A 48,413-nucleotide genomic window follows, 5' to 3' on the forward strand; every position below is an offset into this window, starting at 1 on the left:
CTCGCCGCTGCCGTTCTTGAACCAGTACTTCGATCCGTCCCAGCCCTGGCGCATCCCGGCGGAGGAGGCCGAACCGTTGGAGGCGGCCTGGGCGGCGCCGGCCCGGGCCGAAGCGCCGGCCGAGCCGCCGGACTGCCCGGTGCGGCTCGCGTAGACGTCGTAGTGGCTGGTCCAACGCCACTCGCCGCTGCCGCTCTTGAACCAGTACTTCGACCCGTCCCAGCCCTGCTTCCCGGCCGCGGCGTGCGCGGATCCGGCGCCGGCCGTCAGGCCGACGACGCCGGCGCCCGCCAGCACGGTGGTGGCCAGACAGGTGCTCCGTACGGCCCGGTGTATTCGGCTGCCGCCGGCCGCCGCCGCGGAGCGGGCGGTGCGCGGCCGGACGACGCAGTTCGGGCAGCCGCAGCCAGCGATCGCGGGGATGCTGCCGAGTCGCTCCTCGAAGCCGATCAGACCGGGATCACCGTCGGGGCCGCCCGAGCCGATGGTGACGGCGGGTTCGGCGTACGCGCCGGTGGCTATCCTCATGCGGGTCGTCCTTCCTTCCGCCCGGCGCGGGCGGCCGGGGACGGTACCGAGGCGGCCACTCCGGCCGGGGCGACGAAGGCGACCAGCAGCTGTTCCATCAGCGCGCTGCGGGCGGCCTCGTCCAGTTCGTGCGCGGTCGCCCGCTCCAGACGGCGGACGGCGAGCGCCGCCGCCTCCACCGCGTCGTCCACCAGCACCGTGCGCAGGCCCGCGTCCAGGTCGGCCAGCCGGCGCCGGCGCATCGACTCGGCCACCTCGGGCGCGTACTCCAGGGCCAGCGGCTGCACCGAGTAGACCTCCAGACCGGCCGGGGCCGCCTCGGCCGCCAGCGCCCTGGTCATCTCGTCGGCGAACCACTGCCCGTCACGCAGCGCGGGACCGGGGGCCGCGTTGCTGTCGCACGGCAGGGTGGACGCGGTGCGGGTGAGCACCGCCTGGACCTGCTCGCGCAGGTAGCTCTCGTGGTCCTCGATCGCCAGCAGCGCCCGCGCGGTGTCCTTGACCCGCCAGACGATCAGCAGCCGGACCACGATCGGCGTGCCGGTGCGGTCCACCACCTTGACCGGCTCGCTGCGCCAGTGCCGCAGCCGCACGTCCACCCGACGACGGCGCAGCAGCGGGTTGACCCAGACCAGGCCGGCCCGGCGGACGGTGCCCCGGTAGCGGCCCCAGCGGGTCAGCACCCGGGTCTCGCCGCCCGCGTTGGCCAGTAGCCCGGCGAGCGCGAGCACCACCAGCAGGCCGGCCGCGGCCGCCGCGACGATCCACTGCGCGTCCACCTCCACCCGGCCGCTCTCCCGGGCGGCGGTGCCGCGCAGGTCGGGGAGCGCGTCCCAGTACGGGATGACGCCGGTGCGCAGCAGCACGAACAGCACACCGGCCACGCCGATCAGCACGGCCAGCAGGGCGATCCAGCCGGGCAGCGCGGCGGCGCGGTGCTCGCGCAGCGCCTGGTCGGCGCGCGGCGGGCGCCGGGAGGTGGTGGCGGTCGCGGTTCCGGCCGCCGTGGCGTCCAGCAGCTCGACGGTCTCGGGGGCGGCCGTCTCCAGCGGGTCGCGCCGGTCCGCCGGGCCGGCCTGCGCGGGGCTCGGGACGACGGCCAGCGGGGTGGTCGCCGGCCCGCTGTCGGCCGGGCCGTCCGCCGTGACGGTCCTGATGGCCGTGGTTCTGGCCAGCGAGCTGGAGCCGGAGGCGGAACGTTCCGGCACTGCCGGCGGAAGCACCCTGGGCAGATTGTCGGGTCGCTGCGAAGAATCGCGGGTGACGTCCATGCACGGATCCTCTGGGTCGGTGTGTCGCGCAACGGGCGGCCCGGATCTGACGGGCAGTGCCAGGGTCAGGCTAAGTTCATACGTCATCAAATGCGACATTTGAACCGAGGTGTGTCGACATTTACTGACGAATCATCCAAAGCCGACCTGACGCGCAGGCACATGAGCGGATGGTCGGGACAGTTCGGCGCCGATCAGCGTCGAGGAACACCGGCCCTGCGGGCGAACACCCGACGGGTGATCAGCCCCAGGCAGGTGAGCACCAGCAGGACTCCGGCGAGTCCACCGCGCCGGCCGGCCTCCCCGGGCCGTCCGGACGCGCCCTGCGGCGCCTCCGCCGGAGGCGCCGCCAACGGCCGGGCCGCGTCCCGGGTGGACTCGGCGGGTTCGGCGGGTTCGGCCGAGTCGGCAGCTCCGGCGGCCCCGGCGGTTCCGGCGGTTCCGGCCGGCGAGGGCGCGGACTGCACTGCGGCGACTGCGGCCGGCAAGGCGCCGACACCGTCGGCCGGGGCCGGGGCCGGGGCCGGGGAGACGGTCGCGGTGGTCGAGGGGAACGGGGCGACGGTCCCGGTGGACGCGATGGACACAGTGGTCACGGAGGCCGCCGCCGGGACCGAAGCGCTCGGACGCGACTTCGCTGCCACCGACGACGCCACCACCGGACCCGCCGTCACCGGCCGGGCTCCCGCCGACGGAACCACGATCGGCAGCGCCGCGGGCACCTCCGAAGGCACCGCCGCGACCGACGGACTCGGCGCCGCCGACCCGGGTGCCACAGGACTCGCCGCCGGACCGGAGGCCGAGGCCGAGGCCGACCGGGTCGGGCTCCCGGCCACCGGGCTCGACACGCCCGCGGCCGGAGCCGAAGCCGTCGGACCGACTGCCGTCGAACTCTGTGCCGTCGGACTCGGCGACACCGAACCCGACATCGCGGGGCTCGACGCCGCCGGATCGGGCACCGCCCCCGCAGCGGCGACCCGTACCGGCACCGGCTCCGCCGCGACCTCGTTGCCTGCCCGGTCGGTCGCCGTGACGAGCAGCCACTGGTCCCCGTCCGTCAGGTCCCGGTTGGCCGTGCAGCTCCAGCTCCCGTCGAACGCCGCCGTGGCCCCGCAGAGCACCGTCCGCCGTTCCGTCTCCGAGGACGCCCCGGGCCGCACCGTGACCAGCACGTTCCCTCCCGGCTCCGCCCGGCCGGCCAGCTTCGGCCGACTGACCCGCACGGTCTCCCCCGGGGCCGGGGAGGTGAGCACCGGCCGCTGCGGCAGGCCGGTGTCGACGACCAGCTCCACCGGCGGCCCGGCCGTCCGGTTCCCCGCCGCGTCGACCGCGACCGGGGTGAGCAGGTGCTTCCCGTCCGTCAGGTTCTCGACCGGCAGGCAGGACCACCGGCCGTCCGCCGGCACCCCCGTGATGCACAGGTCGTCGCCCGAGCCCCGTTCGACCACCGAGACGGTGCTGCCCGCCTCGCCGGTGCCGGTGAGCCGGAGCCCCGGGTCGTTGGTGTAGGCGGGGACCGTGAGCGTGGGGGCGCCCGGCGGCACGCTCTTCACGCTGACCCCGACCGGCTCGCCGCGCAGCACCACGCCGCCGGTGGTGGTCTCCACCGGAGTGAGGGTGTGCGGACCGGCCGCCAGCCCGGTGTCGGGGCGGCAGGACCAGTCGCCGCCGCGCAGGACCTTGGCCTTGCAGAGCGCGGTGTCGCCCTCGACGACCTCCACCGTGGCACCGGACACCGCGCCCCCGCCGCCGATCCGCGGGCGGGCGTCGGCGAGCACGGCCCCGTCGACCGGCTCGGCGATCTCCGGCAGGGCCGCGCCGACGGTCAGCTCGATCCGCTGGTCGGTGACCTGTCCGGAGTCGGCGAACCCACCGGAGGAGACGAGCTGGCCGGCGTCGCGGCCGATCCGCAGCCGGGCCCAGGTCCCGCCGGAGGCCGCACCGGCCGGGACGGTCCACTCCAGGGTGGCGGTGTCGGCACCCGGCGGGACCTCGGTCTGCACCCGCTCGGCGGGGTCGAACCGGCCGGTGCGGTCGAAGTCGATCCAGCCGGCCAGGGTCGCGGGCTGGTCGCCGACCGCGACCGGGACGGTGAGCCGGTAGTAGCTTCCGATCGCGGCCTCGGTGGGGAAGGCGATCGCCGGGTCGGCACCCTGGTACTCACCGCGGCCGGGCTGCAGCCCGGCCCGGGGGTCGTCGAACGGGCTGCGCGGGGCCGCCCCGTGGTCGGGCCGGACCAGCGGCCCGCTGCCCGGGTCCTTGGCGGAACGGCTGCCGGCGGTGCGCGCCGGACCGGCCGCGTCGGCGCCCAGGAAGAGGTCGGTGACCACGTGCGAGGCGTTGCCGTAGTCCTGCGGGGCGGTGCCGAGGCCCTCGTCGACGGTGACGGTGTAGGCCTGGCGCAGGACTGGCGGGGCGGTGGTGCTGCCGTCCCGGGCGACGGAGCGCTGCTCGACCCGGAACACCGCGGTGCGGACCGTGCCGGCCAGCTCCAGCGAGCCCTCGGCCGCCGAACCGCGATCGCCGTCGGACGCCCCGTCCGGGCTCGCGGGGGCGAGGACGTTGCCCTCGACCGTCCAGCCGGGCCAGTCCGTGCGGTCGACCAGGGCGGGGGCGGCCGGCGAGCCTCCGGTCACGGTCAGCCGGGTTGCCGTGCTGGTGCTACCGGAATTCCCGTCGGCGAGCGCGGCCAGGCCGCTGAGGTGCAGCCGGGGATTGCGGACCGGGCGGGAGAAATCCAGCCGGAGCGTTCCCACGGTGCGCCAGGAGCCGTCCGCCTGCGGACGGTCGGGGGCGAGGTCGAAGGTCTGCGCGGGATCTCCCGGCCGCATTCCGTCGGCATAGCGGGCGGCGGGGAGACCGGCGGCGGAGCGGTCCGCCAATTCGCCCGGTGCGGCGGTGACGCCGGTGCCCGGGGCGGCGTCGAGATCGAACCGGACCGAAAGCCCGGAGGGCAGCACCGCCCGGTGCTCGGCGGACCAGGTGTCGGGGGACTGGCGGGCCTCCGAGAGCGGGGCGTTCCACGTGGTCAGCAGCCCGGTCGCGAGGACGGCCAGGGCGGCAGCCGTAAGGGAAAACTGTCGGCTCATCCGGCTCTCCTTCGCGGTGGGCTGCCGGGCTGGCGGGCAGGCGGGCAAGCAGGCAGGCAGGCTGCACACGATCCGACAAAAAGGAATCACGACCCTGGGCCGGGCATACGGCGACACCTGTGCTTTTGGCCGTGTCCCACCCGATCGGCGGTCATTCGGGCGGCAGGACGGGATGTACCCGAAACGGCTGCATTTCATCCATTAGGCGGCAATCGGCACCACTCGAACGGACGCAAGAACGGGAGCTCCGGACCCATCCGGGGGACACCGGCCTCCGGGACGGAACCATCCACCGCAAGGCTCTGTTCGAATCAGAGGTTTGGCGCGCCGGGAAACGGAAGAAGCCCCCGGCCGGTGGCCGGGGGCTTCTCGATGGTGCGCTCAGCAGGATTCGAACCTGCAACCTCTTGATCCGTAGTCAAGTGCTCTATCCGTTGAGCTATGAGCGCAAGGAACGGGCGAACCCGATCTTGCGAAGGTTGGTGCGCTCAGCAGGATTCGAACCTGCAACCTCTTGATCCGTAGTCAAGTGCTCTATCCGTTGAGCTATGAGCGCTCGCCCTGGTGAATGTTGTCCCCGGGGCGTTGCGGGGACAACATTACATGACCTGCGGCGTAGGACGAAATCGGTTGATCCGGGCCCCCGCAGACCCCCTCCGGGCCACGCCGCAGACCCCCTCCGGGCCACGCCGCGGCCGCGCTCGGGGCCCACCCCGGGCCGCACCCGCACTGCGTCCGGGAACGCGAAGAGCCCCCGTCGACGAGATCGTCGACGGGGGCTCCCGACTGGCGGAGGCTGAGGGATTTGAACCCTCGATCAGGAATAACCCCGAAACCGCATTAGCAGTGCGGCGCCATAGACCGGACTAGGCGAAGCCTCCCCACATGGATCGCATCCGCGCGAGCGGACCCGTTCCGTGTGTCAGTGATGATGCCACAACCGTGGGGCTCGGCACCAACCACCGCCAACGTTACTAGGCGGGTCGACCCCGCCGCAAAGAAGAATGAGATACTGCCGTCTCCGGAGGAGCTGCCCCGAGCCGAGGAGACCTGTCGACGTGAGCAGCAGGCCGATCCGAGGCGCTGCTCGCCTCGCCGCCATACTCGACGCCCTGCCCGACGCGTTGCTGCTGGTGAACAGCAACGGCACCGTCGTGGACGCCAACAGCGCGGCGGTCCAGGCGTTGCAGGCGCCGGGCACCTCACTGGTCGGCATGGGCGTGCTGGGTCTGCTGCCGGAGTTCGACCCCAGCCGCATCCCCGGCTCGATGCGCCCGGCCACCCGCGACGACGAGGCCCTCGACCGCCCGGTCCGGATGACCGCCCACCGCACCGACGGCACCACCTTCCCGGTCGAGGTCTCCGGCAACGACTTCGCCGACGACGGCGACGGCCGCGGCTACGCGCGCTCCCCGTACGACTCGTACCGCGAGAACTCGCCCTCCTCCTCCGACCTGCTCCTGCTGCTGGTCCGCGACCTCTCCGGCCGGCTCGGCGTCGAGGCCGAGCTGCGCCGCCAGCACAAGCAGACCGAGATGATCCTGCGCGCCGCCGCCGAGGGCGTGCTCGGCGTGGACCTCGAAGGCCGCTGCGTGCTGGTCAACCCGGCCGCCGCGCACATCCTCGAGTACCGGGCGAGCGAGCTGGGCGGGCGCGAACTGCACCCGCTGATCCAGCACTCCCGGGCCGACGGCACCCCGCTGGCGCTGGAGGAGTCGGCGCTGCTGGACACCCTGACCTCCGGCCGCAAGCACCGGGTGCGCGGCACCGTGCTGTGGCGCAAGGACGGCCGGCCGGTCACCGTCGACCTCACCACCGCCCCGGTCCGGGACGGCGACCAGCTGGTCGGCGCGGTGATGACCTTCACCGACCGCAGCCGCGAACTCGCCCTGGTCGCCCGCAACGAGCACCTCACCGCCGTCCTGGAGAGCGAGCTGGGCGGCGCGCTGAACGCGCTGAACCAGCGGCTCGACGCGCTCGCCGCCGACCCGGCCGGCCAGCTCTGGCCGGAGGCCAACTGGACGCTGCGCCGACTGGCCGCCGAGTGCCGCCGGTTCGGGAAGCTGATCGACGGGGTGCTCGACCACCAGCGCTGCGAGGCCGGCGAGAGCGCCGGCGGCGAGGCCAAGGACGGCAAGGACAGCAAGGACGGCAAGGAGCCCAAGGCCGGCAAGGACGCCAAGGACGGGCGGACACCCGCGCCCCGGGTGCCGGTCGGCCTGGACAAGGTGGTCCGCCGGGCCGTCGACGTGGCCGGCGAGCTGGTCGGCCCCGGCCGGGTGCGGTTCTCGGTGCACGCCGCCGCGGTCGAGGTGATCGCCGACGAGCGGCGGCTCGCCCAGGCACTGGCCCACCTGGTCGCCGACGTCAGCGGCATCGGGCTGGCCCTGGACCCCCCCGACGCCCCCTCCCCCGGTCTGGCCGTGCCCGGGCTGAACGGCGCCGCCACCCCCGCGCTGCCGCCCGCGCCCGACCTGCCGACCGTCGTGCTGGCCGCCGCCCAGCGCGGCGAGGTCGCCCGGGTCGAGATCCGCGGCCCCGGCGTCGGTGGCAGCCCCGTCCACCTGCCGATAGCCCGCGCGGTGGTCGAGCGCCACGGCGGCGTGCTCCAGCCGCACGAGCTGCCCGGCAAGGCCGGCACCACGTACGTCGTCGAGTTGCCGCTGGACCCGGTCGCCGCGAAGGCCGCCGCCGAGCGCGCCGCCGCCGAAGGCCGCTCCGACCGGCCCAAGGAGAGCGACAGCGCCGTCCTGCCCGAACTTCCGGGCATCCCGCAGCTGCCCAGCAGTGGTGGGAGCACCGAGCCCGCGGCGACCGCCGAGCAGCCCGGCGCCGAGGCCCCCGAAGCCCCCGCCGCGGAGCGGGCACCCGCCGAGGAGCCCCCCGCCGAACGGCGCGGCCGCCGAGGCCGACCGGCCGCCGAGGCCCCGGAGTCCGACACCCCCGGAGTCCCCGGCACTCCCGGCACTCCCGATGCCCCCGACATTCCGGCCGACCAGTGGCCGAACGCCCCCGCCCGGGTCGAGCGGGCCGTCCCCGAGCAGTGGAACGGCACCGGCAACGACCCCGCGTACGGCCGCCAGGGCCTGCCCGGACCGGACGGAGCCCAGAGCGACCCGTGGGGCAAGGACGACGGCCGCTCCGGCCCCGCCTACGCCGTGCCCGTCGAGGGCCACCGGGCGCCGCCGAACCGCCCAGGCGGGCGCGAGCCGCTCGCGCTCGGCCCGGCCCCCGCGCCCACCGCCCCGGACGGCACCCCGCCGACCGGCACCCCGACCGCCCCGACCACCGAGGCCGGTCAGGAGCAGGCCCCGGGCGAGACCAGGCCCCGGCGCCGCCGCGCGCTGCCCTCGACCGAGGAGTCCTCCGGCGGCTTCGCCCTGCCCGGAGCGGCCGACGCCCCGGTCTACCCCGGCCTGGAGCACGCCCTGCCCGCCGGTCCCGCGCCCGCGCTGCCCGAACCGGGCGCCGCCGCGCCGACCGGACGCCGCCGCCGACTGGCCGTCCCGCCGGGACCGGACCCGGACGCCCTGGTGAACGCCTCCGTTCCGGCTGGTCCGGTCGGCCAGGTCGAGCACGTCGGCCAGGCACTGCCCTCCCCCGGCACCGCACTGGCGCCCGCCCGCGCCGCCCTGCCCGCCGCCGAGGAGCCGTCCGGCCCCCGCCCGGTCGGCACCGGCCTGGGCGAGCTCGCCCCGCCGCGCCAGCTCGGCCCCGCGCCGGTACCCGCCACCGCCACCGCGCCGCAGCCGCCCGTACCGGCCGAGGCCCACCGGACCGCGCCGCGACCGATGGCCGAGCTCCCGCCCGCCGACGAACGGCCCGCCGCCGAGCAGCCGTCCGCCCCGACCGGCGAGCTGGCCAACACCCGTCGGCTGCTGGTCTGGCCCGAGCCCGACCCGGCCACCAAGCAGGCCCTCCAGGCGCGCGGCTACCTGCCGGTGATCGTCCGCTCCCGCGAGGAGGTGGACGCCCAGGTCCCCGGCTTCCCCGCCGCCCTCTTCGTCGACCCGCTGACCGGCCCGATCACCCGCACCGCGCTCCAGTCGCTGCGCACCGCGGCGCTCAACCGCCGGGTCCCGGTGCTGGTCACCGCCGGCCTCGGCCAGGCCACCCGGGACGCGGCGTACGGGGCCGACCCGGCCGTCCTGCTGCGTGCCCTCGCACCGCGCGACGGCGAGCACCACGCCCCGCGGGTGCTGCTGGTCGAGGGCGACCCGGACATCGCCGCCGCCATGATCAGCAGCCTGGAGCGGCGCGGCATGCACGTCGAGCACGCGGTGGACGAGAACGACGCGGTGGCCCGGGCCAGCAGTGTGCAGCCCAACCTGGTGGTGATGGACCTGCTGCAGATCCGCCGTCGCCGGGTCGGCCTGCTGGACTGGCTGCGCGCCAACGACCGGCTGCACCGCACCCCGCTGGTGGTCTACACCTCCGTGGACCTCGACCCGCGCGAACTGCCCCGGCTGCGCACCGGCGAGACCGTGCTCTTCCTCGCCGAGCGCTCGACCAGCGAGGACGTCCAGTCCCGGATCGTCGACCTGCTCGGGCGGATCGGTGCGATGGGCGAGGCGGGCGTCGCCGCCGCGGGCTGACACCGCCGTGGGCCGGCCCGGCTCTGCGGCTCTGCGGCTCTGCGGCTCTGCGGCTCTGCGGCTCTCTGGTTCTCCGGCACTCCGGCACGTGAAAGGGCCGGCCGCCCCCGTTCCGTACGGGGGGGGGCGGGCGCTTCGGGCGGTCAGGACCTTCCCAGGAACGTGAAGGACAACTCCTGCGCCGCGTAGCCGGCCCGGATCACCTTCTTGTCGAACTTGCCGACCGAGGTCTTCGGCACCGACTCCACGATCGCCCAGCGCTCCGGCAGCTGCCAGGAGGCGATCCGCTCGCCCAGGAAGGCCCGCAGCTCCTTCAGGCCGACGGTCGCGCCCGGGCGCAGCACCACCGTCGCCAGCGGGCGCTCGCCCCACTTCTCGTCCGGGACGGCGACCACGGCGGCCTCGGCCACGTCGGGGTGGGCCATCAGGGCGTTCTCCAGCTCGACCGAGGAGATCCACTCGCCGCCGGACTTGATGACGTCCTTGGCCCGGTCGGTGAGGGTCAGGTAGCCGTCCGCGGTGATCGTGCCGACGTCGCCGGTGCGCAGCCAGCCGTCCTCGGAGAACTTGTCGTCCGGGCGGACCGGGTCCTGGCCGGCGCCGCCGTAGTACGCCCCGGCGATCCACGGGCCGCGCACCTCCAACTCGCCCGCCGAGACGCCGTCGTGCGGCATCCGCTCGCCGCCCGGGCCGATCAGCCGGGCCTCGACGGAGGCCGGGAAGACGCCCTGGGTGACCCGGTACGGCCACTCCTGCTCGGGGGTGAGACCGCCCGGCGGCTGGGCGAAGGAGCCGAGCGGGGAGGTCTCGGTCATGCCCCAGGCGTGCAGCACCCGGATGCCGTGGCGCTCCTCGTAGGCCTTCATCAGCGACGGCGGACAGGCGCTGCCGCCGATGACCACCATGCGCAGGCTGGAGGTGTCGTAGTCGCCCGCGTCGAGTTCGTCCAGCAGGCCGGCCCAGATGGTGGGGACGGCGGCGCTGACGGTCGGGCGGACGGCGGCGATCATCTCGGCCATCGGCTTGGGCTGGAGGAAACGATCCGGCATGAGCAGGTTGGCGCCGGACATGAAGGCCGCGTGCGGGATGCCCCAGGCCTGGACGTGGAACATCGGCACCACCGGCAGCGCGGTGTCGCGCGGGGTGAAGGCGAAGTTGTCGCCGGTGTTCACCTGGAGGCAGTGCAGGTAGACCGAGCGGTGGCTGTAGAGCACGCCCTTCGGGTCCCCGGTGGTGCCGGAGGTGTAGCAGAGCACGGCGGCCCGCCGCTCGTCGATGTCGTGCTGCCACGGGTACTCGGTGGGCCGGCCGGCGATCAGCTCCTCGTAGTCGTGCACCGTGCCCGCGAAGCCGGCCAGCACCGAGCGGTCGCCGGGGCCGCTCACCACGATGTGCTTGAGGGTCGGCGCGAGGTCCGGGAGGACGGCGGCGAGCAGCGGCAGGACGGTGCCGTTGGCGATGATCACGCGGTCGGCGGCGTGGTTGACGATGAACGACAGCTGCTGGGAGGGCAGCCGCAGGTTCAGCGTGTGCAGCACGGACCCCATCGCGGGGACGGCGAGGTACGCCTCCAGGTGTTCGGTGTTGTTCCACATCAAGGTGGCCACCCGGTCGTCCGCGGTCACCCCCAGCTCGTCGCGCAGCGCGCACGCGAGCTGCGCGGCCCGCGCGCCGACCTCGGCATAGGTCCGGACGACCGGCCCGGTACCGTCCCAGGTGGTCACGGTCGAGCGGCCGTGGATCGTCGACCCGTGCTCCAGGATTCGGGCGACGGTGAGCGGTACGTCCTGCATCGTGCTGAACACGGGTCCTCCTCGACCTGGCGGCACTGGGGGCTGCGCCTGCGGCACCTACCGGGCGGTAATGCGCGCGGACGTGCCCGATTGTGCCGCCCCCGCCCCCCGCTGTCAGTATCCCGGCCCCGTTGCACGGATCACGGATTCGTCCCGGTTCCGCCCGCTGCCGCACCCCCTCCGGCAGCCGGACCCGCACGTCCTCCGGGACGGCCCGGTACTGGCCGGCGGTGAGGGTCCGGCTCCGCCACACGCCGTCCGGCCGAATCCAGCCGGGGCGCGGGCGGTGATCCGGGGAATCGTCGAAAGCCGGCGGTGAACGGCTCGGTGCGGCGGCGGGGAGGTCAGGGGAGGTCGGGGCGGGTGAGGCGGAGGGAGTTGGCCGGGTCGGGGAGGTAGGCCGGGTCGAGGGTCCAGCCCTGTTCGGCGGCGATGCGCAGGGCCTGGTGGGCGCCGGCGCCGCGGTAGGTGGCGCGCTTGAGCTGGATGCGGTGCGCGGGGGTGGTGCCGGGGGTGCGGGCGGCGGCGCGGATGCGGGTGGCGTCGCGTTCGAGGATGCGGCGGATGTGGCGGTCCCAGGCGGCGGGGCTGTTGGTGAACTCGGCGCGGAAGGCGCGCGGGCCGACGGTCCAGCGGGCGCCCCAGCGGTCCCAGTGGTCGGGCTCGGGGCGGCTCACCCAGCAGGTGAGCAGGCCGTACACCGGGACGTAGAGGACCTGGAGCAGGAGGACGAACGGCAGCAGCGGCGCGAAGCGGACCGGCTGCGGGCCCCACGGGGTGCCGGGGGCGGCGGGCGGGTCCTGCGGGAAGGGGGCGTCCAGGGCGGCCGGGGCGGGGAAGTGGCGGGCGAGGCGGACGTGCCCGGTGTCCGTTCCGGACGCCACGCCGTGCCAGCCGTGCCGCTCCGCGAGCCGGACCACGCCGGCCGCGCCGAGCCCGCGGTAGAACCGCAGCGGGAGTCCGACCCGCATCACCCGGCCGAGGTCGGCCCGCACCTCGCCGTCGCCGGCCGCGTGCGCCGCCTCGGCGGCGGCGATCCGGCGGGCCAGGATCGGGGCGACGTAGCGCTCCCAGTGCTCCGGCCTGCCGGAGAGCTCGGCCCGCAGCCGGCGGGGCGGGACGAAGCTGCGGTTGACCTTCAGCCAGCCGTCGGAGTCGGGGCCTCCCCCGCTGTAGTCCGCGAGGAGCAGGACGGCGAAGAGCAGCACCAGGCCGAGGATCCAGAGCGGCGCGTAGATCCACTGGAGGACGAACTGGACCAGCACGGCCAGGCGGTTGCGGCGCGGCGCGGGGCCGGGGAAGCCGCCGGGGCGGGCGGCTCCGGGCTCCGGCGGGGCGCCGAACCGGTCGGCGGCGTACGGCTGTTGGGGGGCGGGGTGGGCGGGGTGGACCGGGTGGGCCTGTTGCGGCGGGACGGCCTGCGGCTGCCGGGGCGGGTAGGGCTGCGACGGCGGCACCGGCTGCGCGTACAGGTTCTGCGCGTACGGGTTCTGTCCGTAGGGGTGCTGTCCGTAGGGGTGCTGTCCGTACGGCGGCTGTCCGTACGGGTTCTGCGGCGGCGGCGCGCCGTACCCGCCGGTGCTGCCGCCGTGCCCCTGCCCGTTCGCCATGCCGTTCCCCCGTGCTCGATCGGGGGCCACCCTACCGGCGGAGCTCAGGGGGCGGTCGGGCCGTCCACGTGGTTGCGGTCGACGGTGAGGGTGGCGCCGCCGAAGGTCTCCTCGACGTTCCCGTGGTACTGGTGGACGCGCTGGTGCAGGCTCCAGAGGTCGGGGGCGAGGCCGCCGGAGCCGTCGGTGTCGGCCCGGTCGTCCCAGCGGGCGTACCAGAGCGCGTCGGGCAGCGGGAAGCTGCCGGCGCGGGCGGCGGCGGCGAGGTCCGCGATACCGGAGTCGAGGCTGGAGTAGAAGCCGGAGCGGTAGTCGGCGTCGTGCAGGGCCGCGGTCCAGCCGAGGGTGAAGTCGACCACGGCCTGGCCGCACGCCGGGTCTCCCACCGGGTAGGCCTCGATGTCCAGGTAGACCGGGCCGCCCTTGGCGAGCCCGAGCGCGCGCAGGGCCCGGGCGGCCTCCTCCGCCTCCTCCCGGCCCTGCTCGGCGGCCTTCGCCGGGTCGATCCGCCGGGGCTTGTGGCTCAGCTCGGCGCACGGCGCCTGCAGTCCGACGTGCACCGGCAGGAACCGCCAGCCCAGCGCCCGCGCCTGGCGCACCCACTCGGCGGTGAGCCGGGGCTGGTCGCAGCCGCGCTGGGAGCCGCTGGTGTAGATGCCGACCGCCCCGTACGGGGAGGCGTCGCGCCAGGTCTTCAGGGTGTCGAGCGACGGTGCGGTGCAGGCATCGAAGGCGGGGCCGCTCCAGGTGTCGCGGACCCCGGGCGGGCCGGACCGGTCGGGCAGCGTGACGGCCCGGATGCGGGGGGCGGCGACGGCGGCCGGGACGGTGGCTTCGGCGTTCACGCCCGTCCCGTCGGTGGCCAGCAGGAGCACGAGGGCGGCGGCGAGGAGGGCGGCGGGGCGGAGAAGGCGCACCCCGCCTTGATACTGACGGTCCGTCGGGGGCTTGCCGCAACCACGCCGCAGCGCCCGCGCGAGCCCACCCTTTCGGACGCACCCGTCCGCATCCGTCCCGATTTTTGTAACGAGCTTGCCCGTTCATCACTCCTTACGGCAAACTCACAAATATGCCCACCTCCCATACCAGCGAAACCCCTGCCGCCTCGTCGTCGGCCGCCGCCGTCGCCGAGGCCCTGGCCATGCCGCCCGCCCCCAAGGGCGAGCCTGCCGGCGAGCGGGGAAGCTGGCGACGAGGTGGGGCCTCCGGCCCCTCGGCGCCACCCGGGATCGACCCCGGCCGGTCCACCGGCCGGTTCGGCAAGGCCCTGCGGCGCCCGGAGAGAATCCCGGCGCCGCTTCTCTGTCTGACCGCGATGTTCCTGGTGCAGACCGGCATCGCCCTGTCCAAGCCGCTGTTCGGCCCGCTCGGCGTCAGCGGCACGACCTTCCTGCGGCTCGGCTTCGCCGCCGTCATCCTGCTCGCCGTCACCCGGCCCAAGCTCCGCGACAAGCGCCCGCGCGACCTCGTCGCGGCCGCGCTGCTCGGCGTGGCCTCGGCCGGGATGACCTTCCTGTTCGCCGGGGCGATCGACCGGCTGCCGATGGGCACCGCCGCCACCATCGAGTTCCTCGGCCCGCTCGCGGTCGCCCTGGTCTTCGCCCGGCGCGCCAGCCACCTGCTCTGGGCGCTGCTCGCGGCCGCGGGCGTGATGCTGCTGACCCTGCTCGGCGAGGGGGACGGCGGCGGGTCGCTCGACCCGGTCGGCCTGCTCTACGCCTTCGGGGCGGCCGCCTGCTACGCCCTGTACATCCTGTTCACCGACAAGGTGGGCGCGACCTTCCAGGGCTTCCAGGGCCTGGCGGTGTCGATGACGGTCGGCGCACTGACGCTGGCACCCTTCGGGCTCGGCCAGGCCTGGGACGGGCTGACCGCGCCCGGCGCCTCGCCACTGGGGCTGCTCGCCGCGGTCGCCGGGGTGTCGCTGCTGCTGCCGGTGATCCCGTACGCGCTGGAGATGACCGCGCTGCGACGGATGCCGCAGCGGGTGTTCAGCGTGCTGGTCAGTCTGGAGCCGGCGGTCAGCGCGCTGGTCGGGCTGGTGGTGCTGGGCCAGCTGCTGGGCGTGCCGCAGCTGGCCGGGATCGGCTGTGTGGTCGCGGCCAGCGTGGGCTCCACGCTGACCGGGCGGCGGTAGCCGCGCCTCCCCGGGGCGGTCCTCCGCCGAGGAGGCGCGCCCCGGGACGGCCTGCTCCGGGACGTCCTGTCCCGGAACGGCCTGCCCCGGGAACGCGCTACGGCCAGAGCAGGGTGCGCGACCACTCCGGGGAACTGACCGGGCCGGTACGGGTGTAGCGCAGCCGGATGTGCCGGCGCTGGGCGTCGCCCTGCCAGAACTCCACCTCGTGCGCCCACAGGGTGTAGACCGCGTGCCCCGGCGCGACCGCGTCCGGGTACGTCTCCAGCCGGCGACGGGCGACCGCCTCCGCCTCGTCGTACTCGTCGACCGAGCCCAGCGGCTCGCTCTGCCGCCCGACCAGCGCGCCGACCCGGGCGGCGGGCGAGCGGGTGGCGAACTCGGCGGCGGCGACCAGGTCGGCGGCCCGCTCGACGGTCCCGCGCACCCGGACCTGGCGGCCCAGCTGCGGCCAGTAGACGGTCAGCGCGGCGGCCGGGTGACCGGCGAGCTGACGGCCCTTGGGGCTGTCGGCGGCCGCGGAGAAGTTCCAGCCGGTGCCGGCCGCGTCGACGTCGCGCAGCACCAGCACCCGGGCGTCCGGCATGCCGTCGGCGTCGACGGTCGAGAGGGTGAAGGCCTGCGGGTCCAGTACTCCGGCGTGCAGCGCGGTGGCGAGCCAGTCCACGAACAGCGGGCCGGGCTCGGTGGGGGCGGCCGCATGGTCGAAGGAGGGCAGCGGGCGGGCCATCGGCGGGCGGCCGAGCAGCAGCTCGGGGACGGACGTGGGCCCGGGCCGGTGCTCGTGGACCGGCTCGGCAGACGGCTCCGGGCGCGTGTCCGCCGCGGGCTCCGGTGCAGGCCTGGCCTCGCCCGGGCCCGTCAGGCCCTCCTCCTCCGCCGCCATCGCGCACCCTTCCTTCCGATTGCCGCGGTCGCCGCCCCGGCCGGGCCGGCCCTTCGGGCCCGGGCACGTGGTGCGCTGTCGGAGCGCAACCGTACCGCCGTACACCCACGGCTCTGGGCGCGGGCCCTCGGTGGACGGGTCCGGGCCGGTCGGCGGGCGGTTCCGGGGCGGGCGCCGGACGCGCCGGCCCGGCACCGGACACGCTTGTGGGCGGTGCCGGTGCCGGCACCGCCCACGAGGCCGGTTTCGCGGTGACCCTTTCCGCGGCCGGTCGAATGCGCTGTTCCCTCTGCTGTCCTGCGGTGGTACCTCGGTTTCCGTTACAGCCGTTCCAACCGATCCGGCCGTTCCGACCCGGTCCGGGCCCGTCCGCGGCTGCTCAGCTCAGCCGCGGCCACCCACGTCCGGCGCCCCCGCCTTCCGTGGTGCCCGGTGCCGCATCACGGCGGTCAGTTGAAGGTCGGGGCGACGACGACGTTGACGTCCTTGTTGCCCTGACCGGCCTGGACGTTCCCCGCGTTGTCCTTCACCGCGACGGTGTTGTCCTGGTTCGAGCCGCCGGAACCGGTGGCGGTCTGCTGGGTGGAGACGTAGTTGCCGTCGACCCCGCCGAACACGTTGCCGGTACCGGTGTTGGAGACCGCTCCGGCGTTGGAGCCGCCCTCGGCACCCGCACCGTCGGCGGCGGCGGCACCACCGGCACCGGCCAGCAGCAGACCGGCCGCGAGTGGGCCGGCGAACAGGAGTCCGGCTGTTCGACGGGTATGGATGCGAGCCATGAATGCCTCCAAAGAGCTGTTCACCGGGCAATGGTCGATCAAGGTGTGCAAGGTTCGTCGACCGGACGAATACCTGCGGGCTGCGACGCCGGAACACAGCCTTCCGCAACAAATCGACAAAGCACTAGCTCCCACGGCGATTTTCCCCCGTTAGCGTGATATCCAGCCGAGCGGCGCATGGCGGCCGCAAAACCGGACCATGCGTGGATGCACCCCGTCCGAGCTGGGAATTCACCCGGACGGCCGAGGATCGGGGCACCTCGGCGAGCGGCGCAAACGGCGCCACACGGTCCGCCGGTCGCACCACCCCGGCGCATGCGAACCCGTGAACGCGCCCCCGAAAAGTTCGATCACCCTCCCATGTCGACTTTCCGACCGTTCACAGACCATCGGAATGTCATACCAGGGCGACAGGAGTGAAGGCTTCGCCAGATCCGACGCGATGACTCAGTGGAAATCAGATCATCTTGCCGGGATTCAGAATTCCCAGCGGATCGAAGACCGCCTTCAGCTGCCGCTGCAGGTCCAGTGCCACCGGGCCCAGCTCACGGGCCAGCCACTCCCGTTTCAGCAGCCCCACCCCGTGCTCCCCGGTGATCGTGCCGCCCAGCTCCAGCCCGAGCGCCATGATCTCGTCGAAGGAGCGCTGGGCACGGGCCGTCTGCTCCTCGTCCGAGGCGTCGAAGATGACGATCGGGTGGGTGTTGCCGTCCCCCGCATGACTGACCACCCCGATGGTCAGCCCGTGCCGCTCGGCGATCGCCGCGACACCGTTCAGCATCTCCGCCAGCCGGGAACGCGGCACGGCCACGTCGTCGATCATCGTGGTGCCCAGCCGGTCCAGCGCGGGCAGCGCCATCCGCCGGGCGGCCAGCAGCAGATCGGACTCCGCCTGGTCCTCGGCCGGCACCACCTCCGTCGCCCCGGCCTCCCGGCACAGCTCCGCGACCCGCGCCAGCTCGGCCACCCGGTCCGGCCCGTCGAAGGCCACCAGCAGCAGCGCCCGGGTGGACTCCGGCAGGCCCATCCGGCCCAACTCGTTGACGGCCCGTACCGAGACCTCGTCCATCAGCTCCATCAGCGACGGGGTCAGACCGCGCGCCATCACCTCGCAGACCGCCGCACCGGCAGCGTCCGCACTCGGGAACTCCGCCGCCAGGGCCAGCTGCGGAGCGGGCGCCGGCCGCAGCGACAGAACCGCCCGGACCACCACACCGAGCGTCCCCTCCGAGCCGACGAACAGCCTGGTCAGGTCGTACCCGGCCACGCCCTTCGCCGTCCGGCGCCCGGTGGACAGCAGCCGCCCGTCCGCCAGCACCACGTCCAGCCCGAGCACGTACTCGCTGGTGACGCCGTACTTCACGCAGCAGAGCCCGCCCGCCCCGGTACCGATGTTGCCGCCGATCGTGCAGGACTCCCAGCTGGACGGATCCGGCGGATAAGAGAGCCCCAACTCCTCGACGGCACGGGAGAGTTCAGCGTTCACCACACCGGGCTCGACCACCGCGATCCGGTTCACCGGGTCGATCTCCAGGATCCGGTTCAGCTTCACCAGCGACAGCACGACGCAGCCGTCCACCGCGTTCGCCGCACCCGACAGCCCGGTCCGGGCCCCCTGCGGCACCACCGGCACGCGCAACCCGGTCGCGGTGCGCAGCACGTGCTGCACCTGCTCGACCGTCTCCGGGAACACCACCACCGCGGGCTGCCCGGCCGCGCAGAAGCCCGCCATGTCGTGGCGGTACGCGGCGGTCACGTCCGGGTCCACCACGACGGCCCCCGCCGGGAGGCCCTGCGCCAGTCGGTCCGTCAGATCACTCATCGCCGCCTCCACTCGCCGCCCGCCCGCCTCCACCTCCGCACTCTGCCCGGACGACCGGGGCCGGGCAAGTGGGCCGCGGGGCGGTCGGGGAACAGACGGCGAACGGACGGGGGAACACGGGGCGGCTCAGGCCCGGCGGAGGGCCGGGGTGGCCAGGGCGGTGAGCCCGGCGGCGGCGATGGCCAGGGCGCAGAGCAGGGTGGGCAGGGCCGCGCCCGCCGCGTCCGCGAGCAGGCCCAGCAGGGAGTTCGAGAGCACCAGCGCCAGGCTCTGCACGAGTGTCAGCAGTGCCTGGACCCGGGAGAGATGGGTCGGCGGCGCGCCGGTCAGCACGAGCGGGCCGAGGTGGCAGGCGAACAGCCCCGAGCCGAGGCCCGCCACCGCGCTGCCGGCCACCGCCGCGACCGGCCCCGCGGCCGACGCCAGCAGCGCGATCCCCACCGAGGCCGCGCAGAGCCCGGCCGCCGCCCCCACCCCCGCCCGGGGCAAGGTGCCCCGCCGGGCGATCAGGCCGGCCACCGCCAGCACCCCGGCCGCCTGGCCGCCGCCGACCAGTCCCGCCGTCCCGGCCGCCCAGCCGTGTGTCCGGGCGAGCAGCGGACCGAGCAGTGACACCACCGGCAGCAGCGCCCCGGCCGCAGCGCCGGTGAGCAGCAGGGCGGCCCGCAGCAGCGGGTCGGCCACGGCGAGCCGGACACCGGACGCCGCCTCGCGGAGCAGTCCGGCCCGCGGACCGGACGGCCCGTCCTCCGGGGGCCGCACCCGCAGCAGGACCAGCAGCACGACCCCGAAACTCGCCGCGTCCGCGAGCGCCGCGCCGGACAGCCCGCCGGCCGCGACCAGCAGGCCGCCCAGCGGTGCGCCGAGCAGGACGGCGCTCTGCCCGCCGGCCTGCCGCAGGGCGAGCGCCCGGGGCAGCCGGTCCGCGGGCACCAGCCGTCGGGGCATCGAACCGCCGGCCGGGAGGTAGAAGGCGTCGACCGTCCCGATCACGGCCGCCGCCGCGACCAGCAGCCACAGCGGCGTCCCCCGGGAGGCCGCCACCAGCGCCAGCGCACCGGTCGCGACCAGCATCACCGTGTCCCCGGCGAGCATCACCCGACGGGCGCCGAAGCGGTCCGCGACCGCGCCGCCCAGCAGGACCAGCGCGGTGCGCGGCACCGTGATCGCCGTCAGGACCAGCCCGGCCGCGCCGCCGCCGTGCGCGGAGGCGGCCCAGCCGAGGGCGAAGTACAGCGCGGCGTCACCCAGCAGTCCGGCCTGGACACCGGCCAGCCAGAGCAGGTACCTCCGCGGCAGCGCGGCCCGCGAACCGACAGTGGCAGTGGCAGTGGCAGTGGCAGTGGTCATGCCGGGCGACGCTAGGACCCTCGACCCGGTCGAGGGCAAGCGCGGCTACCGCCGGACCACCGGCTCCTGCAGCTCGGTGACCCACCCGGCCAGGTCCTCCGGGCACTCCAGGTACAGCTCCCGGGCGTAGCCGGCCGAGCGGTAGCCGTTCTCCTCGATGAAGCGGGCCAGTTCCTGGCCGGTGCCCAGCACGTCGTCCATCGGGCCGCGGTGCACGATCGTCGCCGCCTCCTCGATCGGCGGCAGGTCGAGCACCTCGAAGTCGTGCTCACCCGGCCGCACCGACGGGCCCACCGGGACGGCCACCAGGACCAGCACCGAGCCGTTGCCCTCCGGCGCGTCCTGGTAGCGGGCGACGGACGGGCCGGCCGCCTCGACCCCGGCCGCGGTCAGCCTCCGGCACAGTTCGGCGAACAGCGGCCCGATCACCGGGCCGATGTCCTCCGGCTCGTAACTCGCGGCCGCACCGGCCAGTTGGGCCACCCGTACGGACGGCACCGGCTTCACCACGACATCGTGTGCGGACATGGTCCCCTCGCTCTCGATCGTCCGGAGCCTCGCCTCCACCCGGGCCAGCCGCAGTTCGTCGGCGGCGATCGCCTCGGCGAGCTGGGCCCGCCGCAGCCGCAGCATGCCGCGCAGTTCGGCCGCGTCCACCTGCTCGTCCAGCACGGCGCGCACCTGCTGCAGGGTGAAGCCGAGCTCCTTGAGCGCGATCACCCGGTTGAGCCGGGCCAGTTGGGACGCCTCGTAGGAGCGGTACCCACTGACCGGGTCCACCCGGGCGGGCCGCAGCAGCCCGATCGCGTCGTAGTGGCGCAGCATCCGTACCGACAGCCGGCCGTGGCTGGCGAAGTCTCCGATGTTCAACATGGTGCGCCCACTCCATCCCCTGCCACCGTGTCAGGGTCAACCCGGCGCCCGCATCCGTTCCACGACGGTTCCGAGGCCTGCGCCCGGGACCGCCCGGGAAACACCGAGGGCGGGTGCCGAGCGAACTCGGCACCCGCCCTGAGCAGGTGGTTCTCCTACCGGCGGAGAGCGTGGGATTCGAACCCACGGTACGGGGTCACCGCACGACAGTTTTCAAGAACAATTCCGTCGTGCCGTCCGCACTGGCCCTGACCAGGGGCAACACCGTATCAACGCCCCCATCGCCGCGCCATGGCCCACAACTGGCCCAAGATCGGCATCGACCGTCGGGCCGCCAGCCATAAAGCGCCAAGAGGGCGCGTGCCTGCGCCGCAGGTGCAGTTGAATGTCTCCGACGCGCGGCGCCGTCTTGCAGGCGGCCCACCCCGTGATCGGCCGATCCCTGAAGGGGTAGATGCCTCATGACCATCGCAGCCAAGACGCCCGCCGTCTGCACCCGATGCGGCGCCCGGCTGAGCCGCAGCAACACCGACACCGTGTGCAGCCCGTGCCGCCGGGCGATCGGACTCGCTGGCCCGGTCGCTCCGGTTGCCGCGACGGCCGGGCCGGTCAGCTGGCTCTCCGCCTCGGCCGAGCGCACTGCGCCGCCGGACGGGTCCAACCTCGGCGACGTCTTGAAGGCCTACCGAGCTCTGCACAAGCTGAAGCAGCAGGACCTCGCCGACCTGCTCGGCTACGACCAGTCGTACGTCTCGCTGCTGGAGCGCGGGAAGCGGGTGATCAAGGACATGGACGAGCTCCGGCGGTTGGCCCAGGTGCTGGGGCTGCCCGAGGACGAGCTAGGCCTGCTGCCGGCCGCCGAGGCGGCCGTCGTCTCGGTTCCCGGCGACGAGAGCGGCCCGCAAATCGCCGTCGAGGAACAGCGCCGTTGGCGGATGACTCGCCGGGACCTGAACCGGCACCGGAGCCAGCTCACCAAGGCTGCTGCCCGGCTGTACCCCGACGTGGACCGGGCAGGAAACAGCCCGGTGCTCACGACGACCGGGTGGATGTGGCCGAGCCCCCTGGACTTCGGCGACATCGACCTCACGTGGCTGACGCAGACAGTTCCGCCGGAGGTCGTTGGCGCCGAAACCGAGTCCGAGGGCGTCCGGCCCTTGGCAGCGAACGGCGGGCGGTTCGCCCGGTACTCGCAGGCCATTCGCATGGTCGACCGGCCGTCGCTGTTCGTGAACCGGCCGAGCTTCCGGCTCCTCGACGTCGCCCAGGTCGACAGCCGGCCCAAGCTGTCGTTCGGCTACACGACCTACTTCGACATGGCGGATGTCTGCGAGGGCGTGGCCCACGAGCTGGCGGGCGCGTGGCTGGCGACGGGCAGCGACCCCGCATGGATCGGGGAGCCGAACTGGGACGCGCTCCCCTTCCGCGCGCTGGTCGGTGACCCGTTCGACCTCGCTCGTCGTCCGCTACTGCCGTCCATCGACACCCTGACCATCCGGCTGGCTCCGGACGGCACGGCGTCGTTCCCGCTGCACCACCGGGCGGCGAGCAACGTGGCGCTGGCTGGCGGGACGTACCACATCATGCCCGCCGGGGTGTTTCAGCCGTCCTCGGTGATGCCGTGGGACCAGTCGAACGACTTCGACCTCTGGCGCAACGTGCTCCGCGAGTACGCGGAGGAGTTCCTGGGCGACCCCGAGGCCGACGGCAGCAGCGGCGAGCCCATCGACTACGACGGGGTCGAGCCGTTCCGCGCGCTCAACGAGGCCCGACGCGCGGGCAAGGTCCGGCCGTACTGCTTCGGGATCGGCCTGGACCCGCTCACGCTGGCGGGCGAGATCCTCAGCGTCGTGGTCATCGACGCCGACGTATACGACACGGTGTTCTCCGGCATGGTCTCCCGCAACACCGAGGGCAGCGTCATCGCTGGCACGGGCAATGCTGGCGGGATCGACTTCACCGAGGCCAACATCCGCCACCTGCTGGAGAATGAACCGCTCGCGTCTGCCGCCGCCGCGTGCCTCGACCTGGCGTGGCAGCATCGCGGACTGATCCTGAACTGAGGAGGAAATCCGTGCGCGTACTCGTGACGGGCGCCTTCGGCTTCGTCGGCAACGCCGTTGTCCGACGACTCGCCGAGGCGGGCCACGAGGTGGTCGCCCTGACCCATCGACCCCCGGGCGCCCCGCTCCCCGAGCTGCCGGTGGCCGAGGTGATCCACGGCGACATCCGCGACGAGCAGGCCGTCGCGTCGGCCGTGCGCGGCGTGCACGCCGTCTGCCACCTGGCCGCGCTCACGCGGGTGCGCGAGTCCTTCGAGATGCCCGACGAGTACCACGACGTCAACGTCAACGGCACTGCGGTACTGCTGGCCGCGCTGCCCGGACGAGCTGCCACGCAGAGCCCTGTAGTCGTGCTCGGTTCGACGGCTGCGATCTACGGCGCCCCTGAGCGGCAGCCCATCGGCGAGGACGTCGTACCTGCTCCGAGCAACCCGTACGGCGCTTCGAAGCTCGCCGCAGATGAGCTGCTCAAGCGTGCGGGGGAGCGCGGCACCATCCAGGCGGTGAGCTTGCGGTGCTTCAACATCGCAGGCTCAGTGGGCGGGGTGGGGGACGCCGACGAGTCCCGGATCATCCCGAAGGCGCTCGCTGTGGCGGCCGGCCGCTACCCGCACTTGGAGATGAACGGCGACGGGAGTGCCGTCCGGGACTTCGTCCACGTGGATGACCTGGCCCGCGCGTACGTCTTGGCGTTGCACGCCGGAGACTTCGCGCACCGGGCCTACAACGTGGGCGCGACTCCGACGAGCATGCGCGAGATTGTCGAGGCGGTGGAGCAGGTCACCGGACGGCCCGTGCCGGTGGTTCACCGTCCTCCGCAGCCGGAACCGCCTCGGCTGGTCGCCGACCTCACCCGGATCACGACCGAGTTCGGGTGGAAGCCCGAGCGGTCCGGCCTCCAGGACCTGATCCGAGACGGGTGGGCGGCGACCAGCCGAGGCTAGCTCTGCCCTACTCCGCCAAGCGGCTCTTCACGCTGTCGGGAAGCGCATCGACCGCGTCCCGCCAGCGCTGGAGAGCCGCTTCGGCATCTGCGGTCTCGCGCCCGACGCGGGCCAACTCACGAAGGGCCCGTTCGATCGCCTGTCCGGCCTGCAGAGCCGGCACGGCCCAGTCGGCGGCCCCTCGGGAATGCTCGGCAAGGCGCGGCGGGAACTGGACAAACACTCCCTTCCCTTGATGTCCGACCACGTAGCCCTCGGCGCGAAGCAGCGAGACGGAAGCCTTCACGACGGTGCTCGACACACCGTGGTCGTCCATCAGCTTCCGCGTTGACGACAGTGCGGAGCCTGCGGCCAGCTTGCCGCTGCGGATCTGTTCCCGCAGGTCATCGGCTAGCTGTAGATAGGCCGGCTCGCCTTGGAACTCGGTCACCAGTGATCCTCCAGTCGACGTCTCGCACTTAGTGCACCAGTGTGCCGCAGGCTCGCTGCGGCGAAGCACTTGCCAACTTGGCGCACTAAGTGCACCATGTTCATTGTGAGGGCAACGCCTCGGCGGAAAGCCTCATATGACAGGCCGTCATTGGTCTGGCGCTGTGCGCCGGAGCAGGCTTGCCGCAGCAGAACGGGGCCGCGATCAAGCGGGCCCGCTGCAAACACCATCAGCTCTTGAGGCCCTTCTTTGGGCTGCCCTGAGCTGGGCAAATGCGACCGACGGTTGTCGGGGGAAGGCGGCTTCGCCGCGCGCCCTACGGACTGCTCGGCATCGCGGTTCTTTGAGAACTGAACAGTGATCGTGCGGGACCGACGCGAGGGCGGCGGTCGCGGTAGGCGCCTAGGTTGAGGAACCGGGGGAGAGCCGCCGCGATGGACGACGCCCTCCCCCTACGCAGTGGCATGCCACCCCCTCGGGGGTGTGGGGCCGAACGGGACGCTGACCAGGCCGATTCGTACGGCTGGATGGCGAAACCGGGAGTACAGCGGAGTCCCAACGCACGTGGCGGGATGAGACAGACCGCCCCCGAGGCGACCGGGTGATGTCGCCGGCGACAGCGAGCCACGCAGCACACCCGTTCCGGGAGTGCGCCGCCCTGCTGGTGCTGAGCAGAGAGAGGCACCGGACCAGGCCCGAGAGACCTGACGCCCGTAGGACGGGCAACCCCAACCCGCAGCCCCGACTGGGGCTTTGACCTGAGGAGGGCGCGCCCGTGGGCATGCCCCAGAGCTGTACCCAGCCCCGCCGCTGACCAGCGGGCGGGGCTCACTGAGCCCGGTCGCGTTACCAGCGATCACGGTCCCCGGCGCGCACCGACCGTCTCACGGTCTTGGGTTCGCGTCGGGTTCCGCGGCTGCTCGTGAACGACGAGAAGCTGAGCCCGCTGAGGTGGGCCGCCGCGCGTTCCTTGGCCGGAGCGCGGCGGCCCTGCGGGCTCACCCCCAGAGACAGAGGTGACCCCATGAAGCTCATTGTTGCAGGCCAGGAGGCCGCGACGCCCGAGGAGTTCGCGGAACTCGCGTTCGGGACCGGTGCCGACTTCGGCTTCGGCGTCGACACCGAGCTGTTCGACGGCAGCGCCGACAGCTCCGACGAGGACCGGGTCGTCCGGCTCGACGTCGCCCGTGCGGTCTTGCGGGACCTGGACGGGCCGGCGGCGTCGTTTGCGTCCGCGCTGATGCGCACCGCCGAGCGCCGCCGGGTGCTGACCTGGAAGGCGGCAGCGTGATGACCGAGCTCCACAGCCTCCTCGCCGGTGCGACCCGCACCCCGCACCTGGCCGCCCGCCCGGCGGCGACCGTGCTCGCCGAGTACCGCCCAGAGGACGACGGCGACCTGCGCGGCGCCGCGTGCGCCGGCGTCGACACCAACCTGTTCTACCCGGAGGTCGACGAGGACATCGAGGACGCCGAGGCCATCGAGGTTGCTCGCACGGCGGCCGAGTGGTCCGAGCGCCGGGCCAAGATGATCTGCGCCGGGTGCCCGGTGCGCACGATGTGCCTGGAGCTGGCCCTGGAGCGGCGCGAACGGTACGGCATCGCGGGCGGGCTGAATGCCGACGAGCGGTGGACCGTGAGCAAGGACCGCCGCCGCGCCGCCGCCCGGGAGCGGCGCGCCGCCGGGGGTGCTCACTGATGACCGCCCCGATGCTCACCGCGCTCACGACACGCTCACCGCACGCCTGGCGGTGGTCGCGGTGAGGGTGCCGATGGGCCAGGACCAGATCCGTTCGGCCGAGCGCGCGCTGAACGTGGGCACGTGGGCAATCACGCTCGGCGCGGTCCTCTACAGCGTGCTCACGGTGACCCCACTCATGTCCCACCACAGCCCGAAGGGCTGGGAGTGGACGGCCCCGATCCTGCCGCTGGTCGTGGACGCGGCGGTGGTGATCGTGGTCCGCCTGGACAGCACGCTCGCCCGCCTCAACGGCGACGGCGGCCGATGGCCGGCCGTGCTGCGCTGGATGACCGGCGCCATGACGGTGCTGCTCAACGTGGGTCAATCCGCCCTGGACCACGACAAGGTCGGGGTGGCGGTCCACTCGGTGGCGCCACTGCTGCTGATCGTCACGGCGGAGGCCTCGCTCGCCTACCGGCGGGCCATCACCGCCGCGCTGGCCGCCCGTGAGGCCCGTGAGCGCGATGAGCGGGCCGAGCGCGCCCGCCTCGCCGAACAACGCCGACAGCAGGAACGCGAGGACCGCCAGGCCGACCTGGACCGGGCCGAGCGGAGCGAGCGTGAGCGCCGTGAGCACGACGAGAACATGGCCGCCCAGCAGCGCGACCACGAGCTGCGGATGGCCGACAACGAGCGCCAGGAACGGCGCCGCCTGGAAGACGCCGACCGCGACGAGCGGCGGCGCCGTGAGCGGGAGGCGAGCGAGCGTGAGCGCCGTGAGCGCGAGCGTGAGCAGGCCGCCGGGCAGGACGTCGAGCGGCAGCGACAGGAACTCCTCAGCGCGCCGGCCGTGACCGGGCGCCTGCCCGAGGACGAGGCCCGGCAGAAGATCCGGACCGCCGTGGCGCTCACCATCCCGCAGCGCAAGGCGGTCGAGCTCACCGGCTGGTCGGCCGGCTGGGTCGCCGCCCGCTACCAGGAACTCCGCGCGACCGCCCCGGAGCGGCCCGCCCTGCACGCCGTTCCCGCCACCAACGAAGAGACCACCCCCGCCGAGGAGGCATCGTGACCACCACCGACACCATCACGGCCGGAGCCCAGATCAACGCGGCCGGCACCCTGCTCGCCCTCTTCACCGCCCACCCCGACCTGCCCGCGCCGAGGATCACCAGCGAGCGCGTCGTCGCCGACGAGCACGATGCCTCGGGCAACCTGGTCCTCACCGAGGGCATGACCCTCGCCTTCCACCACCGCGCCACCTCCCTCGCCGACTTCGAGCAGTGGCGCCAGCGCCTCGGCCTCGACCCGGCCGGCGTCGACCTCGCCACGACGGGCACCTTCGCCTGGCTCCACGTCACCACCACCTACGCCGGAACGCCGATCAGGCTGGTCGGCTACTTCGAGCTGCCCGAGACCGCCTCCGACCCGATCGCCGCCTGAGACCACGGGAGGAACCGTCATGAGCACCGACCGCATCCCGGCCCCGCAGCCGGAGTTCGAGCAGAGCCGCGTCGTGGACGTCTTCCCGCTCCACGGCTTCATGTGCGCCCAGACCAGCAACGAGGACGGCTCCGCGCGCTGGTGGCACCTGTTCACCCTCGCCGGGCGCTCGCTCGGCTCCACCAACCGCCCGGAGCTGATCGGCTCCCTGATCCAGCAGACCCGCTGACCCCCGAGGAGAAGCCATGAGCACCGTCCGCACCTTCCGCGCCACCGACGCCAGCAAGCTCGTCCTCGACCTGCCCGCCGGCGACGTCCGCGTCTACGCCCACCCCGACGCCACGGCCATCACCGTCATCCTCACCACCGACGACGACCACGGCCCCGCCGCCGACGCCATCAACCAGGCCCGGACGCAGGAGGACCGCGGCATCCTGAACGTCAACGTCCCGCGCGTCGACAGCGGCATGATCATCACCTCCGGCCGCGGGCGCACCGTCGTGACCCAGTCCTTCGGGACCGTCACCGGCAGCGTCACCGGGATGACGATCGTCAACGGCCGGGTCGTTACCGGCGGCGTGCACCACGTCGGCGCCAGCCCGGTCACCGCCACCGTGCTCATGCCGCCGTCCGCCCGCGCCATGGCCCTCAAGACCGTCTCCGCCGACCTCACCGCCACCGGACACCACCGCCTCCTGGCCGTCACCTCCACCTCCGGCGACGTCCACGTCGACTCCGCGGACATCCTGACGGTCACCACGGTCTCCGGCGACGTCTTCGCCCAGCGCATCGGCGACCAGGCCCTGCTCTTCTCGACCTCCGGTGACGTGCGCATCGCCGTCCACGAGGGCCACAGCATCGACGCGAACACGGTCTCCGGCGACGTGCGGCTCACCGCCGGCACCCGCGCCACCGGCAGCGTGTCCGTCCGTACGGTCTCCGGCGACATCGACCTGCACGGCACCGGCGGCCTCGACGTCACCGTCCGCACCGTCTCCGGCCGCAAGACCCAGCGCTGAGGGGCCAGGACATGTCCGTCACCGAGATCACCGTCGTCTCGTTCGGCTACCTCCACGACGCCCCGCCCGAGGCCCACCTGATCCTCGACCTGCGCCGCCACTTCCGCGACCCGCACGTCGATCCGGCCCTGCGGGGTCTCACCGCCCGCGATCTGCCGGTGCGCCGGGCGGTGCTCGCGACCCCGGGTATCCGGGAGCTGATCACCGCCGCCGCGCTGCTGGCCGACGCCTACGACGCCGGGCCCACCGCGGCGCCGCTGACCATCGCGGTCGGCTGCGCGGGCGGCCGCCACCGCGCCGCCACCGTCGCCATGACCCTCGCCAAGCGCCTGGCCAAGACCGGCGCGACCGTGCACCTCACCCACCGCGACCTCGGCAAGCCCGTCGTCGACCGCTGACCTGGAGCTTCCCCATGAAGTGGACCCCCGCCGCCGTCAAGACCCTCGCCGCCAACCTCGACCGGGGCGCCGCCGCCAAGCTCGACGGCGCCCGCTCCGGCGACGCCGTCGCCGCCGACCCCACCAACGACGACCTCACCCGCCGGCAGGCATCCACCGCCGCCCGCACCCTGCGCAGCCAGGCCCACGACATGCTCGCCGACGCCGCCGCCATCCTCGACGGCGCCGACCCCACCGACCTCGGCTACACCGACTGACCAGGAGAAACGGCATGACCAGCATCCGAGCCGCCCGGTTCGCCGCCGCCTACGCCCTCCTCCGGTCGGCGGCGGACGTCGCCGACCACTGGATCCAGACCGACCACCAGGCCACCGCCAAGGGCCACCACGACCACACCGACGGACAGTCCAGCGCGGCCGGCCGCCGCGCCTGCGCCGCCCACGTCGCCACCTACACCGCCACCCAGGCCACCGCCCTCCTCGGCGGCGCCCGCCTGCTCGGCATCCGCCTGCGCCCCGGCCCGGTGGCCACCGCGCTCGCACTCAGCGCCGCCACCCACTACATCGCCGACCGGCAGGGCGGCCACTGGAGGGACGAGAACCCCCGCGGGCTCGTCCGCTTCGCCGACGCCATCGGCAAGGGCCCCTGGCTCCGCAGCGACCCGCAGTCGGGCTACCTGCTCGACCAAGCCTGGCACCACGCCTTCGAGACCGTCGCCGCCATCGTCGCCTCGGCCTGACCCGCCGCCACCCAAGCGAGACCGGAACGGGAGGAACACCATGACCAGCACGAACAGCAACGGCCGGTGGACGTCTGACAACCTGACGGCCCCGGGCGGGACCGCCATCTACGCCGCCCAGCAGCGCGAGCGGCTGCGGCAGATGGCCGACGAGGTCCAGGCCCTGCTGCGCGAGTACCGCTCGGACCTGGAGTCGGTGCGCATCGACGGCGACTGGCTGTTCCAGCCGCGTGTGCGCGCCTACTTCGCGACCCGGCCGCTCGCCAATCTGGAACACCACCTGCGCGAGGCGGTGAACGCAGCCGGAAAGCTCGACAAGCAGTACAACCGCCGCTACGTCGAACTCCCGAAGAAGCGCGCGGACCGCGCCGCCGAGAAGGCCCTGAAGAATGACCGGAAGGCGGAAATCCAGTCGGGCCGGAGCGCGGACGCGGTGGACGCCGCCGCCACCCTCCACGGAATTTCCTCCGCGCTTTCCGAGAAGGCGGACGGAAACTCCGAAAAGACCGCTCCGGCGTTCCTCGACTTCCTCAAGGAGAGTGCCTGATGGTGCTTTCCCCCGGGCAGGTCGCCTACTGGCAGAAGCGCCTGGCGGCGACGACGACGGACGCGGACCGGGCGCGGGAGCTGTGGGACCTGGCCCGCACGCTGGCCGGCACCGACAGGGAGCTGTGGGCCGATCTGGTGCGGATGCTCAGCGCCTGGACCCAGCACCACGCCGCCTCCTGACACGCTCCCCCCTGGTGACGCTTCGCGCTCATCATCATCACGCCGCTCCGTGCATCCGGGGGTCCCACGTACGCGTGCACGCGTACGCGCGTAGGGACCCCCGGGCTCGTGACGGAGCGTGACATCCCGATTGGAGGCCCGATGGCCGACCACGACGGGGGGACCGTGCTCGGGTTCCCCCGGCTGACGGTGCCGGGAGTTGTGGCCGAGGACCGGCCGCCCGACGGCGGTTTCCCGGTCCTGGCCCCGCTCGCCACCGAGCTGGCCCCGCCCGCGTCCCTGTCGATCCCCGACAATCCCGAGCTTTCCCGCGAAAGCGCCACCCCGCCCCGAACGGCTGCGGAAAATGGTGGCCCCGCGAATGTGGCCGCGATGTCGGTGGTCATGATGGCGGGGGTCACCGTGGCAGCCCTGCGGGGCGCCGCCCATTTCGTCGCCTACATGAAAGCCCGCGCCGAACACCAGAAGACGGTGGAGCGGCAGCGGGTGCCCTCGGTCGCGTCCGGGAATCCACCGGCTGTGGATTCCCGGACGCACATTCCCGGGGCGGCGCCCCGGGGCCGGGTGCAGTCCGGTCCGGAATTCGGGCGGAGCACGCGCCATGCGGCCCCGAATTCGTCCCGCCTCGGCCCGCAGGTCCCGGCGACGTTCCGTCAGGGCCCCACTGGCCCGGGCGGCGCGCCGGATCGCAGGACGCCCGAGAAGCCCCGCCATAGCCACTCTGACGGCCCGTTGGGCGGCGGTGGCAGTCCGGGGCCGGATCGGGTGCGGGAGGCCCGCAAAAGGGCCCTGGAGGCCTCCGGATCGCCGGGGCGCCAGAATCGCCTTTCCGGCGGCGGTAATTCGGGCGGCGGGGTAGCTTCTTCCACCTCCCCGGACCGAAACCGGGACCGGGACCGGTCGGCGGGGCGTCCGTTGCGCCAGAGCGCCGGGCCGGACACGATCCGGGGCGCGGCCCGTCGCCGCATGGCCGACCGCATCACCCACGGCCCCACGGAGCGCCCGGCCAAGCCGGAGCGGACCCCGGCCGGGCCGGACACCATCCGAGGGGCCGCCGGCCGCCGGGTCGCCGACCGGATCACCACCGGCTCGTGGAAGCCGACCGGCGCCCACAAGTCCCCTTCCGGCTCGACGCCGACGACGATCCGCGCCGCGCTGCGAGCGCGGGCCGCCGACCGGATCCTCAACGGCCGCAAGCCCAAGCCCAACGCCCCGGCCGATGCGGCCGAGCCGAAGGACGCGACCGCGCCGCCCGGCACCGACCTGGCCGTCTCGCCCGGCCCCGAATCCGCGAAGTCGGCCGGCACCGCGCCGACGGCCGAGGGTGACCGGAAGGCGAAAGCCCCGAAGGGCAGGCGCCGCCTTCGGCGCCGCAGCCGCCCCGGGCGGGGACGCGCCGGCCGTGAGCGCAAGACCTCCCGCTCGCGCCGGGCCGAGGGCCTCGGCGCGAAGCAGGCCCGCAAGCGCACGCATCGGGCGAATGCCCGCCGAACCGGCAAGGCCCACCGACGGGACGACGGGCGGAGGTCCTGGAGGGACAGGTGGGCGGGCGAGGAGTGGTACCGCCGGTGGCAGTGGAACCGCCGGTCGGATCACCGGACCTACTGGGGTGACGACCCGCCCCGCGCGGCTTCGGGTTTCGGGCCGCCGCCGGGCTGGGCCTGGACCGAGGGCGAGACGATCACGGTCGAACGCGCCGACGGCGGCCCCCGCAAGCCCGCCCCGCCCGCGGCCCTCGACCGGGGCCAGGCGGCCCTGCCCCGTGCGCCCCACCCCACAGCCCACGTCCGGCCCGGCACCGCGCGGCCCCCATCAGCCCCATCACCGAAGCCCGCTGGAGGACAGCCCGTGAGCATTCCCCTGCCGCGCGCCGCGCACGGCACCCAGTACGACGACGCGGAGTTGACGATCTACGACGTCATCGAGGCGGACGCCGACATGGGTGAGGAGATCACCCAGGGCGCGGCCGAGGCCAAGCAGGCCGCCGCCGACTGCGAGGACCTCGCCGGGGACCTGGAGAGGCTTCACGCCAAGGTTCTCGCGCTGAAGGTGCCCGGCGTCCTGGAGCGCATGGTCGTCCTCCTGATGGAGAAGACGGCCAAGGTCAAGGCCCGCGCCGAGGCGGTCGCCGAGAAGATCCCGGCCGCCGCCGAGGCCATCACCCTCGCTGGCGACAACGCCGCCAACCGTCACAAGCCGCTGGCGGACGCCGTGCGCGACGCCGGCCACACCGCACCTGCCGAGCGCGACTACCACAACGAGTAGGGAGGGCACCCGTGTCCGACACCACCAGCTCCGACCAGGTCACCAGCAGCCAGCCGCTCACCACCTCCGCCGCGCCCACCGACCGGGACGGCGCCGGAGGCGGGATCGGGTCGGCCCTCGCCACCGCCGGTCGCGGTCTCGTCGAGGCCGTGCGCTACGGCATCGTCATCGCCCAACTCACCGCGACCGGCGTGAAGCTGGCGCTCGTGTCCGACGTCGTCACCAGCGCCTACAAGTACGTCGAGAAGTGCGCCGCCTCGGTCGACCGCCTCGCCGACCAGGCCGCCGCGCTCGCCGTCGACCGCGACACCGTCGCCGAGCACCACGACGCCGCCGCCGTCATGCGCTCGGTCCTCGAAGAAGCCGAGGCCATGGCCGCCGACCTCGCCGACCTCTCCACGTCGTTCCGGGCCACCGCCGACGCGCACGAGGCCGACTACGGGTCGGTCGCCGAGGCCGCCAACGCCATGCCCGTCGAGATGGCCGACCGGCAGTTCTACAGCAACCGCTGACCCTCAACGGGGCGGCGGCGCCGCCCCGTTGGACGGTACCGCCGCCCCTTCGCCCGTTCCGGAACGCGAAGGAGAGCACGCTGATGATGTCCCTCGGCCCGATCCGCGGTCGTGTCGCCACCGCCCGCAGCCACTTCGGCCGCGCCGCCACCCTCACCGGCACCGCGGGCCTGGTGACCGGAGCGTTCACCACCGACTTCCTGCCCGCCACGGTCGGCGGCGCCGGAGCCGCGATCGCCTGCGGCCTGATCTGGTCCGCCACCCTGCCCAAGGACCACGTCCGGGACACCGCCACCGCCCTCTACCTCACCCCGGCCGTCACGATGGCCGGCCTGCTCGTCGTCGAGCGCCTCGTCCCGGGCGTTCACTGGTGGGAACTGGCGGCCGGTGCCGTCTGGAGCGTCGCCGTGTGGCTCATCCGCCCCGCCCGCATGGCCCGCGTCCTGGCCGGCCGCGAGCCCTCCCTCACCCCGGAGGCCGTCGAGCAGGCCCGGCAGGAAGCGCCGACCGGCCTGGAACAGGACGGCGACCGGCACCCGCTCGCCGTCTGGTGGTCCGAACACGCCGCCGTCGACGGGGGCGTCGCCCCCGGCACCGTCCTGGAACAGATCGAGCGCACCGGCCCGCAGTCCATGCGGGCCGTCATCCGCTCCGCCCACCACGGCACCCCGGTCCCCACGATCTCCACCACCCGCCTGTCCGCCCTGATCGACTGGGACGAGGAGGAGATCACCGTCACGAAGATGCCCGGCAGGGGCGCCGGGGTCCGCCGCCTCACCGTCGGGCACGCCCCCCAGGACGCCGCCGACATGTACGCGCACTGGACCCAGCACATCGCCCCCAAGGGCATGCCCGGCACCACGATCACCGGGCTGCGGATCGTCGACACCGACACCGGACGGCAGGTCGACGCGTGAGCCGGATCTACGAACTCACGCTGGAGGCGCCGCCGGGCGACATCATCACCTACGACCCGGGCCGCCTCGCCGACGCCATGCGCATCGACGACCCCTCCCGCCTCGCCATCGAGGCCATGGGCAGCCAGGCCCTGGTCACCATCTACCCCACCGACCCACTCGCCGACGTGCACCTGCCCAGCCCCGAAGTCCTGGAGATGGACGAGCGCGGCCGGATCTGGATCGGCAGCTACCACAACGGCCGCAAGGTCTACGTCCAGCTCTACGACCCCGTCTCCGGCTCCGCCCAGCGCCTGCTGCTGTTCGGCACCACCGGCGCCGGGAAGTCCACGCTCGGCCAGATCCTCCTGGCCGCGATGAAGCGCTCCGGGATCGCCACCCTCTACGGCGACCTGAAAGAGGGCCAGTCCGCCCCCGAGGCCAGGCACAACGTCGACTGGGCGGTGTACTCGCAAGAGGGCGTCATGGCCCAACTGCACACCGCGTGGTGCGTCATGCGCGAGCGCGCCGCCCGGTACGCGGCGGCCGGCCGCTCCAAGTTCCTGCGCGACCGCCCCGACCCCCTGCTCTACGTCGTCATCGACGAGGCCAACAGGTTGTTGGAGAAGGGCGCCCCCTACCGGGACCTGGCCACCTTCTACATCAAGGACATCGGCCGCACCGGCCGTTCCCTCGGCGTCGGCATCGCCCTGCTCGCCCAGGCGGGCCACCTCGACGAACTCGGCGGCTCCGACACCATGCGCGCCATGCTCAAGGAGGGCGAAGTCCTGCTGCTGCGCTGGACGTCGAGCATGATGCAGCAGCTCGTCGCCGACGGCCTGATGCCGGCCGGACAGAAGCTCGCGCCGATCCCGAAGAAGGCCGGAGCCACCCGCCTGGTCTCCCAGTTCGAGACCGAGGCCGACGACGACCGCCCCGGCACCCAGGGCACCGGCTACCACCTCTCCGGCCCCTACCCCGGCGCCAAGATGCGCGCCTTCAACGTCGGTTCGAAGACCCCCACCGAGGGCCTCGACCCCGAGATGCTCGCCCTGTACGGCGACGACCCGCACGCCGTCCTGGAGAAGACCTCCTGGCCCGCCGCCGGCCAGGCCTACGCCGAGAAACTCGACGGCGCCGCCGCCTACAACGCCGCCTTCCCCCAGCCCGACACCGACGGCGACGAGAGCGGTGGCCGAGCGCCGCGCAGCACCGGCACCTCGGCCGCACCGGGCCGACCGCAGAACACCGCACGGCTCACCATCGCCGATCGCGTCCAGGCCGCCTTGGAGGCCGCCGACGGCGACATGGACGCCCACGCCCTGCTGGAGGCCGTCAACGCCGACGGCGGACGCCCCGTGAAGCTCGGCAGCATCCGCAACGCACTCAGCAACCTGCGCTGACCCGGCCCACCACACCGCCCGACCGAACCCTTGGAGTGCGCACGTGATCCTCTCCGTCTCCCTCACCGCCCTCAGCGGCATCGCGCTCTTCTTCCTCATGCGCCACCACTACGTGCGCCTCGGATCGGCCGTGGTCGCCGCCCTCTTCGGCTACGCGCTGGCCTCCACCGGCCTCCACACCGCCATCGACCACCTCATTGCCACCATCGCCGCCGCCCTCGGCTCCCTCCACTGACCGGAAGGACAAGCCCGTGACCACGCCCTTTCAGCCCGCGCCCGCCCCCGTGGCCTACGGCCCCGACGGCACCCCCTACTACGCCGCCGCACCCGCGCCGCTCACCAACCCGCCCGCCCTCTACCAGCACCACGCCCCGGCCCCGGTGCCCGCCCAGCCCCTCGCCCCGACCGTGGTCTACCTGCCCGCCCCGCCCGCACAGCAGCAGGCCACCGAGCAGCTCCCGGCGCGCGACCCGTGGCCCGCCCGCCTGCTCGCCGGCGGCATCGGCATCGGCGGCGCCGGCCTCGGCCTCGGCTTCCTCCTCCAGGCCCTCGCCGCCGCCACCACCGGCCTCGCCCTGCTCGTCGCCGCCCTCGGCGCCCTCTACCTCCTCAAGAACAGCTCCGGCGCCGGCGGCCGGGGCGGGCAGGGCGCCGTGAACGTGCACGTCAACGTCACCAACCGCAACCGCTGAACGGACACCGTGACCCACCCCCTCAACGACTGTGGCACGCCCGCAGCCACGCACTACGACCTCGCCCGGGTCTACGTCGACTACGGCTACCTGCCGCCCGCCGACCACGCCCGCCTGCTCGCCCTGCTCGCCATCGCCGACGGCCTGCGCGCCCTCGCCCCGCAGCCCAAGCCCGCCACCCCGGACGCCTGAAAGGCCATCGTGGACGACGACTTCGACCTGTACGACTGCATCGACCCCCCGACCCGGGAGGAGGAGAAGGCTGCCGAGATCGCCCTCGACGTCGCCGACGAGCAGCGCCACACCGAGGAGGAGCAGGCCGGCCCCCGCTCCAGTCACACCGAGCTGTGCGAGGGCTGTCGAGGGTCCGGCACCGGCTACGAGGACGAGGTCTGGGACAACGAGGTCATGGACGTGGTCGTCGTCGAGTACGGGGACTGCCCCGAGTGCGGCGGCTGCGGCTACTACGACTGCGACGGCGCCTGCGAGTTCGCCCTGAACGCCGACGACTGACTGGGCCTGTGCCGACCGCCGTGCCGCCCGGACCGCCGCCGCAGCCGGCGACGCGAGTCCGGGCGGTGCGGGGGACGGGCAGACCCGCTCCCGACACCACCGATGCCCTGGGAGGCACCGTGTCCGTGGGAGAGACCCCGATCACCGTCGTCGGCAACCTCACCGACGACCCCGAGCTGCGCTTCACCCCGCAGGGCGTGGCGATGGCCCGCTTCACCGTCGCCTCCACCCCGCGCACCTACGACAAGACCACCGGGCAGTGGAAGGACGGCACCGCGCTGTTCCTGCGCGCCACCGCCTGGCGCGAGATGGCCGAGCACACCGCCGAGTCCCTGACCAAGGGCATGCGCGTGGTCGTCACCGGCCGCCTGGTGCAGCACAACTGGCAGACGGAGCAGGGCGAGAACCGCTCCATGCTCGGCCTCGACGTCGACGAGGTCGGCCCCAGCCTGCGCTTCGCCACCGCCAAGGTCACCAAGGCCCAGCGCACCGGCGGCCCCGCCGCGCGACCGGCCGACCAGTGGTCCACCGCCGCCCCGGCCGCTCCCGGCGGGCAGTGGGGCAGCGCCCCGGCCGACGGCTCGACCGAGCCGCCGTTCTAGCCGGACCGCACCCCGAGCAGCACAAAGGGCCCCGCAGCAGCCGCCGAATCTTGGCAGAGAAAACGGCTGCTGCGGGGCCCGTCCAGTCCCTCTCAGAGACCAGAGGACTCCAGCATGCCCCACGTCACCAACGACACGCTGACCTACATCGACTTCTTCTGCGGCGCCGGCGGCTCCAGCACCGGTGCCGCCGCCGTCCCCGGCGTGGTCCCCGTCCTGGCCGCGAACCACTGGGACAAGGCCATCGCCTCCCACGCCGCGAACTTCCCCCGGGCCGACCACTTCCTCGGCGACCTCCACGACGCCGACGTCGCCCGCTTCCCGGCCGCCGACCTGTTCTGGGCCTCCCCCGAGTGCCCGCAGTGGTCCAACGCCCGCGGCAAGCGCCGCGACTTCGACAAGCAGCCCGACCTGTTCGGCGACACCCTCACCGACGCCGCCGCCGACCGCTCCCGCGCCCTCATGTGGGACGTCCCCCGCTACCTGGAGGCCATGGCCGCGCGCGGCAAGCCCGTCTTGGCCGGAGTCGTCGAGAACGTCGTCGACGTCCGCGCCTGGGACCTGTGGAACGCCTGGGTCGACAGCATCCGCGCCCTCGGCTACCGCACCCGCCTGATCGCCCTGAACTCCATGCACGCCCGCCCGAACGTGGTCGCCGCCGCCCCGCAGTCCCGCGACCGCCTCTACCTCGCCTACTGGCGCACCGGCCTGCGACGCGACCCCGACTGGGACAAGTGGCTGCGGCCCACGGCCTGGTGCCCCACCTGCGAGCGCACCGTCCGCGCGGTTCAGGCGTTCAAGAAGCCCGGCGCCGACATGGGCCGCTACCGCCAGCAGTACGTCTACCGCTGCCCGAACGTCGCCTGCCGCAACAGCGTCCTGGAGCCCCCGGCCCTGCCCGCCGCCACCGCCATCGACTGGACCCTGCCCGGCACCCCGATCGGCGAGCGCACCAAGGCTCTGTCCCCCAAGACGCTGGAGCGCATCCGCGCCGGCCTCGCCCGCTACGCGCTGCCGCTTCTCGCCCCGGCCGGCGGTACCTGGCGCCAGGACGCCAGCCCCGTCACCGACCCCGCCCCGGCCCGCACCACCCGGGAGAACGACGCCTTGGCCGTCCCGCCGCTGCTCGTGCCCGCCGAGGGCCGCGACGGCAAGACCGCCCTCACCGCGAACGAGCCCCTGCGCACCCAGACCGCCCGCAACGAGACCGGCGTGGCCTGGATGCCGTTCATCACCGAACTGCGTGGCGGCTCCTCCGACGCTCGCCCCGTTCTGGACGCGCTCGCCACCGTCACCGCCTCCGGCAACCACCACGGCCTCGCCACCCCGCCCACCGGTGAGGCCGTCCCTGACTGGTCGTCGCTGCTGCTGCCCTACTACGGCAACACCACCGCCCGGCCCGTGGCCGAGCCCGTCGGCGCGCTCACCACCCGCGACCGCTACGCGCTCGTGCGCGGCCACCAGGTGCCGGTGGAGGAGGTGCTGTTCCGGATGCTGGAGCCCGGCGAGATCGGCGCCGCCATGGCCTTCCCCCGCCAGTACACCGTGCTGGGCAACAAGCGGGAGAAGGTCCGCCAGTACGGCAACGCCGTCACCCCGCCGGTCGCCGAGATCCTCGTCTCCGCCCTCGCCGAGGCCGTCACCGGCCACGACCTGCCCGAACCCGGCAGCATCTCGTGACCGGCCGCACCCCGCCCCTCGGCGACCAGCAGGGCCTGTGGCAGGCCGTCCTGGCCGCCGCCGCAGGCCGTTGCCAGTGCCGTGGCACCTGCGGCAAAGACCACGACAAGGACGGCGGGCGCTGCCCCACCGTCCACGGCACCTACCAGACGAAGCGCGGCCGCGGCTGGGTGCACCTGCTCGTCGCTCCGGTCGACCCCGCCGCGCTGCTGCTGCCCCCGCACCAGGCCGCCGCCCTGCCCAAACGGGCGCTGGCCGCCTGGTGCCGGCACTGCCACGACGCCACCCTTCGCGCCGCCAAGGCCCAGCACGCCACCGCCGCCCCGGCCGTCGAGCCGAACGCCCTGTTCGACCTCTGACCCCCCGGGAGGATCCCGTGTCCATCAAGGCCGTGACCTGCCACGTCGCCGTCTGCGACGTCTGCGGCACCACCTACGGCTCCGACCACGACGACGAGCGCGCCGTCTACTCGGCCACTCGCGAGGCCGCCGTCGATCTCGTCCACGCCGACCCCGAGTGGCTGGTCACCACCGACGGCCGCGTCATCTGCCTGCTCTCCGACCCGCACCACCAGGCCGCCCTCGACGCCCTGATGCCGCCCGCCCCGGCCACCGCCTGCGACGGACAGCTCCCCATCGCCCTCGACCTCGGCCAGACCGACTGACACCCCCTCCGCCCGGGGTCGACCAGCGTCGGCTCCGGGCCCTCCCCTTCGAAGGGACCGCCGTGACCGGCAACCCCCTGCTCAACGCCGCCCTCAACGCCGTCGAACGCGGCTGGTACGTCTTCCCGCTGCTGCCCCGCAGCAAGCGCCCCGCCCTGCACGCCGTCGCCACCTGCCCCCGCACCGGCCCCTGCGCCAACGGCCACCAGGGCTGGGAGCAGCGCGCCACCCTCGACCCCGACGTCGTGCGGCGGACCTGGTCGCACGGGCCGTACGGGGTCGGCCTCGCGACCGGCCCGTCCGGCCTGGTCGTCGTCGACCTCGACACCCCCAAGCCCGGTGCCGTCCCGCCCCCGGAGTGGGCCGACGAGCAGGTGGAGGACGGGTTCGATGTGCTGTTCGCGCTGTGCCAGCGCAACCACCAGCCGTTCCCGGACGGCACCTACACCGTCGTCACCCCCAGCGGCGGCCGGCACCTGTACTTCACCGCCCCCGCCGGACTCGCCCTGCGCAACACCGCCGGTCAGCACGGGTCCGGGCTGGGCTGGCTGATCGACACCCGGGCCGGTGGCGGCTACGTCGTCGCCGCGGGCAGCACCGTTGATGGCCGCCGCTACGAGGTCGGACGTGGCGCTGACCCGGCGCCGCTGCCCGGCTGGATCACCCGCCTCCTCACCCCGGCGACGAGGCCCGCCGCCTCCCCGTTCCGGCTCGACTCCCGGCGGCAGGGCAACCGGCCCGCCTACGTCGACGCCGCCCTGCGCAACGAGACGACGAACGTCGCCGGTGCCCCGGAGGGCACCCGCAACTGGACCCTCACCCGGGCCGCCCGTGCTCTCGGCAGGTTCGTGGCGAACGGTCAACTCGGCCGTGGTGAAGTCGAACAGGCTCTTAAGGGGGCGGCCGAGCAGGCCGGTCTCACGGCGCGGGAGGCCGACGCGACCATCACCAACGCCCTGAACTGGTCCATCGCCCACAACCCGGCCGGAGACGCCGCATGACCCTCCCGAACTCCCCCCTTAAGAGCACCAAGACCCCGGACCGGCCGGGCCCCGAGACCGGCGCCGCCCTCCTCGACGAGGTCGAAGCCCACCACAACCGCTTCACCGTCTTCCCCAGCGAAGCCACCCGGATCGCCACCACGCTCTGGGTCGCCCACACCCACCTGCTCGACGCGTTCGAGTCCACCCCCCGCATCGCCTTCCTGAGCCCCGAGCCCGGATCGGGCAAGACCCGCACGCTCGCCGTCATCGCCGACCTCGTGCCCCGACCGATGGACGCCACGGGTGTCAGCCCCGCCGCGCTGGCCCGCGCGATCCAGGACAAGGCGGCCCGCCCGACCGTACTGCTCGACGAGAGCGACGCCGTCTTCGGCCCCAAGGGCACCAGGAACGAAGACCTGCGTGGCCTCATCAACTCCGGCCACCGCAGTTCCGGCGTCGTCCTGCGCTGCGTCGGCGGCGGCAGCAACCAGACCGTGCGGCGCTTCCCCGCCCACGCCGCCCTCGCGTTGGCCGGTCTCGGCGACCTCCCCGACACCATCATGAGCCGCTCCGTCGTCATCCGGATGCGCCGCCGGACCTGCGACGAGCGGGTCGAGCCCTACCGCGAGCGGATCCACCAGGCCGAGGGCAACGCCCTGCGCGAGCGCCTCGCGACCTGGGCCGACGCCGTGTGCGACGAGGTCAGCGCCGCCATGCCCGAGGTGCCCGACGGCATCTTCGACCGGCCCGCCGACGTGTGGGAGCCCCTGCTCGCCGTCGCCGACGCCGCCGGCGGCCGCTGGCCCGAGCGCGCCCGCGACGCCTGTGTCCAGCTCGTCGAAGCGAACCGCAGCTTCACCGCCACCGACGCCCACGCCTACTGACCTGCTCGAAGCGGGCCGCCCTCTCGCCAAAGACCGGCGGCCCGCTCCCTTCCAGCCCTGACAGAACCGGAGAGGCCAGCATGACCGATCCCGCCCTGCCCGTCACCACCGATACTGACGAGGGCGTCGCCGTGCTCGACGCGGTCGAAGCGTTCCACCGTCGCTTCAACGTGTTCCCCAGCGAAGCCGCGTACACCGCCGTCGTGCTGTGGGACGCCCACACCCACCTGCTCGACACCTTCGAGTCCACCCCGCGCATCGCCTTCCTGAGCCCCGAGCCCGGCTCTGGCAAGACCCGCGCGCTGGAGATCATCGAGACGCTCACTCCGCGTCCGATGCTCACCACCGACGTCTCCCCGGCCGCGCTGTTCCGGTCCGTCTGCGACCCCGACGCCCGGCCCACCGTGCTGTTCGACGAGATCGACACCACCTTCGGTCCCAAGGCCGCGGGCAACGAGGACCTGCGCGGCCTGATCAACTCCGGCCACCGCCGCTCCGGCGTCGTCCTGCGCTGCGTTGGCGACGGCAACACCCAGACCGTGCAGCCCTTCCCCGTCTACGCCGCCCTCGCTATGGGCGGCCTCGGCGACCTCCCCGACACCATCATGAGCCGCTCCGTCGTCATCCGGATGCGCCGCCGGGCCCCCAACGAGAAGGTCGAGCCCTACCGCGAGCGGATCCACAAGGCCGAGGGCCACGCCCTGCGCGAGCGCCTCGCCACCTGGGCCAGCAGTGTCCGTCAGAAGCTCGAAGGCGCCTGGCCGGAACTGCCCGAGGGCATCAGCGACCGGCCCGCCGACGTGTGGGAGCCCCTGCTCGCCGTCGCCGACGCCGCCGGCGGGCACTGGCCCAAGCGCGCTCGCGCCGCCTGCGTCCAGCTCGTCACCGCTGCCAAGGCCAACGACAAGGGCTCTGTCGGGATCCGCCTGCTGGCCGATCTGCGGGACATCTTCGGCGACGCCGAGCGCATGCTCAGCGCCGACCTGCTCAGCAAGCTCGCCGACCTCGACGACGCCCCGTGGGCTGACCTCGACGGCAAACCCATCACCTCCCGAGCCCTCGCCAAGATGCTCGGCGACTACGTCAAGGCCGACAACGACCCCATCAAGCCCCGCAACATCAAGACCGGCTCGAAGAGCACCGCCAAGGGCTACTACGCCGCCGACCTCTCCGACGCGTGGCTGCGGTACTGCCCGCCCCGCCGGCCTCGCCCCGAGGAAGCCGCTACTGCCGCTACTGCCGCTACCGCGCAGGTCAGGGCCCTGTTTCCGGTAGCGGATACGCCCAAGGTAGCGGATACCGATCCGCTACCCGCCACCCCGGCCGCCGCCGCACCGTAGGCCGCCCGCCGCTCCCGTCAACCCCGGCGGGAGCGGCACCAATCCGCTACCGCTACCCAATCCGCTACCAAAAACATGCCCCTGACCAGGGAGGTAGCGGCAGTAGCGGCAGTAGCGGATTCCACAGGGGGAAGCGGTTAAGCCCCGAACAGGATCCCGGAGGAGCGCATGTCCAAGACCGACCCGAAGCTCAAGCTCGCCGCCGTCCTCGAAGAGATCGCCATGTCCCGATCCGCGTACTACCGGATGGTCGCCCTGGGGAAGGGGCCCAAGACCATGAAGCTCCCCAACGGCCAGCTCCGCGTCCGCCGGAGCGACCTCGACGCCTGGTGGGCCGCGCAGGAACTCGACGCTGCCTAACTGCCCCTCACCCCGCAGGGCCCTGGCGCTCGCCAGGGCCCTGCTCATTGGAGAACCGTGCTGACGTACGACGTGACGCTCTACGAGATCCGCCAACGCAACCGACGGAAGCCGTTCGAACTTCGGTGGAAGGTCGGCCCGCGGACCCACTCGAAGAGCTACACCACCAAAACCCTGGCCATCGGAAGGCTTTCCGAGCTTCGCACCGCCATGAAGAAGGGCGAGGAGTTCGACGTCGAGACCGGCCTCCCGGCCTCTGAGCTGCGCGAACTCGAAAAGAAGCAGGCCCAGGTGTCGTGGTTCGACCACGCGAAGAAGTACGCCGAGGTCACATGGCCGGACTCGTCCGCGAAGGAACGGGCCGCGCGGGCGGACGGGTTGGCCACGATCGCCCCGGCGCTGGTCACGGACCACCGTGGGGCCCCGCCGGCCCCCGTGCTGCGGCGGGCTCTCTCGTGCTGGGCGTTCAACTTCTCCGAGCACCGGGGCGAGATCCCCGAGAAGTTCGCGGACGCGCTCAGCTGGCTCTCCCGCAAGTCGGTGCCCGTCGCCCAGTTGGAGGACTCGGACACCATCCGGGAAGCCCTGGTGGCCATCACCCTGAAACTGGACGGGAAGCGCGCGGCGGACAACACCATCAAGCGGAAGTACTCCACCCTGAGCGGTGCTATCGGGTACGCGATCGAGCGGAGACTCCTCACGGCGAACCCGCTGAAGTCCGTGAAGTGGACGCCGCCCGAGACGGACGACGAGATCGACTTCCGGTTCGTGCCGGCCCCCCGCCAGGCACGGGAGTTGATCGAAGCGGTCCGGACACTCGGCCCGCGCGGGCGCCACTTGGCCACGTACTACGGCTGCATCAACTGGGCCGCGACCCGGCCGGCCGAGGCCACGCACCTCCGGCTGACGGACTGCAAGCTGCCCAAGTCGGGGTGGGGCCTCATCGTGGCGCCCGGCAGCTCGCCCCGGGTCGGGTCGCGGTGGACCGATGACGGGCAGTCTCACGAGGAGCGCGGCCTGAAGCACCGCGCCAGCTCGGCCACCCGGGACATCCCGATCCCCCCGGTGTTCGTCCGGATGCTGCGCGCGCACGTGGACGAGTTCGGACTGGGCCTTGACGGACGCCTGTTCCAGGCCGCCGAGGGTGGGCTGCTCAGCACGAAGGAGACCTCGGAGGTCTGGAAGAAGGCCCGGGAGTTGGTGCTCACGCCCGAGCAGGTGAAGACCCCGTTCGCCGACGTCCCGTACGACCTGCGGGCCACCTGCGTGTCCGGGTGGCTCGCGGCCGGCGTCGACCCGGCCGAGGTCGCCCACCGCGCCGGCCACAGCATCACGGTGCTCTTCAAGTTCTACGCCAAGGTGCTCGACGGCAGGAAGGACCGCTCCAACGCCATGATCGAGCAGTTCTTGGACCAGGAGTACGGCGACGAGTAGGCCGTAGGCCTGGCCCAGGGCTGGCCCACACGTGCTGACCGGACCCGGCACACAGGTGGGACAGCCCGGGACAGAATCGAAAAGGGCGGGTATCGGCATGTAGCCGATACCCGCCCTGAGCTGGGTGTTCCTCACCAGCGGAGAGCGTGGGATTCGAACCCACGGTACGGGGTCACCGCACGACAGTTTTCAAGACTGTTCCCTTAGGCCGCTCGGGCAGCTCTCCAGGCGGAGGTCAGCCTAACGGGTCCGGCGGGGTTCGGCGCACACGTTTCGGTGCGGGCGGGGGTCACGGCTGGTCGCCCTCGCGCTGACCGAGGGTGACCTTGGTGTTGAGGGTCTGGCCGTTGCGGGTGTACTCGACGTCGACGGTCTCGCCGGGCTTGTGCGTCCAGATCCGGCTGACCAGGGCCGGGCCGTTGTCGATCGGCACGCCGCCGAGCTTGGTGATGACGTCGCCAGGCTTGAGGCCGGCCTTGTCGGCCGCGCCGCCGGGGGTGACGGCTGGCTGGCCCTGGATGTCCTTGGTCTGGATCTGCGCGCCGTCGCCCTTGTAGTCGTCGTTGCGCAGCACGTCGAGCTTGGCGTAGACCGGCTTGCCGGTCTTGATCAGGGTGTCCGCGACCCACTTGGCCTGGTTGATCGGGATGGCGAAGCCCAGGCCGATGCTGCCGGCCCGGCCGTTGGCGGAGGCGTTGGACTGGATCGCCGAGTTGATGCCGATCACCGCGCCGCCGGAGTCGAGCAGCGGGCCGCCGGAGTTGCCGGGGTTGATCGAGGCGTCGGTCTGCAGGGCGTTCATGTACGAGGCCTGCGAGCCGGTGTCGTCGCCGGAGGCCACCGGGCGGTCCTTGGCGCTGATGATGCCGCTGGTGACGGTGGACTCCAGGCCGTACGGCGCACCGATCGCGACGGTGGCGTCACCGACGTTGACCTTGTCGGAGTCGGCCAGCGGCAGCGGGGTCAGCTTGCTCTTCGGCGGGTTGTCGATCTTGACCACGGCGACGTCGTAGCCCTCGGCGTGGCCCAGCACGGAGGCGCTGTAGGAGCTGCCGTCGGCGAACTTGACGGTCAGTTTGCCGCCGTTGAGGGTCGGCGCGACCACGTGGTTGTTGGTGAGGATGTGGCCCTCGGTGTCGAAGACGAAGCCGGTGCCGGTGCCCGACTCGCCGTTGCCCTGCGCCTTGATGGTGACGACGCTGGGCAGCGCCTTCTGCGCGATGGCGGCGATCGAGCCAGGGGCGGGCTCGTTCTTCTGGGTGTCGCTGGCCTGCACGGTGGTGCTGCGGTGGTCGTTCGCGGAGCTGCCGCGGTCGGCGTTGTCGGTGACGGTCACACCGAGCACGCCGCCGGCCACACCGGCGACCAGCGCGACGGCCGCGATCAGGGCGACCAGGCCGCCGCGCTTCTTGCGCGGGCCGCCGGGGCCGACCGGACCGCCGGGGTAGTCCGCCGGGTAGCCGAGCGGGCCCGCCGGGCCGCCGGGGTAGCCCGCGCCGCCGGAGGTGGAGTCGTGGGTGGGGCCCCAGCCGCCGAGCGGCTGACCGGCCCCGAAGGGGTGGTGGCCGTGCGCGGCGGGGGCGGCGGGCGCGACCGGAGCGGCGCCGTAGCCCTCGTGAGCGGCGGGGGCGGCGGGCACGGCCGGAGCGGCGCCGTAGCTCTCGTGCGGGCCGGCCGCCGGAACGCCGTGGGTCGGGGTGGCGTACGGGTTGTCGGCCGTCGGCGGCAGCGCCGGGGCGGCGGGGGCCGCGCCCGGGGCGGGCGCGGCGAGCGGGGCCACCGGAGCCTGCGGGGCGGGCGGCAGGACCGGCGGCGGCGCGTCGATGTAGCCGGTGGCCGGGTCGACGGCCGGCTGCTCGGCGACGGGCGCCGCAAGGGCCGCGGGGGCCTCCGGTGCGGACACCTTGGTGAAGGCGACGGTGGGCTTGTGCCCGCCCTCGGCCGGGACACCCTCGGCCGCGACGGCGTCGACGGGCGGCGCCGCCTCGACGGGGGCGGCCTCGACGGCGCCCGACTCCGGCTCGGGCACCCGCCGGAAGGCCATCGTCGGCTGGTGCCCACCCTGAGCGGGGCCTTCGGAAGCGGACTCGGCCGCCCCCGGCCCGGCGGGCTGCTCCCCCTGCGGCCCGGTGGGCCCAACCTCGCGCTCGGTGCTCACGGACGACCTCCATAGCTGGCAGAACCAAGGACCATAGTTTTTCGCACTGTCGATTCGATTGCCGTAAGGACCCCTCTGAAGAACTCATAAGAATCCTTAGCCGACGCAGACGCCGACACCCGACACCCGACACCCGACACCGACGCCGGCACCGACGCCGGCACCGACGGCCGAGGCTCCCCTCCCCCGCCGGGCGTCCCGCGATGCGGACCGCACACCCTCGGCCTTGGGCGATCGCCCCCGTGCCGGTTAGCCTGTCGCTCCAAACTGACACGCGGGAGCTTGGACCCACCAGGCTGAGAGTGCGCATGTCGACCGTACGCCACACGAGTGACGGCCGGTCGAGGGGGCGCTGACCGCCGGAACCTGTCCGGGTAATGCCGGCGTAGGGAGTATCGGCCATGCCGCCTGCTTCGCCATCCTCTTCTTCGGGCGCGAACGTTCCCGCCCCCGGCGCGGACGCCTCCGCCGGGGGCGCGACCGCCGTCCTGGAGCGCCCCGAGCACGTCGAAGCGCCCCTGGTGCTGGACACCGAGCCGCCGCGCACGCTGCGCTTCCGGGACCACTTCGCGCTCTGGATGAACCTGGGCGTCAGCCTGATCGGCTTCTCCACCGCCGCCACCGTGCTCGGCGCCCCCGGCAGCGAGCTGTCGCTGGCCGCCGCGGTGACCGCGATCACGGTCGGTACGGCGGTCGGCACCGCGATGCTCGGCGTGGCCTCGCTGATCGGCGCCCGCACCGGCGCCCCCGCGATGGCGAACCTGCGCGGGCTGTTCGGCACCCGGCTGTCGTACCTGCCGACGGTGCTGAACATCGTGCAGTGCATCGGCTGGGGCGTGTTCGAGCTGCTGACCATCTCGGCGGGCGCGCAGACCGTCGCGCACACCACCGGCTACCGCTGGCTGTTCGTCCTGCTCGCGGGCGCGCTGACCACGGCGCTGACCATCTGGCCGCTGGGCTCGATCGCGGTGCTGCGCCGCTTCGTGGCCGGGGCGGTCGCGGTGGCGATGGTGTACTTCACCGTCCAGCTGGGCCGCCAGGGCGTGCCGGACCCGGGGGCGGGCAACTGGCACGGCTTCCTGGGCGCCACCGACGCGATGATCGCGGTGTCGGTCTCCTTCGTCCCGCTGGCCGCCGACTACACCCGGCACTCGCGCACCCCGCGCTCGGCGTTCTGGGGCAGCTTCTCCGGCTACACGATCGCCCAGGTCTGGTGCTACGTGCTCGGCCTGATGGCGCTGCTGCAGTCGGACGGCGATCCGAACCGGATCTTCGACTCCTTCCTCGGGGTCTGGGCCGGCTGGCTGTTCCTGCTGGTGCTGGTGCTGCGCGAGACGGACCAGTCCTTCGCCAACGTGTACTCGACGGCGATGTCGGTGCAGAACCTGCTGCCGAAGGTGGACCGCCGGGTGCTCTCCGGCGCGATCGGCGTGCTGATCACCGTGCTGGCGCTGCGGATCGACGAGTTCACCGACACCTACTACGGCTTCCTCGGTCTGATCGGCTCGGTGTTCGTGCCGCTGCTGGCGGTGCTCGTGGTGGACTACTTCCTCGGTGCCGGGCGGCGCGGCTGGGACCTCTCCGCCGACGCGCCGTCCCGCTGGCCGATGCTGCTGCCGTGGGCCCTGGGCTTCGCGGTCTACCAGTTCATCGCGCCGACCAAGGTGGCCGGCTGGTGGACGGACTTCTGGACCTCGGCCCAGGAGTCGCTGCACTTCACCCCGCAGGAGTGGACCTCCGCCTCGCTGTTCGCCTTCCTGGTGCCCGCCCTGGTCACCTGGGCGCTCACCCCGCTCTCCCGCCGCGCCGGCCGGCACTGAGCGCCCCGCCCCGCGCCGGCCGATGCGGGGGC

General features: G+C 73.6%; 46 protein-coding genes, 4 tRNA genes, 1 pseudogene and 1 riboswitch (1 of these 52 cut by a window edge). Of the genes and pseudogenes, 34 read left to right on the top strand and 17 right to left on the bottom strand.

Going from position 1 to position 48,413, the window contains the following annotated elements; translation table 11 throughout:
* The 6 genes from ACWGJO_RS07960 to ACWGJO_RS07985 form a co-directional block, all read right to left on the bottom strand.
* A protein-coding gene (locus tag ACWGJO_RS07960; protein ID WP_452182657.1) for a C40 family peptidase crosses the window boundary here: on the bottom strand, nt 1-528 show its 5' portion. 489 nt of this gene lie to the left of the window's left edge; the window shows 528 of its 1,017 coding nt (coding positions 1-528); it begins with the start codon at nt 526-528; its stop codon lies beyond the left edge, outside the window.
* Nucleotides 525-1,736: an SPFH domain-containing protein gene (locus ACWGJO_RS07965; RefSeq protein ID WP_452182659.1), complete on the bottom strand. Its 1,212-nt coding sequence runs from the start codon at nt 1,734-1,736 to the stop codon at nt 525-527. Before ACWGJO_RS07965 ends, ACWGJO_RS07960 begins: the two co-directional genes overlap by 4 nt.
* A gap of 257 nt (nt 1,737-1,993) precedes the next feature.
* Nucleotides 1,994-4,888 (bottom strand): Ig-like domain-containing protein, encoded by a 2,895-nt coding sequence (locus tag ACWGJO_RS07970; RefSeq protein WP_452182660.1) that lies wholly within the window; start codon nt 4,886-4,888, stop codon nt 1,994-1,996.
* Between the two features lie 373 nt (nt 4,889-5,261).
* Nucleotides 5,262-5,337 (bottom strand) — tRNA-Arg (locus ACWGJO_RS07975).
* A gap of 31 nt (nt 5,338-5,368) precedes the next feature.
* A tRNA-Arg gene (locus ACWGJO_RS07980) sits at nt 5,369-5,444 on the bottom strand.
* Between the two features lie 231 nt (nt 5,445-5,675).
* Nucleotides 5,676-5,769 (bottom strand) — tRNA-Ser (locus ACWGJO_RS07985).
* 177 nt (nt 5,770-5,946) lie between these two features.
* Between ACWGJO_RS07985 and ACWGJO_RS07990 the strand changes: the two genes are divergently transcribed.
* Entirely contained in the window at nt 5,947-9,483 is a 3,537-nt protein-coding gene (locus ACWGJO_RS07990) for a PAS domain-containing protein (RefSeq protein ID WP_452182661.1), read from the top strand.
* Between the two features lie 143 nt (nt 9,484-9,626).
* Here ACWGJO_RS07990 and ACWGJO_RS07995 read toward each other — a convergent pair whose 3' ends face one another.
* The 3 genes from ACWGJO_RS07995 to ACWGJO_RS08005 form a co-directional block, all read right to left on the bottom strand.
* Nucleotides 9,627-11,288, bottom strand: coding sequence for a long-chain fatty acid--CoA ligase (locus tag ACWGJO_RS07995; RefSeq protein ID WP_452182662.1), 1,662 nt, complete (start codon nt 11,286-11,288; stop codon nt 9,627-9,629).
* A 332-nt stretch (nt 11,289-11,620) separates the two neighbouring features.
* A complete protein-coding gene (locus ACWGJO_RS08000; protein ID WP_452182663.1) occupies nt 11,621-12,886 on the bottom strand; it encodes a hypothetical protein in 1,266 nt (421 codons plus the stop codon).
* Nucleotides 12,887-12,930: 44 nt separating this feature from the next.
* Nucleotides 12,931-13,803: a glycoside hydrolase domain-containing protein gene (locus tag ACWGJO_RS08005; protein WP_452182664.1), complete on the bottom strand. Its 873-nt coding sequence runs from the start codon at nt 13,801-13,803 to the stop codon at nt 12,931-12,933.
* A 152-nt stretch (nt 13,804-13,955) separates the two neighbouring features.
* On the opposite strand from ACWGJO_RS08005, the gene ACWGJO_RS08010 reads away from it, so the two are divergent.
* Nucleotides 13,956-15,023, top strand: coding sequence for an EamA family transporter (locus ACWGJO_RS08010; protein WP_452182665.1), 1,068 nt, complete (start codon nt 13,956-13,958; stop codon nt 15,021-15,023).
* A 97-nt stretch (nt 15,024-15,120) separates the two neighbouring features.
* On the opposite strand, the gene ACWGJO_RS08015 is transcribed toward ACWGJO_RS08010, so the two are convergent.
* Nucleotides 15,121-15,909, bottom strand: coding sequence for a pyridoxine/pyridoxamine 5'-phosphate oxidase (locus ACWGJO_RS08015; RefSeq protein ID WP_452182666.1), 789 nt, complete (start codon nt 15,907-15,909; stop codon nt 15,121-15,123).
* Nucleotides 15,910-16,358: 449 nt separating this feature from the next.
* Nucleotides 16,359-16,688: a hypothetical protein gene (locus ACWGJO_RS08020; protein ID WP_452182667.1), complete on the bottom strand. Its 330-nt coding sequence runs from the start codon at nt 16,686-16,688 to the stop codon at nt 16,359-16,361.
* On the opposite strand from ACWGJO_RS08020, the gene ACWGJO_RS08025 reads away from it, so the two are divergent.
* The gene (locus ACWGJO_RS08025) at nt 16,687-16,842 is read left to right on the top strand and encodes a hypothetical protein (RefSeq protein WP_452182668.1); all 156 of its coding nucleotides are present in this window, start codon (nt 16,687-16,689) and stop codon (nt 16,840-16,842) included. The two genes, ACWGJO_RS08020 and ACWGJO_RS08025, sit on opposite strands and share 2 nt — an antisense overlap.
* A 303-nt stretch (nt 16,843-17,145) precedes the next feature.
* Here ACWGJO_RS08025 and ACWGJO_RS08030 read toward each other — a convergent pair whose 3' ends face one another.
* The 3 genes from ACWGJO_RS08030 to ACWGJO_RS08040 form a co-directional block, all read right to left on the bottom strand.
* Entirely contained in the window at nt 17,146-18,510 is a 1,365-nt protein-coding gene (locus ACWGJO_RS08030; RefSeq protein ID WP_452182669.1) for an FAD-binding oxidoreductase, read from the bottom strand.
* A gap of 126 nt (nt 18,511-18,636) precedes the next feature.
* Nucleotides 18,637-19,860 carry an MFS transporter gene (locus ACWGJO_RS08035; RefSeq protein WP_452182670.1) on the bottom strand — a complete coding sequence of 408 codons (1,224 nt, stop codon included), beginning with the start codon at nt 19,858-19,860 and terminating at the stop codon, nt 18,637-18,639.
* Between the two features lie 45 nt (nt 19,861-19,905).
* Nucleotides 19,906-20,733 (bottom strand): MerR family transcriptional regulator, encoded by an 828-nt coding sequence (locus tag ACWGJO_RS08040; RefSeq protein WP_452182671.1) that lies wholly within the window; start codon nt 20,731-20,733, stop codon nt 19,906-19,908.
* A gap of 461 nt (nt 20,734-21,194) precedes the next feature.
* On the opposite strand from ACWGJO_RS08040, the gene ACWGJO_RS08045 reads away from it, so the two are divergent.
* Together ACWGJO_RS08045 and ACWGJO_RS08050 are read left to right on the top strand one after the other, a co-directional pair.
* Nucleotides 21,195-22,796: a helix-turn-helix domain-containing protein gene (locus ACWGJO_RS08045; RefSeq protein ID WP_401080716.1), complete on the top strand. Its 1,602-nt coding sequence runs from the start codon at nt 21,195-21,197 to the stop codon at nt 22,794-22,796.
* 11 nt (nt 22,797-22,807) lie between these two features.
* Nucleotides 22,808-23,740 carry an NAD-dependent epimerase/dehydratase family protein gene (locus tag ACWGJO_RS08050; RefSeq protein ID WP_401080719.1) on the top strand — a complete coding sequence of 311 codons (933 nt, stop codon included), beginning with the start codon at nt 22,808-22,810 and terminating at the stop codon, nt 23,738-23,740.
* Between the two features lie 7 nt (nt 23,741-23,747).
* Here ACWGJO_RS08050 and ACWGJO_RS08055 read toward each other — a convergent pair whose 3' ends face one another.
* On the bottom strand, nt 23,748-24,170 hold the full coding sequence (locus tag ACWGJO_RS08055; protein ID WP_401080722.1) for a GntR family transcriptional regulator: 423 nt from the start codon (nt 24,168-24,170) through the stop codon (nt 23,748-23,750).
* 1,024 nt (nt 24,171-25,194) lie between these two features.
* Here ACWGJO_RS08055 and ACWGJO_RS08060 point away from each other — a divergent pair.
* The 28 genes and pseudogenes from ACWGJO_RS08060 to ACWGJO_RS08195 all read left to right on the top strand — a co-directional run bounded on the left by ACWGJO_RS08060 (nt 25,195) and on the right by ACWGJO_RS08195 (nt 44,403).
* A complete protein-coding gene (locus tag ACWGJO_RS08060; protein WP_452182672.1) occupies nt 25,195-25,461 on the top strand; it encodes a hypothetical protein in 267 nt (88 codons plus the stop codon).
* On the top strand, nt 25,461-25,868 hold the full coding sequence (locus ACWGJO_RS08065) for a WhiB family transcriptional regulator (protein WP_452182673.1): 408 nt from the start codon (nt 25,461-25,463) through the stop codon (nt 25,866-25,868). Before ACWGJO_RS08060 ends, ACWGJO_RS08065 begins: the two co-directional genes overlap by 1 nt.
* 73 nt (nt 25,869-25,941) lie before the next feature.
* A complete protein-coding gene (locus tag ACWGJO_RS08070) occupies nt 25,942-26,919 on the top strand; it encodes a DUF2637 domain-containing protein (protein WP_452182674.1) in 978 nt (325 codons plus the stop codon).
* Nucleotides 26,916-27,290 carry a hypothetical protein gene (locus tag ACWGJO_RS08075; protein ID WP_452182675.1) on the top strand — a complete coding sequence of 125 codons (375 nt, stop codon included), beginning with the start codon at nt 26,916-26,918 and terminating at the stop codon, nt 27,288-27,290. The genes ACWGJO_RS08070 and ACWGJO_RS08075 overlap by 4 nt, the downstream gene beginning before the upstream one ends.
* Nucleotides 27,291-27,309: 19 nt before the next feature.
* Nucleotides 27,310-27,519, top strand: a complete 210-nt coding sequence (locus ACWGJO_RS08080; protein ID WP_452182677.1) for a hypothetical protein — start codon at nt 27,310-27,312, stop codon at nt 27,517-27,519.
* Between the two features lie 16 nt (nt 27,520-27,535).
* Entirely contained in the window at nt 27,536-28,309 is a 774-nt protein-coding gene (locus ACWGJO_RS08085) for a DUF4097 family beta strand repeat-containing protein (protein ID WP_452182679.1), read from the top strand.
* Nucleotides 28,310-28,320: 11 nt separating this feature from the next.
* Nucleotides 28,321-28,707: a RapZ C-terminal domain-containing protein gene (locus tag ACWGJO_RS08090; protein WP_452182680.1), complete on the top strand. Its 387-nt coding sequence runs from the start codon at nt 28,321-28,323 to the stop codon at nt 28,705-28,707.
* Between the two features lie 14 nt (nt 28,708-28,721).
* Nucleotides 28,722-28,964, top strand: coding sequence for a hypothetical protein (locus ACWGJO_RS08095; protein ID WP_452182681.1), 243 nt, complete (start codon nt 28,722-28,724; stop codon nt 28,962-28,964).
* A gap of 14 nt (nt 28,965-28,978) precedes the next feature.
* Complete coding sequence (locus ACWGJO_RS08100) at nt 28,979-29,446, top strand: hypothetical protein (RefSeq protein ID WP_452182682.1); 468 nt, start codon at nt 28,979-28,981, stop codon at nt 29,444-29,446.
* A gap of 40 nt (nt 29,447-29,486) precedes the next feature.
* Nucleotides 29,487-29,993: a hypothetical protein gene (locus tag ACWGJO_RS08105; protein WP_452182683.1), complete on the top strand. Its 507-nt coding sequence runs from the start codon at nt 29,487-29,489 to the stop codon at nt 29,991-29,993.
* Nucleotides 29,993-30,175, top strand: coding sequence for a hypothetical protein (locus ACWGJO_RS08110; RefSeq protein WP_452182684.1), 183 nt, complete (start codon nt 29,993-29,995; stop codon nt 30,173-30,175). The genes ACWGJO_RS08105 and ACWGJO_RS08110 overlap by 1 nt, the downstream gene beginning before the upstream one ends.
* Before the next feature lie 966 nt (nt 30,176-31,141).
* Nucleotides 31,142-32,440, top strand: a complete 1,299-nt coding sequence (locus tag ACWGJO_RS08115) for a hypothetical protein (protein ID WP_452182685.1) — start codon at nt 31,142-31,144, stop codon at nt 32,438-32,440.
* 11 nt (nt 32,441-32,451) lie between these two features.
* Nucleotides 32,452-32,952, top strand: a complete 501-nt coding sequence (locus ACWGJO_RS08120; protein ID WP_452182686.1) for a hypothetical protein — start codon at nt 32,452-32,454, stop codon at nt 32,950-32,952.
* 83 nt (nt 32,953-33,035) lie between these two features.
* Nucleotides 33,036-33,869 carry a hypothetical protein gene (locus ACWGJO_RS08125; RefSeq protein ID WP_452182687.1) on the top strand — a complete coding sequence of 278 codons (834 nt, stop codon included), beginning with the start codon at nt 33,036-33,038 and terminating at the stop codon, nt 33,867-33,869.
* Nucleotides 33,866-35,251 (top strand): DNA/RNA helicase domain-containing protein, encoded by a 1,386-nt coding sequence (locus tag ACWGJO_RS08130; RefSeq protein WP_452182688.1) that lies wholly within the window; start codon nt 33,866-33,868, stop codon nt 35,249-35,251. The genes ACWGJO_RS08125 and ACWGJO_RS08130 overlap by 4 nt, the downstream gene beginning before the upstream one ends.
* Nucleotides 35,252-35,294: 43 nt before the next feature.
* Entirely contained in the window at nt 35,295-35,486 is a 192-nt protein-coding gene (locus ACWGJO_RS08135) for a hypothetical protein (RefSeq protein ID WP_452182689.1), read from the top strand.
* A 16-nt stretch (nt 35,487-35,502) separates the two neighbouring features.
* Nucleotides 35,503-35,943 carry a hypothetical protein gene (locus tag ACWGJO_RS08140; protein ID WP_452182690.1) on the top strand — a complete coding sequence of 147 codons (441 nt, stop codon included), beginning with the start codon at nt 35,503-35,505 and terminating at the stop codon, nt 35,941-35,943.
* Nucleotides 35,944-35,952: 9 nt separating this feature from the next.
* The gene (locus ACWGJO_RS08145) at nt 35,953-36,135 is read left to right on the top strand and encodes a hypothetical protein (protein WP_452182691.1); all 183 of its coding nucleotides are present in this window, start codon (nt 35,953-35,955) and stop codon (nt 36,133-36,135) included.
* Nucleotides 36,136-36,144: 9 nt separating this feature from the next.
* Complete coding sequence (locus ACWGJO_RS08150) at nt 36,145-36,456, top strand: hypothetical protein (RefSeq protein ID WP_452182692.1); 312 nt, start codon at nt 36,145-36,147, stop codon at nt 36,454-36,456.
* A gap of 119 nt (nt 36,457-36,575) precedes the next feature.
* Nucleotides 36,576-37,058, top strand: coding sequence for a single-stranded DNA-binding protein (locus tag ACWGJO_RS08155; protein WP_452182693.1), 483 nt, complete (start codon nt 36,576-36,578; stop codon nt 37,056-37,058).
* Between the two features lie 114 nt (nt 37,059-37,172).
* Complete coding sequence (locus ACWGJO_RS08160; protein WP_452182695.1) at nt 37,173-38,738, top strand: DNA cytosine methyltransferase; 1,566 nt, start codon at nt 37,173-37,175, stop codon at nt 38,736-38,738.
* Nucleotides 38,735-39,097, top strand: a complete 363-nt coding sequence (locus tag ACWGJO_RS08165) for a hypothetical protein (RefSeq protein ID WP_452182696.1) — start codon at nt 38,735-38,737, stop codon at nt 39,095-39,097. The genes ACWGJO_RS08160 and ACWGJO_RS08165 overlap by 4 nt, the downstream gene beginning before the upstream one ends.
* Nucleotides 39,098-39,114: 17 nt before the next feature.
* Entirely contained in the window at nt 39,115-39,402 is a 288-nt protein-coding gene (locus ACWGJO_RS08170) for a hypothetical protein (RefSeq protein WP_452182698.1), read from the top strand.
* A gap of 62 nt (nt 39,403-39,464) precedes the next feature.
* Complete coding sequence (locus tag ACWGJO_RS08175; protein WP_452182699.1) at nt 39,465-40,403, top strand: bifunctional DNA primase/polymerase; 939 nt, start codon at nt 39,465-39,467, stop codon at nt 40,401-40,403.
* Nucleotides 40,400-41,239: pseudogene (locus ACWGJO_RS08180) on the top strand (DUF3631 domain-containing protein); the annotation flags it as partial. The gene ACWGJO_RS08175 and the pseudogene ACWGJO_RS08180, both read left to right, overlap by 4 nt.
* Nucleotides 41,240-41,349: 110 nt before the next feature.
* The gene (locus ACWGJO_RS08185; RefSeq protein ID WP_452182700.1) at nt 41,350-42,609 is read left to right on the top strand and encodes a DUF3631 domain-containing protein; all 1,260 of its coding nucleotides are present in this window, start codon (nt 41,350-41,352) and stop codon (nt 42,607-42,609) included.
* A gap of 168 nt (nt 42,610-42,777) precedes the next feature.
* Entirely contained in the window at nt 42,778-42,969 is a 192-nt protein-coding gene (locus tag ACWGJO_RS08190; protein ID WP_452182702.1) for a helix-turn-helix transcriptional regulator, read from the top strand.
* A 57-nt stretch (nt 42,970-43,026) separates the two neighbouring features.
* Nucleotides 43,027-44,403, top strand: a complete 1,377-nt coding sequence (locus tag ACWGJO_RS08195) for a tyrosine-type recombinase/integrase (RefSeq protein ID WP_452182704.1) — start codon at nt 43,027-43,029, stop codon at nt 44,401-44,403.
* 138 nt (nt 44,404-44,541) lie between these two features.
* Here the strand turns inward: ACWGJO_RS08195 and ACWGJO_RS08200 are convergent.
* Nucleotides 44,542-44,629, bottom strand: a tRNA-Ser gene (locus ACWGJO_RS08200).
* A gap of 63 nt (nt 44,630-44,692) precedes the next feature.
* Nucleotides 44,693-46,561, bottom strand: a complete 1,869-nt coding sequence (locus tag ACWGJO_RS08205) for a S1C family serine protease (RefSeq protein WP_452182705.1) — start codon at nt 46,559-46,561, stop codon at nt 44,693-44,695.
* Between the two features lie 264 nt (nt 46,562-46,825).
* Nucleotides 46,826-46,970, top strand: a riboswitch (TPP riboswitch).
* On the opposite strand from ACWGJO_RS08205, the gene ACWGJO_RS08210 reads away from it, so the two are divergent.
* On the top strand, nt 46,963-48,381 hold the full coding sequence (locus tag ACWGJO_RS08210) for a purine-cytosine permease family protein (protein WP_452182706.1): 1,419 nt from the start codon (nt 46,963-46,965) through the stop codon (nt 48,379-48,381). (Overlaps the previous riboswitch by 8 nt.)
* Nucleotides 48,382-48,413: the final 32 nt, after the last annotated feature.

The organism is Kitasatospora sp. NPDC054795 (assembly GCF_053611565.1).

Bases quoted from the DNA above. Each gene is read 5' to 3' on its own strand.
- ACWGJO_RS07970 (WP_452182660.1), bottom strand. From the start codon at position 4,888: ATGAGCCGACAGTTTTCCCTTACGGCTGCCGCCCTGGCCGTCCTCGCG.
- ACWGJO_RS08000 (WP_452182663.1), bottom strand. From the start codon at position 12,886: ATGGCGAACGGGCAGGGGCACGGCGGCAGCACCGGCGGGTACGGCGCG.
- ACWGJO_RS08010 (WP_452182665.1), top strand. From the start codon at position 13,956: ATGCCCACCTCCCATACCAGCGAAACCCCTGCCGCCTCGTCGTCGGCC.
- ACWGJO_RS08015 (WP_452182666.1), bottom strand. From the start codon at position 15,909: ATGGCGGCGGAGGAGGAGGGCCTGACGGGCCCGGGCGAGGCCAGGCCT.
- ACWGJO_RS08025 (WP_452182668.1), top strand. From the start codon at position 16,687: ATGAATGCCTCCAAAGAGCTGTTCACCGGGCAATGGTCGATCAAGGTG.
- ACWGJO_RS08020 (WP_452182667.1), bottom strand. From the start codon at position 16,688: ATGGCTCGCATCCATACCCGTCGAACAGCCGGACTCCTGTTCGCCGGC.
- ACWGJO_RS08030 (WP_452182669.1), bottom strand. From the start codon at position 18,510: ATGAGTGATCTGACGGACCGACTGGCGCAGGGCCTCCCGGCGGGGGCC.
- ACWGJO_RS08035 (WP_452182670.1), bottom strand. From the start codon at position 19,860: ATGACCACTGCCACTGCCACTGCCACTGCCACTGTCGGTTCGCGGGCC.
- ACWGJO_RS08040 (WP_452182671.1), bottom strand. From the start codon at position 20,733: ATGTTGAACATCGGAGACTTCGCCAGCCACGGCCGGCTGTCGGTACGG.
- ACWGJO_RS08045 (WP_401080716.1), top strand. From the start codon at position 21,195: ATGACCATCGCAGCCAAGACGCCCGCCGTCTGCACCCGATGCGGCGCC.
- ACWGJO_RS08060 (WP_452182672.1), top strand. From the start codon at position 25,195: ATGAAGCTCATTGTTGCAGGCCAGGAGGCCGCGACGCCCGAGGAGTTC.
- ACWGJO_RS08065 (WP_452182673.1), top strand. From the start codon at position 25,461: ATGACCGAGCTCCACAGCCTCCTCGCCGGTGCGACCCGCACCCCGCAC.
- ACWGJO_RS08070 (WP_452182674.1), top strand. From the start codon at position 25,942: ATGGGCCAGGACCAGATCCGTTCGGCCGAGCGCGCGCTGAACGTGGGC.
- ACWGJO_RS08080 (WP_452182677.1), top strand. From the start codon at position 27,310: ATGAGCACCGACCGCATCCCGGCCCCGCAGCCGGAGTTCGAGCAGAGC.
- ACWGJO_RS08085 (WP_452182679.1), top strand. From the start codon at position 27,536: ATGAGCACCGTCCGCACCTTCCGCGCCACCGACGCCAGCAAGCTCGTC.
- ACWGJO_RS08090 (WP_452182680.1), top strand. From the start codon at position 28,321: ATGTCCGTCACCGAGATCACCGTCGTCTCGTTCGGCTACCTCCACGAC.
- ACWGJO_RS08095 (WP_452182681.1), top strand. From the start codon at position 28,722: ATGAAGTGGACCCCCGCCGCCGTCAAGACCCTCGCCGCCAACCTCGAC.
- ACWGJO_RS08100 (WP_452182682.1), top strand. From the start codon at position 28,979: ATGACCAGCATCCGAGCCGCCCGGTTCGCCGCCGCCTACGCCCTCCTC.
- ACWGJO_RS08105 (WP_452182683.1), top strand. From the start codon at position 29,487: ATGACCAGCACGAACAGCAACGGCCGGTGGACGTCTGACAACCTGACG.
- ACWGJO_RS08110 (WP_452182684.1), top strand. From the start codon at position 29,993: ATGGTGCTTTCCCCCGGGCAGGTCGCCTACTGGCAGAAGCGCCTGGCG.
- ACWGJO_RS08115 (WP_452182685.1), top strand. From the start codon at position 31,142: ATGGCCGACCGCATCACCCACGGCCCCACGGAGCGCCCGGCCAAGCCG.
- ACWGJO_RS08125 (WP_452182687.1), top strand. From the start codon at position 33,036: ATGATGTCCCTCGGCCCGATCCGCGGTCGTGTCGCCACCGCCCGCAGC.
- ACWGJO_RS08160 (WP_452182695.1), top strand. From the start codon at position 37,173: ATGCCCCACGTCACCAACGACACGCTGACCTACATCGACTTCTTCTGC.
- ACWGJO_RS08185 (WP_452182700.1), top strand. From the start codon at position 41,350: ATGACCGATCCCGCCCTGCCCGTCACCACCGATACTGACGAGGGCGTC.
- ACWGJO_RS08190 (WP_452182702.1), top strand. From the start codon at position 42,778: ATGTCCAAGACCGACCCGAAGCTCAAGCTCGCCGCCGTCCTCGAAGAG.
- ACWGJO_RS08210 (WP_452182706.1), top strand. From the start codon at position 46,963: ATGCCGCCTGCTTCGCCATCCTCTTCTTCGGGCGCGAACGTTCCCGCC.